The sequence below is a fragment of the Embleya sp. NPDC020630 genome (assembly GCF_044334985.1).
GTDB lineage: Bacteria > Actinomycetota > Actinomycetes > Streptomycetales > Streptomycetaceae > Embleya.
In genome coordinates, this window is sequence record NZ_JBIRUB010000010.1 from 136606 (window position 1) to 193855 (window position 57250).

The following is a 57250-nucleotide window of genomic DNA, read 5'->3' on the forward strand; positions in this document are numbered from 1 at the left end:
CACGGAGACGCTGCTGGTCGTGGTCGAGTTCTATCGCCGCCAAGGCGGCTGGAAGCTACGGTCCGTCGGGCAGGGGTACGCCACCGGTCTGGCGGGCCTGGCCACCGACTACGGGGTGGACGTCGCCGGCGAATCGGCCGAGTCGGAAGCCGCCCACACGGCCGCCGGCGCCGCGGCGCCGATCGCGGGCGTGCCCGCACCGGCTCTCGCGCCGGCGCCCGTCGCGGCGGTCGCGGATACCGCCGGTGACACCTCGGCCCTGCCCGCCGATCTCGCTCGGCGGGTCGACCTGCGCAAGGAGCAGGTGGCCGTGTGTCTGGAGAAGAAGGGGCTCCGCGGCGTCCGGGCACACGTGGTGCTCGTCCTGGACGCCTCCGGGTCCATGTACGACGTGTACGGAAACGGCACCGTCGCGCGCATGCTGGAGCGCCTGGCGCCGGTCGCGGCCCGCCTCGACGACGACGGCGCCATGGACGTGTGGTTGTACGCCGACCGCACCCAACGGCTCCGGGACCCGTTGCGCATACCCGAACTCAAGCGCTGGATAAAGCAGTTCCGCAAACTGCCGGAGTCCGTCGGCGTGGGCAACGACGAACCCGTGGCGATGCGCGAGTTGGTGTCCGCCTACCGCCGCCGCGCCGACGGACTACCCACCCTCGTCCTGTTCGTAACCGACGGCGACGTGTGGGCCGACGAGGAGATGGCCCGCATACTCACCTCCGCGGCCGAACACCCCGTGTTCTGGCAGTTCCTCGGACTGGGGAGCAGCGAGTACGGCATCCTCGAACGCCTCGACACCCTGCCAGGCCGCGTCGTCGACAACTGCAATTTCTTCGCCCTGGACGACATCGACTCGGTCACCGACGACGACCTGTACGACCGCCTGCTCGGCGAGTTCCCCCGATGGCTCGTCGCCGCCCGCGCGGCACGGCTGCTCGGCTGAACCACCGGCACCCCGCCCCCGCGCGACCGACCGCACCGGGCCCGGCCGGCTCGGCACGGTCGGGGCGGGCAGCCCCGTGTGCCCGCCTGGACGATCTCCGCCGCGCCGGGACGGGCCGCGCCCTCGGGTCACGTCTTCATGTCCCTTGCGGTGACGCCGTCCGGACTACCTGGCGCCGCCGAATCGATCGAGGGCCGTGAGCGCCAGGGTCGGCGGTGGTTGTGACGGAACTGCTCGGCGTCCGGCAGGTGGAGTACACCCTGGCGGTCGCGCGTATCGAACCGCCCGCCGACGTCCCGCAACCGGTGTCGGCTCACGACCGGGCTGCCGAGCCGGAGATCGCGGCCCGGCGCAACCATCCCGGGTAGGGACGTGGACGGCATCAGGGCCGGCTCGGGCGCGGCCGGACGGGTCCGGGGCCGGGTTGTGTTCCTTCGCGCTGCTCGACGAGGAGGGTGTTGAGTGCGGCGCGCAGAATCGCCGTGTCGACGTCGAGCAGAATCGGCAGCTTCACCGGCGGCAGCGGGCCGGCGGCGCCGGCGCGTTCGACCAGCACGTAGCTTTGCGGTGCCCGCCCCGCGGCGATCCCGGTCCGGAACTCGGTCACGTCCTCCCACGCCACGACGCGCCGCCCGCGGACCGCGATGCCGTCCGCGTCGACCCGCAGCCGCACGCGCGGCACAACCAGCCGGACGATCCACACGACCAGGGGCACCAGCAGCACCGCCACAACCGGGACGAGCACCTTCGGCATGTCCGGATTCGGACTCGCGAACGACCCCGCCATCGCCGCGAGCAACGGCACCGTGCAGCCGGCAATGGCCGCGAGGGCCTTCGTGGAGGTCCGCGCCTCGAACGCGCCGTCGCGCCGAACACCATCGACGACGCGACGCATCGCTTGCCATTCGTCCAGCGGGCTGCGCTCCATGCAGCCACGCTACCGGCACCCTGAGACCTCCCCTCGTCCGTCCCCACTCACCCGCCCCCTGGTCACCGACACCACCTGCTCCTTGCGGAACAGGGAAACCGGCACGCTCGTACGCGACGCGCGCCGCCTCTCGACCGGGCCGGGTTGGGGAAGCCGCGTGTGGATCGCGTCGTTGTCGGGGTGGTCGCCGATCTCGTCGGTGAGCGCATGCCGGGTGGTGGAGGCGGTGAGCCGGGCGGCGGTCGCGAGGCGATCCGGCCGGTCTCGATCGTACCGAGAAGAGCGAGTTCGGCCGGGGCGCGGTCGTAGCGATCCGGGTCGCGTCGGGCGTGCACGGGCCGGGAGATCTCTCCAGGACGCGGCCCGCACGTCGCTCCTGTTGCACGGCACGGTAGAGCGTCGTCAGCGACGGCAGGGCCTGGTCCGGGTGTTCCCGCATCCAGTCGTGCAGGGCCTTCACGTTCCCGCCCAGGTCCGACAGGCGTCCCCTCGACGCGTCCGTGATGGTGAAAGACAGCCGCCGGGCGGGTTCCGCCCGTCCAAACTCGCGGGCGATCGCCCGCCACCGCCATACGGTGCGCTCCGACACCCGGGCCGCAGCCGCGGCGATCCGCACGTACACCGTCTCCGGGGGGTGCCCGGCGCCGGCGCGAACCGCGGACCGATCACCACAGACCAAGGTCCCAGGTCACCAAGCACAGACCACCATTCTCACTCGGCGCCGCACCCAGGTCGGAACAGCGCACCTACACAACGCTACTGAGACGACGCGCCCCGGGACCCGCCGGCAGTATCCATCCCATGGACCTCTCCGAGAGTTTGACGAACTGGCTCGAGTACGACAGCGCCCTGCTCGAAGTAGGCCTGGCACTCGGATTCTTCGGGCCACGGAACCATCCCCAGCAGCACAGCCACATGTTCAAGACGAACAACCCCCTGTGCACGGCCCTGACCCACATCCTGGAGCAGCTGGTCGACATCGGAGTTGTGGAACGGCGAGACGGCCCCACCGATGTCGAATTCTGCTGGTCATCCAAAGGAGCCACACGGGCCCAGGACCTGGAAGCCCTGTGGGCGAAAAACACCCGGACGTAAACCCACGGCCCTGCCACCGCAACAGCGGCCGCAGGACGACACCACCCCTCCCGCCTCGTACGCCAACCGGCGATCACCGCGATCGTGGACGACACCGAACGCACTGCCAAAGCCGGCCTCGACGCGGTTAGCCTCGACCGCCTCGCCGAAACACACCACCGGGCTCGGGCCGCTTTTGGGCCTTTTCGGGCGACCCGGACGTGACTGGAGTCGACCGCACGACCAGTCGAACTGCGTTTCCGGCGGGGCAGTACGAGAACCTGACCGAGTGAGTCAAACTCGGCCCGCTCATCGCCCGGCTGATCGCCGAGCTCATCGAATGGCTGCGCAACGACGACGACCTGGTCCAGGAGCGCGCCACGAACGTACCCCCGCCGGCCGGGAGCAGCGTCGTGATCGTGTCCCTCCCCGCCCCCTGCTCCGTCAACAACCGCGTTCCCGAGGCGACTTCGCGTCCGCGTATACACCGTCCGAACGGCGTGCCCATCGCACCGGCGCGAGCGCGCGCCCGTGATCGTGCCGCTCACGTGTATGGGGACGACCCGTCGGTGGGCGCGGTCCGGCTCCTCCCCGCCGCGTGGAAGCGGGCCTGCCTGCCTCGGTCGCCCGGGACGCGTCATCGGCCCTACAGGTCGGCGCGGGCCAGGAGTGCTTCCGCCTGTTCCCGGGTGAGTATCGGTGGGGCGGGTGGCGGTGTGCGGTCGCCGCCGACGTTGGGGTTGCGGCGGTACGTCAGGATCCACTGGGCGACGGGGTTGTCGGTTCTCAGGGTGGACACGATCCGCTCGCTCAGGGCCGGTGGGGTGTCCGGGCGGGCCGCGATCGCGTTGCGGACGAACATGTCGGGGTCCTCCGCGAGTCGGTCGCGCAGGTTCGCGGGAAGGTCCGGGTGGTCGGCGACGGCCACGCGCACGGCGGGATCCGGGTCGGCGGCCAATTCCGGTGAGGGGCCCGCATGATCGACGGCGGCGGCGCGGGTCTCGGGGTCGGCGAGGAGTGCGGGCAGCAGGTCCGGCGGCGGGACCCATTTGCGGACACTGCTCGTACGGACGTGCGGGTCGGGATCGGTCATCAGGGCCCGACGCACCCGGTCCGGGGCGTCGCGCCAGTAGCGGACGATCTCCCGGCGCACACCGGGATCCGGGTCCGCGGCCAGGCGGGCCCGCAGTTCCGGTGGCAGATGATGGTTGCCCGCAAGGAACGTCCGCACGGAGGGATCCGGATCGTCCGCCAGTCGGGCAAGCAGCCCCGGCGGATCGTCGGCGACGCTGCTGGCGATTCCGCACCGGACGATCGGCTCCGGGTGCTCGGCCAGGCGGGCCCTGATATCGGCGGGGACGCAGGCGTTGACCGAGAGGGATTCCCAATCATGAAGTCAAGTCGGGGTGGTGACGCCTCGTGACCGGGTCATCCCGCTGCGGCAGCGGGAGTGAACGTGCTCGCCGCAAAGGTGCGGCCATCGCGGATCAGGGCCCAAAGCACGTTGAGGCGGCGCCTGGCCAGTGCCAGGACGGCCTGCTGGTGCTTCTTCCCCTCGGCTCGTTTGCGCTGATAGAACGCCCTGGAGACGGGGCAGCAGGTACTGGCGACCTGGGCGGAGAGGTAGAACATCCGCAGCAGGCGGCGGCTGTAGCGCCGCGGCCGGCGCAAATTGCCGCTGACCTTGCCCGAATCGCGGGGCACGGGGGCGAGTCCGGCAACGCCGGCGAGCCGATCCGGGCTGCCGAAGGCCGCCATGTCTCCGCCGGTGGCGGCGATGAACTCGGCGCCGAGTTGGACGCCGATGCCGGGCATGCTGGTGATCATCTCGGCGTCGCGGTGCTCGCGAAACCGGTCTTCTATCAGGGCTTCGAGTTCCGCGATCTCCCGGTCGAGGGCCATCACCTCCCGTGCGAGGGTGTGGGCCATCCTCGCTGCGGTCTTCTCACCGGGGACGACGGTGTGCTGGGCCTCGGCGGCCGTGACGGCGACGTCGGCGACCCTTGCTGGAGTGCGGACCTTGCGATTCCCCAACCAGGCGGTCAGCCGCGTGCGGCCGATGCGGCGCAGGGCGGCCGGGGTCTGGTAGCCGGTCAGCAGCAGCAGAGCGGCCTTGGAGTTGCTGTAGTCGAAGGCCCGCTCCAAGGCGGGGAAGAACTCCAGGAGTTGGGCGCGCAGCCGGTTGACGGCCCGGGTGCGATCCGCCGCCAGGTCCATCCGGCGGGCCGTCAGGATTTTGAGGTCGACGGCGATCTCGTCCCAGTCCCGGAGCCTTTGCAGGTCGCGGCGCATGCGGGCCTGATCGGCGATGACGAAGGCGTCCTTGGCATCGGTTTTGCCGCTGCCTCGATAGGCGCCGGAGGCGTGGTGGACGGTCCGGCCCGGGATGTAGAGCAGGCGCTGCTCGTGCGCGACCAGCAGGGCGATCCACAGCGCGGCCCCACCTGCATTCAGGTCCACCGCCCAGGTCACAGGCCCGTCGTCGGCCAACTGCAGGACGTCGCCGAGCAGTTGCAGCAGCTCGGTCTCGTCGTTCGGCACCCGACGGGAGAGCACCACGGTGCCGTTCGCGTCGATTGTGGTGCAGTGGTGCTCCGTCTTGCCCGCGTCCGTCCCGGCCCACAGTTCGGGCACCGGATCCTCCTCCGTCGTGCGTGTGCCTGGCCCCGGCAGACGACTTCGCTGTCACGTCCATGCAAGCGATTCGGTTCGCGTATCCCAATCAGCAGCCGAGTCGTCGCGGGACTTCGGGCGGCCAATCCCTCTGAGCCACGACAGCGGCATACGCATGACAGCCACACCCGGAGTCCCTGGGTGTCCCGATCCTACGAATGACCAGGAACCAACCCGATAAGAAAGGTATGGAACGTATGGAGCCGAGCGCGATGATCTCCTCGATCATCGCCTCGGTCAGGTCCCGGCGCAGCAGCGCCGCCGTGCGGCGGGCCTGCGGGTGTCGAAGCAGGCGCCATACCAGGTCGGGCGCGAGGTCCTTTTGGGCCGCCAGAGCGTCCAGTTCGGCTTCCAGACTCATGGCCGCAGGCTAACGGGTGAGAGGTATACGTCGGTCGTCGTTCGCGGGCCGGCGCATGACCCCCATGATTGTGGGGCGTTGCCCGCCGGCCGACGTGGACGTGGACACCGGGCGCGGTTCGGCGTGCGACGCTCGCCGGTTCCTGCCGGCAGCGTCCGAGGCCGGGGGCAATCGACGCCGGCCTGCGTCGAACGATCCTCGATACCCGGCAAGGTGGTGGGTCCGGGGGTTCAACGCGCGGCCCGGACCGCCGTCCCTGTGGCGTCCGAACCGCGCCCGCCCCGGCGGTTGTCGGGCGCGCGCACAGTACGACGCGAGTTCCCCCGGGAGCGAGACGCGCTTGCGCGAAGTCGGCGGGACATGCCTTCGTCCCGGCGTCACGTCCAGACCATCCGTCATCACCTGCGGCGAGGCATGTCGGTACCTGCGGCCGGGTTGGCTCGAAGTGGCGTTCGTCGAGGCTGGTGGTCCGGATGTCGACGTGGGTCACGGGTGCCCCGTCGACCGGCGTCGGCACGCGATCCGGTCCCTGTCGGTGGGCGGCGGCGTGTTCAGCGTTGTGGTGTCCCACAGTCCGAGGTGGTCCAACCCGGTCGACAGCACTACTTGACCCGCCCTTGGTTCAGCAGGGCGACCTGCCCGAATCGTTCATGGAACTGATGGCCGTGACGCAATCGGCGCCGGGGGCGCACCGGAGCTCACGGAACAAGGAGTGGGCGGTCGTTGCCATGCGGGCTCGCCCTGGCCGACACGGGCCGCCGCCCACGCCGAGATCTTCGAGTGGATCGAAGGACCCTGTTGCCCAGTTCGGGGAATTTACCTCGATCACCCGACGACGCGCTGCGGATCCTCGTCGAGGCGGACGCGCTCGCGCGGGCCCACGGAGCGCACGCCATCGTGCTTCAGGTCGAGGAGGCCCGAGCACGGCTTCACCAGATCGACGCCACCCGGACCGACTCAGGAACGGGCAACCCCCGCGACAGAACAACCGCTTGTATCAGGCACTCTACGCCAGGCGATGGTCATGCCTGTGACAGTCGAAACGATCACGGTCATTCACGCGCCGATCGGCACACAAACACCCCCATGACAGCCGCACCCCACCGAGGACCAACCCAATATAGGACAGGGCCGTTCGATTACAGACCGCCCACCCATCCGCCGTGTGGCCTCGATCGCCGGCCGAGCTGTTCGGCCGGCGATCGAGGCCGTCCGGCGGGGGTGAAGGGTGTGGTTGGTCAGGCTGTGGGGATCGGGGGGTTGTTGTGATGGCGGGTGAGATGGGCGTGGAGGGTGAAGCCGGGCGCACCCGCATCGGTCGGGTTCACGGGAGTGCCCGCGCTCAGGAGTTGTCGGGCCGCCGCGTGGTCGGTCGGGCGGTTGATCGACTCCACCGCCTGCAGTTCGCCCGCGCGGAACCGCAGTACCGAGAACGCGTTCGGGTCGTCGTGACCGAGTATCACTTCCGTGTCGGGAGCCTCGGCGAGGCCGGCAATGTGCACGGTGGTTGCGAACTGGTCGCTCCAGAACCATGGGGGCTCGGTGTAGGCGCTCGGCGTCCCCGTCAGTCGCGCCGCCACCGTCTCGGCGTGGCCGACGGCGTTCTGTACCGACTCCAGGCGCCGTAGGTTACCCGAGCGCACCTGCGGGAAGGCCGCGCAGTCGCCGATGGCCGAGATGTGGGGGTCGCTGGTCACCAGGTGGGCGTCGACGACGATGCCGCCGTTCACTCGCAGGCCGGCCGCCGCCGCCAGATCGGTACGCGGAATCACTCCGATGCCGGTCAGCAGCAGGTCGGCCGGCAGGCGGTCGCCGTCGTCGAGTTCGACCTCCGCGACACGACCCCGGTCGTCCCCGTGCACGGCGGCAACGCCTCGGCCGAACAGCAGCCGAGTGCCCTCCCGGCGGTGCAGCCGGGTGACGTATTCGGCGGTCCGCGCGGAGACCATCCGGGCCAACGGGCGATCGAGGGCTTCGACGACGGTCACCTCGCGACCCGCCCGTCGGGCCGCGGCGGCGAACTCCAGGCCGATGAATCCGGCGCCGACCACCACCGCGTGTCGGGCCGCGCCGAGCGAGGAGCGCAGCGCGTCGGCGTCCCGGACGGTGCGCAGCGTGTGCACGCCGCGCAGTCCGGAGCCCGGTACGCCGAGCGTGCGCGGGCCGGCCCCGGTGGCCAGGACGAGGTGGTCGTATCGGAACGACCGGCCGTCGACCAAGCGCACGGTGCGGGCGGCGGGGTCGATCGCGGTGGCCCAACCTGCGACCAGTTCGATCGAGCGGCGCGCGTAGTAGCTTGTCGGCCGCAGCCGAAGCCCGTCCTCGTCCGTCTCACCGTGGAGGTACGACTTCGACAACGGGGGCCGCTCGTAGGGAAGTTCACCCTCGGCGTCGATGAGCACCAGTCGCCCCTGGTAGCCGTGCCCGCGCAGCGAGGCGGCCACCTGGTAGCCACCCTGCCCGGCACCCACGATCAGCACCGAGTCGATCGTACGCGCCATCACTTCTGCCGCTCGGGCAGGTGCACGATCAGGCCGTCCAAGGCCTCGGTCACCTTGAGTTGGCAGCTCAACCGGCTGCCGGGGCGGCGCGGGCAGGCGGTGAAGTCCAACATGGCGTGCTCGTCGGCCCGGATCGGCTCCGGCTTGTCGAGCGTCGTCTCGTCGACGTAGACGTGGCAGGTGGCGCACTGCAGGTTGCCGCCGCACATGGCGACGATGCCGTCGATGTCGTTGAAGACGGCACCGCGCATGACGCTCGTGCCGACCGGGACGTCGATGGTGTGCTCCGTCGTGTCGACGGCGACATAGGTGATTTCGGGCATGGCGGAACTCCTCGAAGGCGTCCGGGTGTCCGGGCGCGCAACAGGGCGCGGGACCACGGAACGCCGGTCGCATGAGTGGGAAGGTGTACGAACCGTGCCGCCGGCGGGTGCCGCGGAGCGTATGCCCCGCCGACCCGCCGTCTCGTACCGACCGTTCGGGCACGCGACGCCCTGGGCCGGGAAAACGGCAACGGGTCGGACGATAGCAAAGCGTCCCGGGTCGCGCCAGGGTCGGTCATGGGCAGCGCGGTCAGGTTCGTTCGCGCGGTGTCCGAGGGCCGGGCCGACGATGCGTCATCAGTGGCCTGCTGACGGTGAACTCCCGGAAGCGGCGGGCGGCTTCGGAGTGATGGGCCTTCGGGTTCCAAACCAGCTCGAGCACTCGCCGGCAGTTCGGCGCGGCCACGTGTACCCAGGCCACCGGGACGTGGGTGTCGGTGCCGGCCGTCCGGGACATCGCCGGGATCAGGCCGATGCCCAGTCCGGTGCTGATCATGTCCTGGCTGGCCCCCGGCTCGTCCCCCTCGCAGGACAACCGCGGGGAGCGTCCCTCGGCCGCGAACAGGCGGTCCAGCAGGGTGCGTTGCCAGTGGCCGCGGCGGGTCGTGACGAACGGCTCGTCGGCGATCTCGGCGATCGTCACGCTCTCCCGGCCGTCCAGTCGGTGTCCGCGGGGGACGGCGAGCAACACCTCCTCGCGGAGCAGTTCCACGGACTCCAGGTCCGGCCCGGCCAGTGGTTGCGAGGCCACGCAGTAGTCGACCTCCCCCGCGCGCAGTTGGCGGTTCATCTCCTCCACGTTGGATTGGAAGAGCCGCACCTCGGCACCCGGGAAGGCGGCCCGGAAGCCGCCCATCAGGTGGGTGACGGTCAGCAACGTCTCGGAGGCGACGGCGACCCGGCCGAGCCCGGATTCCCGGGCCTCCCGCAGCGCCCGACGCCCGGCGTCCAGTTCGCCCAGCGCCCGATCGACGTGGGCCAGGAATACCGCGCCGTACCGGTTCAGCCGGATACGCCGGCCCTCCCGGTCGAAGAGCGGTGTACCCAGTTCGGCCTCCAGGCGGGCGATCGTGCGGCTCAGCGAGGGCTGGGCGACGTTCAGTTCCTCGGCGGCGCGGCTGATGTGCTCGAGACGCGCAACGACCCGGAAGTGGCGCAGTTGCAGCAAATCCACGGTTGACCTCTGTTGATGTCCGACGAGTCATCAATACATAGCAAAACCGGTCTTGGATTGCATAAGCAGAGGTCGCCTAGCGTCGTCGGCGGGTTCGTCGCACAGCCGGCCGGTGGCAACGCCGGCCGGCTGCATACGCGAGGCGAGGAACCCGTCCGCCGTTCGCCGTTCGCCGATTCGGTTTTCGGTTCGGCTTCCCGATCGACTCCCCTACCACCCACCGTCCGCCGCCCCGGAGGCCGATCGCCCCCAGGAAGGTCGCATCATGAGCGCTGTGGACCTGGCCCGATTCCAGTTCGCGGCCACCACCAGCGTGCACTGGCTGTTCGTCATCCTCACCATGGGACTGGTCCCACTGGTGGCGTTCATGCACACCCGGGCCGCGTACACCCGCGACCCGGCCACTCGCGCGATGCGCGAACGCATGACCCGCTTCTGGGGTCAGCTCTACGTCGTCAACTATGCGGTCGGCATCGTGACCGGCCTCGTCATGGAGTTCCAGTTCGGACTCGGCTGGAGCGGGTTGAGCAGGTTCGCCGGCAACGTCTTCGGCGCGCCACTGGCCCTGGAGACCCTGATCGCCTTCTTCGCCGAGTCCACCTTCCTCGGTATGTGGATCTTCGGCTGGGGTCGTCTGCGCCGCGGTGTGCACGTGACGCTGATCTGGCTGGTCGCGCTCACCGCGTACGCCTCGGCGTTCTGGATCCTGATCGCCAACGGCTTCCTCCAACACCCGGTCGGCTACGAGGTACGCGACGGCACGGCGCACCTGACCGACTTCGGCGCGCTGCTCACCAACGCCAACGCCCTGGTCGCGCTCGGCCATGTCGCACTGGCCGCGCTCACCGCCGGCGGCATCTTCGTGGCCGGTATCAGCGCGTGGCACTTCGCCAAGGGTACCCAGGAGACCGCGTTGTTCCGCGGTTCGCTGCGGCTGGGCGTCTGGGTGGGCATGCTCGCGTCGTTCTTCGTCATCATCGTCGGCAACCTGCAGATGCCGGTGATCCGACGGACCCAGCCGATGAAGGCCGCCGTCATCGAGGGCGGCGGAGTCGGCGAGGAGCAGGCCCGGTTGGTCGCCCGGTACGGTCCCGGGGATTACGTGCCCTGGCAGGGCTGGGTGCGCAACGCGATGGATCTGATGACGATCCTCGGCAACACCGTCTCCACCGTCATGTTCATCGCGGTCTTCCTGCTGCTGAAGGACCTGCTGGTACGGAAACGTTGGCTCGCCTACCTGATGACCGCGATCATCCCGCTGCCCTTCATCGCCTCCGTCGGCGGCTGGGTGGTGCGCGAGATGGGGCGCCAACCATGGCTCGTGTACGGCGAGTTGACCGTCGACGACGCGGTCTCCGACGTCGGCACCGGGTCCCTGGCGGTCTCCTGCGCGCTGTTCGTCGCCATCTTCGTCGCCCTCGCGGCGACCAACTGGACGCTGATCGCCCGCTTCGCGCGGCGCGGCCCGGACGGCGCCCAACTCGGCGCGGGCGACCCACCGGGCGAGGATCCGCGCGACACGGGTGGCGCGGAGGCCGGGCAGACGATCGCGGTGTTCTGAGGACGGCGGTGGATCGTGAATCGAGACGGACTTCCCCGACTTCCCCGGCCGCCTCGGCTTCGCCGAACTCGTCGGCCCGGCCTTCCCGGCCATCCCGGCCATCCCGGCCATCCCGACTTCCCCGATGTCCTCCACTTCGACGATTTCCCCGACCCGACGGAAGGTTGTGCCGCATGAGCCTGGAGATCCTCTGGCTGGCCCTGCTCGGCCTGCTGCTCGCCGGCTACTTCGTGCTCGGCGGCTACGACTACGGCGTGCAGATGTTGTCCCCGTTCCTGGGTGGACGGGGCCCCGATCCGGTCGGCGGTACCGCCGACCCGGCGACGCATACCGATCCGGCCCCGGATGCCGTCCCCGGCTGGCACAACGCCGCGCTCGACGCGATCGCCCCGTTCTTCCTCGGCAACGAGGTGTGGCTCGTCGCCTTCGCCGGCACGATGTTCGGCGCCTTTCCGCATCTGGAAGGCAACCTGCTGTCCGGCCTGTACCCGCTGTTCGTGGCGATCCTGGTCGGTCTGGTACTCGGCAACGCCGCGGTCCAGTTGCGTGGCCGCTCCCGGGATCCCGAAGCGCTGCGCCGATGGGACGTGTTGGTGGTGCTCGGAGGTGTGCTGCCCGCCGTGTGTTGGGGCATCGTGGTGGGCCTGTTGCTGCGCGGCGTGCCCCGCCGGGCCGACAACTCCTTCCACGTCGGTGTCGGTGACGTGTTGGCGCCGTTTCCGCTGACCTGCGGCGTGGCCGTCGCGTTGCTCTTCGCCGGACACGGCGCGGCCTTCGTCGCACTGCGCTCCGACGCCGAACTCGCGGCCACTGCACGGCGTTTGGGTGTACGCCTGCTGGCCGGGTCGGGTGCGGCGAGCGGCCTGGCGCTGGTGCTCTCACTGCTCGGGGCCGGCGCCTCGACGACGAGGACGACCACGTCGGTGGTGCTGTTCGGACTCGTCGCCGTCGCCCTCGCGGCCGGTCGGCGGTTCCTGTCCCGGGGCCGCGACGCCCTGGCGTTCACCGCCACCTGCGTCGCGACCGCGCTGCCGGTACCGCTGATCGGGGCCGGCCAGTACCCGTATCTGCTGACCGCCTCGTCCGGCGCCGGGATCACGGTCCACGACGCCGCCGCCGACCACGCCACGCTCGAACTGCTGATCGGCTTCGGAGTGGTGATCTTCCCGCTGATCCTGGCGTACCAGACCTGGAGTTGGTGGGCGTTCCGCGGCCGTACCGGGATGCGGCACGCCGGCTACTTCTGACCGTCGCCGACCGGCCCCACGACCCGCGGCGATCCGTCCGCGCCGCACGACGCCCCCGGAAGTGAGCACGGGATGAAACCGATCGAACGCCGCTTGTGGCACGAACTACCCTTGGTGCGAAGGTACTTGATGACCTCGACCGGACTCGCCCTGCTCGGTGCCGGGCTCGTCGTCGGTCAGGCCGACCTGCTCGCCGGTCTCCTCGCGGACGGCTTCGCCGGGCAGGGTGCGCACTCCGGCGGTCTCGTCGCCCTGGCCGCCGTCCTCGCCCTGCGTGCCCTGCTCGCCTGGGCGCGCGGCGCCCTCGCCCAACGCGCTGCCGCCGAGGCCGAGTACGCCCTGCGCGAGCGCCTCGCCGCCCGCCTCCGGCGCACCGGCCCCCACCGCCTGGCCGCCCGCCGGCATGGTGAGACGGCCACCCTGCTCACCCGCGGCCTCGACGCCCTCGATCCGTATTTCACCGGCTACCTGGCCACCAGGGCCGCCTGCGCCGTCGTTCCGCTCGTGGTCGTCGGGTGGTTGTGGTGGACCGACTGGACGTCCGCGCTGATCGTCGTGATCACCCTCCCACTGATCCCGGTGTTCGGCGCGCTCGTCGGAATGCACACCGCCCGGCGCACCGCCCGGCAGTGGCGACTGCTCGCTCGGCTCGGCGGCCACTTCCTGGACGTCGTCGCCGGCCTGTCGACGCTGCGCGCGTTCGGTCGCGAGCGTCATCAGGCCGAGGTGGTGCGGGAGATGGCCGACGCCCACCGGCGGGCCACCATGCGGACCCTGCGGGTGGCGTTCCTTTCCTCCCTCGTCCTGGAAACGGTCGCCACCTTGTCGGTGGCACTGGTCGCGGTACCGGTCGGTCTGCGTCTGTCGGCCGGCGAACTGGACCTGCGTACCGCCCTGGTCGTCCTCTTCCTCGCGCCCGAGGCATATCTGCCGCTGCGCGCGGCGGGCGCGGCGTTCCACGACAGCGCCGAGGGCATCGTGGTGGCCGAGCGGGTCTTCGCCGTGCTGGACGAAGAGGAACCCGCAGCGGCGCGTACCGGAGCCGTACACGTGCCCGCGGTCGGACCTGTACCCGTCCCCGACGTCCGGACCGCCCGGTTGTGCCTCGACGCGGTCACCGTCCGTCGGCCCGATCGAGCCACGCCCGCGCTCGACGACGTCTCGCTGACCGTCCACCCCGGCGAACACCTCGCCCTGGTGGGCCCGAGCGGCGCCGGCAAGTCCACCCTGATCTCGCTGTTCCTCGGCTTCACCTGCCCCGGCGCGGGGCGGGTCCTGGTCGACGACGTCGACCTCGCCGCGCTCGACCCCGACGCGTGGCTCGCGCGGATCGCCTGGGTGCCACAGCGCCCGCACCTGTTCGCCGCGACCGTCGCCGACAACATCCGGCTCGGCCGCCCCGACGCGACCGACGCGGAGGTTCGCGCGGCCGCCCGGGCCGCGTGCGCCGACGGTTTCACCGAAGCGCTCCCCCGGGGCTACGACACCATGCTCGGCGAACGCGGCACGGGGTTGTCCGCCGGGCAGCGGCAACGCATCGCACTGGCCCGCGCGTTCCTCAAGGACGCGCCGATCGTGCTGCTCGACGAGCCGACCGCGCATCTCGACCCGGTGAGCGAGGCCGCCGTGACCCGGGCGACCGTCGACCTCGTCCGCGGACGCACCACGATCGTCGCCGCGCACCGCGGGAGCCTGCTGCCGCACGCCGACCGGGTCGTCACCGTCCACGCGGGCGTACTCGGGCCGACCCCGACCCCGGCCGCCGGACGGCCGGTGTTCTCATGAGCGCCGTCGCCTCCCGCCCCACGGTTCGTGTGCTGCGCCCGCTCCTGCCGTACTGGCGCCGCCTGTTGCCGGCCGCCCTCGCCGCCGCCGGCAGCGAACTCGCCGGCGCCGCCCTGACGGCCACCGCCGCCTGGTTGATCACCCGGGCCGCCGAGCGGCCGCCGCTCTCCGCCGTCGCCGTCGCGATCGTCGCCGTGCGTGCCCTCGCACTCGGCCGGGGCACCCTGCGCTACGTCGACCGCCTGCTGGGCCACGACGGTGCGCTGCGCGCCGTCGCCGGCTTTCGCGCGCGGGTGTACGAGTCGCTCCTCCCGCTCGCTCCGGCCGGGAGTCCGGCGTTTCGCAGCGGCGACCTGCTGACCCGTCTGGTGCACGACGTCGACTCCGCGCAGGATCTGCTGTTGCGTGTGCTCATCCCGTGCACCGCGGCCGGCCTGGTCGCGGTGGCGGCCACCGGAACCGCCGTGGTGCTGTTGCCGCCGGCCGGGCTGCTGATCGGGGTGTTGGCGGCCGTCGCGGGCCTGCTCGTGCCCGCGCTGGTGCTCGTGCTCTCCCGCCGGGCCGGCCGGGCGGAGAAGGCGGTACGCGCCGAACTCGCGGCGCTCACCGTCGATGTGACCGCGGGGGCGGCCGACCTCGCCGCGTACGGGGCTCGCGATCGTGCGCACGAGCGGGTCGAGGGCGCCATCACGCGGATCGCCGCCCTGGAACGTCGGGGCGCGCTGACCACGTCGCTCGCGTCCGCGGTCATCCTGATGTTCCAGGCCGCCGCCACGTCCGGGGCCGTCCTGCTGGGCCTGAGTGCCCATGCCGACGGACGGTTGCCCGCCGTGCACCTCACCGTCCTCGCGGTGCTCGCCCTGGTCGCCTTCGACGCCCTGGCCGGCCTGCCCGCCGCCGCCCGCCGACTCGCCGACGTATGGGCCTCCGCCCGCCGCCTCGCCGACCTCATGGACACCCCGCCGCCGGTCGCCGACCCCACGGACCCGGTCCCGCTGCGCGCCGACGGCCCGCTCGGCGTCGAGATCAACGACCTGCGGGTCCGGCACCGTCCCGACGGGCCCGTGGTCCTCGACGGCGTCAGTCTCCTCCTGCCACCCGGCCGCAGGGTCGCCCTCGTCGGCGCCAGCGGCTCCGGCAAGTCGACGTTGATCGCGGCGCTGATGCGGTTCGTGCCGTACGAGAACGGCACCATCCGGGTCGGCGGCCGCGAGCTGCGCGAGTGCGCGGGGGCCGACATCCGCCGCGTCGTCACCGGCATGACCCAGGACGCCCATGTCTTCCACACCACGATCGGGGCCAACCTGCGTCTGGCCCACCCCGACGCCACCGACGACGAGCTGCGCGACGCGGCTCGCCGGGCCCGGCTGCTGGACTGGATCGAATCCCTGCCCCACGGCTGGGAAACGGTGATCGGCGGGGACGGCGCCACCATGTCGGGCGGCCAGCGCCGACGCCTGCTCCTGGCCCGCGCCCTGCTCGCCGACCCGCCGGTCCTCGTCCTCGACGAACCCACCGAGGGCCTCGCCCCGGACACCGCGGCCGCCGTCCTCGCCGACGTTCTCGACGCCACTCGCGGCCGAACGACCCTGCTGGTCACGCACGATCAGGCCGCCCTCACAGCCGTGGACGAGGTCTTCGACCTCACGGGCGGTCGGCTCACCCCGGTGCGCGAGGGCCGGCCGGGGGTGGTGGCCGGGGCCGCGCCCCGTACCCGGTGACGATCCCGCCGCCGTACCGACCGCCCGTCCCCGCCCCGGTGCGGTGGAGGCGGGGACGGGCGGCGCGCGATCAGGCCACGACCCAGGGTCGCATCGCGCTCGTCCGCGGTCACACGGGTACGGGAGTGCCTCCGCGCCCGGCCGTGTTCCGATCTCCTTCACCGGGCGCGGCAGCAACGAGGAAACGGGTGGGACGTGGGTCGGGGCGCCGGCGCCTGCCGCGTCGTCCCCCGCGCCCGTGCCGGACCGCGAACGGCAACGACGGACCCACCGCGCGGTACCCCACCACGGTGGCGACCGCCCCCTGCCCCGGCCCCAGCAATCACACGAGGAACTCACGCTCTACTTCGAGCTCAAGGACCCGGTCACCAACGCCACATGCGACTTCTCCGGCGTGGGCCTGCCGGCTCTGCCCCCGCCGCCGGCACGCGCGACACACGGCATGACCGACCGATCCGACGCCGCACCGAGCGGGCCCTCGAACCGCGACACAGTCCCGCGCCGGCAGATCCCACACCCCGACCGCTCAACGAAGACCACGCGCCGGTGCGTCCCGATGGGTCGGGCCAGAAAGCGTTCGACGGCCTCGCGGGCGCAGGCGTTGGAGGCGGCGGCACCGGCCGGCGCCCGGGCCAGACGAACGAATTGTCGGAATCCTGGGCCGGGTTCGGCCCGTGAACCACAGCAACTCCCCCTGGACGTGTCTACCCGACAGGGGATCCTGGACGTCCTTGCGGGATGGTGCGAACGCGTCGAGCCGAGCCTGGTGTTCATCACGCACGATTTGGCGGCGGCGGGTCGGCTCGCCGATCGGATCGCCGTCCTGGACGGGGGGTGAGGGGCCCAGGGGGCCTGGAGGTTGCCCCATGGGGGCGAACGACACAACGGCACCGACGCGCGTGCGCGCTCTCCTCCGCGCGATGGCGGGATGCCTGGGTTACCGTGACCACCATGTCGACGAAAACAATGCATTTCACCCATTACGTAGTCCAGTCCGGTGACACGCTCACGGCGATCGCGAACATGTTCGGGACGACCATCGATCAGCTGGTCAAGTGGAACAATATTTCCAACCCGAATCTGATCAATACCGGTCAGAAACTCATCGTCAACGAGTCCGACACACCGCACGACACCTTCTACACGGTGAAGTCCGGTGACACGCTCACGGCCATCGCCCACAGGTTCGGCACGACGATCGAGCAACTCGTCAAGTGGAATGGAATTCCGGACCCGGACCTGATCAAGGTCGCACAGCGGCTGATCGTCGCCAAGTCGGTACCGGTGCAGGCCTGAGGACAACACGGGTGAACGGCGGTTGGCATGCCAACCGCCGTTCACCCGCAGCCGTTCGACGCGTATGCCAGGGGTTCAGCAGACGAATTCCGGCGAGCTGGCCCAGAACGTAAGAAACGACCAGGTCTGCGGGCCGCAGATAAGCCCAGGCCGCGTCGTTCAGCCTTCCGGCCGCGCCGAGTGGCGCGCGAATATCCCGCCCGCGCCGATTCAGCCTCCGCGACCCGACCCCAATCCGACTCCGGGTGACTCGTCCGAGGATGGCAGCGCACCTCCCGGGCACGGTCAGCGGCGCAAGCCGTGACGGTGATCGGATCCGATTCCCTGGCGGCGCCGCCGGCGGACAAGGGCGTGTTACCGAAATCGCCAACCGCCCCGTGCCCTTCCTCCCGCGCGACGCGCGAACACCGGCCCGCACCCGTGCCGGGTACGGCGACGTCGTCCGGGTCGTCAGCGGCGACGCAACCCTCGGACACCCCGACACTGTCGCGACAGCGCGCCGACGCGGTGCCGCGTTCCCCCGCCTGTGCGCCCCACCGCACGCGTCGTGTCTTCGCGGCGGAGGACGTCGTCCTCGTTCGTGCCTCCGCCATGGACGTGGTGTCCGTCGCTGTCGGAAGGACCACCGGGACCGAGCGGAACGTATGCGTGCAACGGCCCGTCCGGCGGCGCCGTCGAGCGCCTGTGCCACGGGGCGTGATCGGCGAATCACAACAACGCGATGAACGGCCGGGAGCCCGCAACCGATGTGCGCGCCTCGCCGAAAGCCCCCGGGAACCCGGGGCCGGCCGTGGCCGCGATACTGGGGCACGCTTCAGTGCCCGCGTGGGCCCTGAGCCGCTACCAAACTCTGACACATTGGCCAAGTAATTGACATTCATAATACCGCAGATAAGTCGCAGAATCACGGTCGTCGTGCAGCGCAGGCCACAGGCGATCCCGTTGATCGCCCTCGGAATGGCGATCCTCGGATTTCTCGTCACCATGGAGCTGTTCGCGCGTCGCTACGGTCTAGCGGGGCCGATCACCAGCCAGGCGCGCGAGATGATATTCGCTCCCCGTTCGGGGCAGCTGCTGTATGCCGGTTTGACGTTGATGATGGTGGTACTCACCTGGCGGCAACGGTTTATTGTTGTGAGTGCGGCAATCGGCATCGACATCGCCTTCTGGTTGGTGCGATCGATGGTCGGCGCCGAAATGAACTACGGCAACGGCGCGTTGTGGGTAATTTTCGGCTGCGCGATCTTTGCTCTCACGCGCCGCACCGGCCGGGAACGCGTCCTGATGCTGAAGGGCGCCGGGCTGGGACTGCTGCTGGTGGCAGGCCACAAGACCGGCGCCACCTGGCTGCTCATCACGTCGGAGACCCGTCCGACCGTGCTCGACCAGTATGTGGCGACCGCCGATCACGCGCTGGGTGATCCGTCGTGGGCAGCCGGCCGGCTGGTCGCGGCCACCGACCCGATCAGCTCCCATGTCCTCGGTACCGTCTATGGTCAACTTCCCCTGGCAGCGGCCATCGTTGCGCTGTACCAACTTCGAAACGTAGTGGTCGAGCGCCGCTTCCCGGGCCATCATCTGGTGCGCACCTTCCTGGCCATCGGCCTGCTCGGGCCGAGCATCTACATGCTCTTCCCGGTGGTCGGTCCGGTCTTCGCCTACGGCCCCGACGGCGGGTCCTGGGCGGTGGCCGACCTGTGGCCGAATACGCCGCCGCCGATCGACACTCCACTCCCGATGCGGTTCGACGAGATCACCCCTCGCAACTGCATGCCCAGCCTGCACACGGCGTGGGCCACCATAATTTTCGTCCACTCGCGCAAGGGCTCGCGGTTCATCCGATTCGCAGGAACGTTCTGGCTGATTGCCACGCTCGCGGCCACGCTGGGATTCGGCTACCACTACGGCGTGGACCTCGTGGCCGGTGTGGTCTTCGCGCTCACGATCGAGACCGCGACGCGCTCGCTCGACCGTGGCTGGGATTGGCAGGGAATTCGCCTGGTCATCCACGGCACGACGGTTTTCGCTGTGCTCCTGGTGGCGTACCGTTATCTGCCGACGGAGATGGCCGAATATCCGTGGGTATTCGGACCACTGCTTATTCTGGCGATGGCCTCGGTCGTCTACGCCTATGTGCAGACCACCAATGCGTGGGACCCGAAGGCCGCGCCGGCGGAGCATCTCCACGCAGTACGCCAAGAGGTTCGCCGGGGCAGTTCGTGAGCGGAGTGCTCCGATCCACCGGGACGACCGTGTCCAGAGCCTGGCGAAGCGGCGAGGCCCGTCGGTCGAACGGCTCGGTCGGCCCGGATGTCGGCTCGACGGCGCAACGGCTGGAGGAGTCGGGCGGCGTCGACGAGGCGTTGGAGGTGCTGCGCCGCGCCGCCCGGGAGCAGGTGCCGTACGCCGCGGGCTCGTTGGCGCTGCTGCTCGCGCGCATCGGTCGACTGGACGAGGCGGTGGAGGCGGTGCGCCCGGGGTCGGACGGAGCGAACTGCGGGTGCCTGATGTACGGGTCCTGGAGGTCCTGGTCGCCGGCGGCGGCGCGGCGGCGGCTGTAGACCTGCTGGTCGGGACGGCGGAGCGCAATTCGCATGTCGCGGAGTACGCCAGGAGTCTGCGGCCGGGGTTGCTGTCCGAGGTCGGGCGGGCGGAGGAGGCCATCGCCGCCGACACCGGCTTCGGCCGCGCGCAACCGGCCCGCGTGTTGCCCGACGGCGCGCCCCAGGGAGGCGAGGCCCCGCCGCCCGTTCGCGATCCGCGCGTGGCGCCGCTCATGCGAGCTCGGCACCGTGACCGGCGCCCGCCCGGCGTCCTCGTGCCCGGTGCACCCGGTCGCCGCGATCAACACACCTGCCGGGAAGCCGCGTTCGCGACGCCTCACGCACACCCCGTGTCGAGGGTCCGGGCGGCCACAACGCCCAGCCGGCCGTCGCCTCGTACTCGTCGGACCGGCGGGAGCGTCATTCCAGGCAAGTGATATTCGGAGGGCTTCGGCGTCGGCGAGCCGTAGGGTTGGGCCGCCGAGGCGGCCTGGCGGCAGGGGACAAGCGTGCGGTCCGAGGAACATGAGGGGTGGAAGCGGGACTTCCCGGTCCGGTATCTCCTGGTTCAGGGGGATGTCGGTGATGAGGAGCAGTCCGGTGTCGCGGGTGTGGCAGGCGGTCGTGTGCCCGCCCCCGGCCATTGCTGCGGGTCGGGGACGAGGTCGTGCACGTCGCCGGGTCACGGGGCGATGCCGGAGGAGGGACGGACTCGCGTGCCGGGGCGACGAATCGGGTGGTGGCCACGATGTTGAGGGACGCTGCATCGACGGTGGGCGCCCGGGAGTCGAAGGGTGAACACGGCGTAGATCCAGCCGGTGCGGACGCGGGTGCGGGCCACGGTGTGGACAGCGTCGAGTCGGGTGGGCGGTGCGCCGGGTTGGGTCGTCGGCGGCGAAGCAGTCGCCTTTGCCGGGGATCGCGGCGGGTGCTTCGCGGGCGCCTACGTCGTCCTCACGACAGGCTCCGACACCCGCCGGGTCCTCGATCGCGCCAAACGCATCCTCCCCGACTACATGACGCCCACCACCCTGACCGAGATCCCCTCCATCCCACTCACCGACAACGGAAAGCCGGACCTGGCCCGACTCCCCGCGCCCACCGTCGGCACCCTCGACCACCGGCCGGACCCGGTCGCCTCCGATCCGCTGCCTACGGCCGAGCCCGACGGGCTCGCCGCGGCGGTCCTGGACATCTGGAGCCGCTGTCTGAGGACCCGGGTGACCAGGGAGGACAACTTCTTCGAAATGGGCGGCAACTCCCTGCTCGTGGTCCAGGTGCTCACCTCGATGCGCGAACGGCGACTCCCTCGCGTCTCGACCCGCGACTTCTACAACAACTCGAACGCCGGCCGGTTCATCACCCTGGTCGAACAACGACTCGAGGCGTCACGACACGACCCCGACGCGATCCCGCACGCAAACCCTCCGGAAATCCCCGCCGACGCCGTATACGCCCCCGGAAAGGGGCACGACACGCTCATGGCGAGGTCCGCCCACCTGCCCGTTCCGAACCGAGCCGATCCTGCCCGCATCGAAACGTCGGAGTGAATCCCAGTTCCCGAAACGCCCGGCTCGGTCGATGAACGAGCACCACCGGGAATTCACGGATGCACACCCGAGAAGCCCATCTCCACGCCGTCGCCACAACTCTTGCGGATTGAACGGAGGTCGCCCGGGAACTCGGCCGTCCCGGCAATATCGTCCGGGGCGTTGTCCATCAATGGTCGAGGCGTTCGAGCATCAGGTCGAATGTGTCGGCGAGCCACTCGAGTTCGTCCTCGGGCCCGTTCAGGGCGATGCTTTCGTGCAGGTTGCGGTCCGCCGCCGGGGCCTCGGCGATGCGGCGGGCGGTATCGGTCATGCGCCGCAACGGCCGGAGCACGCGCCCGGCAACCAGCCGGGCCGGCGGCGTCGCGAGTCGGCGGGCGAGGGTGTTGCGGGGGAATACGGCTGTGTGGGCCCTTGCTGTGTGGATCCGTGGGTGGCGCCGAGGGGATCGAGGGTCTGGGGCGGGTGGCCGCGATGTGTCGGGAGACTCTGGGTGACGGGGCGGGGATCGGACGTCCTCTGGCGGGGGGTTCGTCCCTGGACATTGTCGAGATCACCTGTTGTGACGATCGGCGGTCGTTTCGTCCGCCGATTTTGGTTTCCGAGCCCGAGGCCGGGGTCACGCGGATGCTGTTGGTCCGCTCCGGCGGGTTCTTGGCGCGGGTCAACGGCCGTGAGGAGTTCGCCGACCCGGTCACGGGATTTGTGCTCCGCCAGGGCGATGAGGTGGCCTTCGCCCACCCGGCCCACACCCGCGACATCAGCACGATGCTCGATCTCGGCCGGGACGTCTACGGTGACCTCCCCCTGCCACCGGCCCGGAATCCCGTCGTACCGGTTACCGCCGCGCTCGACCTGGCCCACCGGCGACTGGTCTCCGCCTGCCGGGCCGGGATCGACCGCTTCGAGGCCGCCGAGCGGGTGCATCACCTGCTCGCCACAGCCCCCGCCCCGCACGCTCCGGCACGGACCGGGCGGCGTGCCGCCACTGTCCAAGCGCACCGCAGGCTGGTCGAACAGACGCGGACGGTGCTGATCGATGGGCCATTGACGGTGAGCCTGGAGGAACTCGGCCGCCAGGTGGGCTGCTCCCCCTTCCACCTCAGCAGGGTCTTCCATCGGGTCACCGGGCAGACCCTCAACCACTACCGCAACCAGCTACGGGTCCGCGCCGTGGTCGAAGACCTCGCCGAGGGACACTCCTCACTGCGCACGCTGGCCGCCGGCTACGGCTTCGCCGACCAGGCCCACCTGACCCGCGTGTTCAGACAGCACACGGGACAGGTGCCCAGCGCGGTCCGGGCGATGCTGAGAGCGGCCGGCCCGGATGAGTGAACGCGCTGAATGCGCACAAGAATCTTCTACGCCGCCGCGGCACGACTCCGTGATGATCATCAACATGACAGCCGCCGCTGCGTTCTTCGGCCTTGGATCGGGAGCGTGTTGCGGAAGTGCCGTCCACGCAGCCACCGGCCAGGCCGAATGAGAGGGAACTCCCGTGAAATACCGCACCATCGGCGCCGACCCGGCGACGCGGCGTGAGGTGAGCGTGCTCAGTCTCGGCGCGATGTTGTTCGGCACGACCATCGACGAGCAGACGTCGTTCGCGATTCTCGATCGGTATGTCGAGGCGGGCGGCACGTTCATCGACACCGCGAACAACTACGCGTACTGGAACACCGGCAGTCGAGGCGGGGAAAGCGAGGCGCTGCTCGGCCGCTGGCGGCGCAGCCGCGGCGTCGGCGAGGAGATCACCATCGCCACCAAGCTCGGCGGCCGGCCGACCGCCACCACCGAGCCGACCGGCTCCACGAGCAGGCTGGTCCCCTCGGACGGCGTCGAGGGGGTGAACGCCAAGGTGATCCGCGAGGCCTCGGCCGCCAGTCGCGAGCGCCTCGGCGTGGAGAGGCTGGACCTGTTGTATGCGCACATCGGGTTCCCGGACGCGCCGTGGCAGGAGATCGTCGAGGCGTTCGGCGCACTGGTCGCCGACGGCACGGTCGGCCTGCTGGGCGCGAGCAACCACTGGGCGTGGAGCGTGGAGCGGGCCAGGAACCTGGCCGCCGCCGCCGGCCTGCCCGGCTACGAGGTTCTCCAGTACCACCACAGCTACCTGCGGCGACGGGCGGACCTGCCCGGCAGGCGCTCCCCGGACGGGGAGATCGGCACGGTCTCCGGCGACCTGCTCAGCTATGTGCGGGCCGAGCCCGGCCTCGCGCTGGTGGCCTACTCCCCGCTGCTGGGCGGGGGCTACGTACGCCGGGACAAACCCCTGGACGCCGGCTTCGACCACGCGGGCACGCCCGCCCGCCTCGCGGCGCTGCACCAGGTGGCCGACGAAACCGGCGCAACCCCGAACCAGGTGGTGCTGTCCTGGCTCATCGGCGGCGAGATACCGGTCATCCCCCTGGTCGGCGCGTCCTCGGTGGCGCAACTGGAGGAGAGTCTGGCGGCCGTGGACCTGGAGCTGACCGGGGAGCAGCGCGCCAAACTGGACGCAGCACACTGAACCCCTCCGCAACGATCGACAACAGTGCCTGATCGCCAGGACGGCCTGCCCGGTGGCTCGACGCCCGGAAAGCCGCAAAGCCTCTGCCGGAAGTGAGGGACGGCGACGCGGTGCCACCGGGCGGCGAGCGGGTCAGCGGGCGAGGGTGACGGCGACCGGCACGGAGGCGAGCGCGTTCATGATGTTGTCGGGACGGCGCCGTACCGGCCCGGCGAGTTCGATGTGCTCGACGCGGGCGCCAGGGCGGTCAAGATCGGTCGCCGGCGGTCCAGGGCAGTGCCGGGCGGCATGTGGCCGGGTCGGGTTCGGCGCGCCCCTTGTAGTTGAGGACCCGGCCGTCGGGGGTGCGGACACATTCCGCCGACCCCGGTTTCGGGATGTCGCGGTCGGAGTCCCACACCAGCTTGCCCGCCGCGTCGTAGCCGCGGATCCGGGGAGTTCGCCCGGCCGGGAACGCATCGGCGGCCTCGTGCGTGTACCCGACGGTCTCCGCCGCATACCAGACACCGCCCGACATGATCGCCGCGCGCTCGCCGCTGCCCCGGTCCATGGTGATCCGCGCCACGGGGGCGTTGTAGCGTCCTGCGGCGTAATCGGTCCAGCCGGCACCGGACTTGGTACCGCCGCTGTTGTCCACCTCGATGGTCCCGGTCAGCAGTTCGAAATCCGACTGGGCCCACTGAGCCACGGGCGAAGTCGAACCCGAACACTGCAACGCATGGCGTCCGGCCGGGTCGACCGCGACGGCGTAGATGTGCCCGGGCTCGCCGGCCTGCGGGCCGCGCACCGTGAAGTACGGGCGGTATTCGCTCGCGGCGGTGGGGGTGGGTCGGGAGAGGGCACACGCGGCGACGAATCGGGCGGCATCGGCGTCCGACACCGCGATCTCGGCGGGTACCGGCACCTGCCCGAGCGGCAGCCGGCGACCCACGACGGAGGGCGCGGGGTCTGTCGTAGAGGGCACTGCCGACGGCGAGCCGGCCGGTCCCGGGACCCGGGTGGCCCGGTCGTCGCCGGAGATCCCGAGCAGGACGCCGGTGACCAGGCCCGCGACCGTCGCCGCGGCGGCCAGTGGCAGCAGTACCCGGCGCGGCGGTATCAGCCGACCCTGAATTCGCCCTCCGATTGTGGGCAGTTGCGATGGCTGGGGGTCGGTGAGGGGGAGGAGGGCGAGCAGTTCGGCGCGGCGGGCTGCGCTGTGCGGCAGCTCCCGCTCGGCCGGGATCGTGTTCGAGGACTTCACGATGTCTCCTCGGCGATGGCGTGGGTGTTGCGGGAGGACGGTGCGTGTTCACGCAGGTCGTCGCCGAGTCGGCGGCGCGCGCGATGCAGACGCGACTTGATGGTGCCCACGGCCACGCCCAGTGCGGTGGCGGCGGCTTGATGGTCCAGTCCGCTCCACACACACAGTTCGATCACCTCGCGTTCGTGCGCGGGCAGGCGGGCGACGGATCCGCGCAACGCGACGAGGACGCGTTCCTCGTCGACGCGATCGGCGACGTCCTGGGCATGGTCGGGGACCGGTGACGGCGTGGGAAGGCGCTCCTTGAGCGCCTGATAGCGACGACGAGCCCGCCCGCCAGTGGCGGCGGTGTTGCGGGCGATGCCCAGCAGCCACGGCAGCGCGCTGTCCCGGTCCAGGGTGACGGCGCTTCGGTGACGCCATGCCTGCAGGAAGACGACAGACGTCAGATCCTCGGCCTCGACCCACGAAGCGGTACGGCGGGACAGGTAGTTGAAGATCGCACGGGAGTGTCGGTCGAAGATGACCCCGAACGCCTCGGGATCACCTGCGCACGCCCTCTCCCACAACTCGCGGTCGGATATCGCGGTGATGGTCACACCCTGTCTTGTCCGACGGGCCGCCTCGGGTTCCCGAGGATCGCACAACCGTCGGTACTCGATCCGCACCCGGCAACGCCCGGGCGCGCATGGCTTCTGGTCTCGGGCGTGTCCTCCATCGCGGGGCCCGTTCGACCCGGAAGCCGGCGGCGTCGCCTGGCCCCGGGCCGGTGGTCCGCGCGCGCAGGGATCAGGGGTGAGACGAGGACGGCAGCTCTCAGTCGCCGATCGATCCCGCCTCCGGCGTGAATGTCGACGTCGAGGATGCGCCGGAAGCGACAGAGATCCGCTCCTGTGTTCAAGCGATGTCGTGACGCTCTTCCTCGCCGCCGGTGGTGGTGTCGACGTCCTTGTTCGGGATGCCCGCCGGGCTGTTCTTCATGGACGGCTCGGCAGCTGCGGCCCGCCCCGAAGACGTTGTGACGAGGACGATCCGAACCCCGTCCATCGAGCCGGCTGCGCGGGCGGGGCGGGGGCCTGGGGCCGGGACCGGCGACGCGAGGCTTCCGCGGGGCGGCCGCAGTGCCTTGGGGGGCGCGCCGGGAGGGGTGGTCGGTGGGCGGTGTCCGGGTGGGGGTGGCGGGGCTTTCGGGTCGGGCGCCGAAGCGGTGGGTGGCGCTTCGGCGGGCGGAGTCCAGCGGGCCGGCGCGGTATCGGCGGGCGCGTCTTCGGCGGTGGGCGGGAACGGGAGCGGCGGCGGGGGTGGTTCCGCCGGTGCGGGTGGTACGACGCCGAGGGCGGGCCAGGGTCGCGGACCTCGTCCAGGAAGGCGCGGTGGTCGGTGCCGTGTGCGTACGCTGCTGCGCTCAGCGCGTCGAGGGCGGCGCGCAGGGAGTCCGGCTCGGCCGCGCCGAGCAACGCCGGGAAGGCGAACGCCTGTTGGAGGGCGTTGTGGGTGGTGCCGTCCGGGAGCGTGATCAGGGTGCGTGGCACGTTCGGGTCCTCGAACAGGCGCCGCCACGGTTCGGCCGGGTCGTCGAACGGCGCGGGCAGCGGTGCGCCCGCGTCGAGGGCCGCCAACGCGGGGACGATCCAGTCGACGTCGGCGAACCCCGCCAGGGCATAGGCGCGATGGGCCGCCCAGCGGGCGATCGCGCGTTGCGTCCCGTCGTCGACGCGCGCGATGGCGTGGACCAGGTGCACGTCGAGCATCCGCATGCCGTGGACGTTTCCACCCACCCGCCGCAACCGCTCTGTCGGCAACCGGCCCGCCCACTCGCTCAGTTCGTACTCCCGGACACGCTCCGCCCTTTCCCGGGCCTGTTCCTCGCGGGCCGCGCGCTCTTTCGCCGCCCGCTCGTCAGGCGTCGGCGGCGGTGGCCGGTCCCGGGCGATCCTGTTCCGGTAGGCCGCCTTGTCGCTGGTCTGCCTTCCGCGGGGGTTCAGTCGGCGAGGAGTTGGGTGCGCAGTCGGGTCAGGGTGCGGGACAGGAGGCGGGAGACGTGCATCTGGGAGATGCCCAGGCGTTCGCCGATCTGGGACTGTGTCAGGTCTTGGCCGAAGCGCATGGACAGGATGTCGCGGTCGCGTTGCGGGAGTGCCGCGATCAGCGGCTTGAGGGTGTGCAGGTTCTCGGCGAGGTCGTATCCGGGGTCGACGAACGAGGCGCGCGAGGCGTGGACTTCGGCGGGGCCGTCGTCGCCGGCGGGGGCGTCGAGGGAGGCGGCCGTGTAGCCCGCGGCGGCGGTCAGGCCCTCGATGACGTCCTCGACGCCGATGCCGAGTCTGTCGGCGAGTTCGGCGGGGGTGGGTTCGCGGTCGTGTTCGGTGGTGAACGCGTCGCGGGCCCTGGCCAGTTCCAGGCGCAGTTCCTGCAGGCGTCGTGGGACGTGCACGGCCCAGGAGGTGTCGCGGAAGAAGCGCTTGATCTCGCCGGAGATGGTGGGGACGGCGAAGGTGGGGAACTCGACGTCGTAGGAGGGGTCGAAGCGGTCTATGGCCTTGATCAGGCCGATCGTGCCGACCTGGACCATCTCCTCCGCGGTCTCCGGGCGCGAGCGGAAGCGCCCCGCGACGTACCGCACCAGGGGGATGTTGAGTTCGATCAGGGTGTTGCGCACGTACTGGTACTCGTGCGTGCCCTCTTCCAACACGCGCAGCCGGTCGAAAAGGACCTTCGACATCGCCCGCGCGTCGGCTGCCGAGACGGCGCCGGGGTCGTCGACGATCGGCAGTTCGGCGAACGCGCCATCCTCGGTGGGGGTCGCGGTTGCGTCGGGGGCCAGGAAGGCGGTCGCGGCGGTGCGGTTCATGTCGGCGTCCTCCTGCTTTCGGACCGGCGGCGGGCCGGAGCATTGTGCCCCACACTGCGGGACGTACACCCGTTCAGGGGGTCGGATTCCGCTGACGGCAGTGCCGCGTCCCTCGCCCCACGGGGGCCGACATCCGAAATGCGGCATTCACGGCGCCCGAGTGCCGAACCACTCGACCGGGTGACGCTTGAGGCGCCGGGGGCCGGGCAGGTGTGCGGGCACGACGGTGTCGATTTCGGGGAGAGGTTGGCGATGGTGTACGAACGGGCAGGTCACCGGCTCTGGGATGGATCCGCGGATTCCTACTCCGGCTCCGCGCTCGTTGATCGTCCGGACAAGGACGTGGGCGAGTCGTTCCGCGTCCGTGTCCGTGTCCGTGGGCCGGGGTCGCACTGCGGCACCATCCGCCATCGACCCGCGTCCCTGTGAGAAAGGTCATGCCCGGGCGTCGTCGAACCCTCCTCCGCCGGCGCGTGCCGCGACGAACCGGGGCGTGTGCCCAGGCCCGTCGAGCCGTACGAGCCACCCTCGCCGACTGGGGTTGGAACGAGGATCGTGTGGCTACAGCCGTCCTCGTCCTGTCGGAGATGTTGACCAACGCGCAGCTGCACACCGACGGGGAAGTGGTCCTGACCGTGCGCCGGACCGCGCGCGGGGTGCGGTTGTCCGTCACCGACACCGATCCCCGGACGCCGACCCGACGCGACACCGGCCCCGAACACCAGGGTGGGTTCGGCCTGCACATCCTCGACACCATCACCACCGACTGGGGCATTCGCAAACACCGGGGCGGCAAGACCGTCTGGGCCGACTTGGTCGCCCCCCACCCCGACGGGCGCCGGCATCCGCGTCCGGTGCGCGCCGGACTCGGGGCCGCCATGATCCGGGCGGCGCTTGGCTCGATGCGTCGGGCGGGTCCGGCGGTGGCCCGCCGAGCGGCAGTGCCGCGTCGATCGGGGGCATGGGTACGGCGGCGCGGCGACTCCTCGGCGCGCGGGTGGGTGCCGGCGCCGATGCGGCGGATCCGGCGCGGGGGTTCACGCCTGATGCTGCTGGACGTCCTCACTGCGGTCTGACCCCGCGCGGCGGACACGCCTGCCGGGGGCCGAAAGCAGCGTACGCGGTCGGTGGCTCCGCCCCGGTTGGTGAGCTTGCCGAACCGCACCACCTCTTCGACTCTCGAAGAGCGCCTCTGGCATCCCTTGAGTACCGTCGAGCGCCGCCGAGTTGCCCGCCGCAGCGGGTTCACCGGTCGGCATACATCCTCGAACTGCGGGCAGCAACGGCTTACTTGCGATCAGATGCGATCGATCTGGGGGATGCAATGAGCACGAATACCAATGCCCGGACCCGTGGACTCGCGGTGGCTTCCGTTGCGGGACTGCTGCTGCTCGCCGGCTGTGGCAGCGACACGAAGGACGACGAGAAGACCGCCCCGGCGGGCGATACCGCCGCACCGCTACCCGGCACGTCGAGCACCGATCCCGGAAAGAACTCGGGCTCGGCCGAGGACGACAACTCCAAGCTGGACGACGCGACGCTGCGCACGAAGGTCCAGGCGTCCGCAAGCGCGACCAAGACGGTGCACACCCTGGGCACTGTGCACGGCCGGAACGGGGAGACCCGGTTGGACCTGCGCGTGGACAACGTCACGAAAAACTACTCCGGAACGTTGACCGCCTCGGGTCGGACCGTCGAAGTGATGCGACTGGGGCCGGACATGTATCTCAGGGCCGGCGCGGACTTCTGGACCAAGGACGCGAAGGTGAGCGACCCGAACGTGGTCGCTCTGCTCCAGGACAAGCACGTCAAGCTCAAGGCCGACGACCCCAGGTTCAAGGACATCACCGCGATCGCGAACCTGGGCGACATCAAATCGACCGTGAGCGGTTGGGGCCCCACCGTCCAGCGCCGACCGGAAGCAGACGTGAACGGCAAGCGGATGGTCGTTTTCGCCGACACTGATCCCCAGGACGGCGAGACCCTTCTGTACATTCCGGCGAAGGGCGATCCCGCTCCGGTTCGCATGGAGAACAAGAACCCCACCGACGGCGGAACGATCGACTGGAGCGAACACAACAAGCCGGTGACCGTCACCGCCCCCGGCCCGGAAACCACCGTCAACCTGCCCACCCTGACCGGTGAGACCCCCGCCGCGAACTGAGCCCCGCGTGCGGTCGGACACCTCGCTGGGAGGCCCGACACGAACCCGCCTGCGGGGCCCTGGGTTCGGTGCTCGCGGAGCGCGGGGGCGAGATCGCGCACGTCGGCGACACGATGCCGTCGACGGTCGGGTTCACGGACCGGGCCGGCTGACGCCGGTCGCGGCCGACCGCCGACAGCGCCCGCGTCACCCCACGCCCGGCGGCCCGCCGCGATGCGGATGGGGAGACAACGTCTCCAACGACCGGCCGTGACCGTACCGGGCCCCGCGAGTCGCGAGTTCGGCGCACGAGCGGCGTGCGGGCTGTCCATGCGCCCGGGGCGCGGGCGGCCCGCTCCCGCCGCGCGGATTGCCGACCCGGGGTATCGGGCGTGAATCGGCGGCGGCCGACTCCGTGACGCTCCGGCTCGAAGACGTCCGGCGTCCGCTGCCCGGCTTCCAACGCGGCCTCGGCCGGTTCCTTCCTCGTCGGCGTCGGCGTCGGCGGTCGAACATGTCCACGGCCTTGTACACCGCGACCTCGTCGCAAACGTGGCGCGTTCGTCCGTAGGCTTCGGCGGTGCTCGCCTACCTTCTCGCCGCGCTGTTCTTCCTGTTCTGCCTCGTCGGAGTCGTCCGCGACCCGCGCCGCTTCGGCAACGCCGTCTTCCTCGGCCTGTCCGTGGTCGCGCTCGTCGTCGGGCTGCTCGGCGAACTTCATCGTATGCCTGAGCGCTTCGCCGACGTGGTGACGCTCCTGCTCCTGTTCCTACCGGCCCTGGGCGTGCTCCTCCTGGCCGGCGCGCTGGTGTCCAACGGTGTGACGATGGTGCGAAAGGAGGGAGTTCGTCTCGCGAACCTGCTCTCGTTGCTCGCCGGGCTGACCATCGTCGGCGTGATCGTCCTGCTCGTGACCGCCCTGTTCATCCGCTCGCGCACCCTGATCGTGATCGCCGGCACCGTGGTGCTGGTGGTCGGCTACGTGTCCTTCCTTCTGCTGTGCTTCCTCGGCTACGCCTTCCTCTACGAGCGGTTGCGGGTGCGCCGGTCGGTGGCCTTCGTGGTCGTACTCGGCTCCGGCCTCATCGGCGGCAGGACGGTCCCGCCCCTGCTGGCCGCCCGACTCGATCGCTCGCGAAGGATCTACGACGCCCAGGTCGCGCGTGGGAACCGGCCCATGCTCATCACGTCGGGCGGCCAGGGCCCGGACGAGGATCTGCCGGAGTCGCACGCGATGGCCGACTACCTCGTCGCCAAAGGCGTGCCCGCGGAGCGAATCGTGCGCGAGGACCTTTCGCGGAACACCGAGGAGAACCTGCGCTTCAGCAAGACGATCATGACGAAGATCGATCCCGACTACCGGTGCGTGATCATCACCAACAACTTCCACGTCTTCCGTGCCGCACTGACCGCCCGACGTACCGGAGTCCGCGGCCAGGTGGTCGGCGCTCCGACGGCGAAGTACTTCCAACCCAGCGCGACAATCCGCGAGTTCGTCGCGGTATTCCTGACCTACAAGGTCGTCAACCTCGGTGTCTGCCTGCTCATCGCGGTCTCCGGAGTCGCCGCGTGGCTGTGGCGCTGACCGATGCCCGGAGGGCGGGCTACACGTCGCCCCGTCGTCGGTACCGCCGTCGGGCGGTGCGAGCGTGCCCTCGTCCGCGACGAGGAGCACGCGTCCGTCGTCGCGCAGGCCCCACTCCGGCAGGCTCCGTATGGCCGGCGGGTATTCGTCGTCGACCGACAATCGCAGTTTGTTCGTCCAGCCCCGGGTGGCCGCCAGGGCGTGGAACGGGTGTTGCCGCAGGACGTGCGCGGCGTACCGGTTGGAGTAGGTCGCGGTGCGCTCCTCGGCAGCGGTAAGCGGGTAGACCTCGCGGTGGGCCTGGCGGAACGGCTGGGCGATCAGGTGGCGTTCGAGCCGGTCACGAGCTGCGAAGACTTCGTCGTGGGCAATATCGATCGGGTGCCACAACCCGACGGCGGCTCCGGCCGCGGGCTCGATGGCCGTGTCATCGAGCGTAGGCAGCGCGCCGTCGGCGTACCCACATGTGCGGCCGTCGACGGTCCACAGCAGGCGCCGCGCGAGGGTTCCCACGGGGGTGATCCAGGAACTGTGCACGCCACCGGTCGAAGCGACAGGAGCGCCGGGCGAGGAAGAGGCGGTCGAGGCGGCCGGATTGCGCGGCGAGCATCTTGGCGATGTCCTTGGCGTCCGCCTTCAGTTCACCGAGTGCGACACCATGGTCGCGGCGCACGTCGGCGGGCGGCGATTTGACCACCCGTCCGGCGGCGTTGCGCCAGGCGATGGTCACCGTGCGGCCGGACACGATCAGTTCCGCGGTGGCCTCACCGAACCGCTCGACGCGTCGGCCCACTTCGGTGAGCCCGTGTCCGGGGGTGCGCGGGCGCCCGACCTGCGCCAACCACCGCAGGATGGCCGCAGTGGCCGCGTCCACACCGACCTCGGCCGGCACGTCCCGACCGGTTCGCTCCCACTTCTTGGCGGGCTTGGACGCGTGGGTCGGTGTCGCCGGCCGCGATGCCGCGCGTATCTCGGCAGTGCCGTCACCCTAGGACGTCACCCCGACACGCGCCCGCACCGCATCGGACGCTCCATCCGGCGCCCGACCCGCCCATGGGCACCGCTCGCAATGCCGTCGGGTGTTCCCGCCATCGCGACTTCGGGGGCTGGGCGCTCGCCTCGAGGAACGCCTGAGGAAATCCCAGCCGGGGACCGGCGCGAGACCGATCCGCGCCGCGTCGGCGCGGCCTGCCACCGGAACCCGAGGCGTCTGCTCATGCTCATGTGGGTCGCGTCGGCAACGACCGACCCGACGTCTCCTGGGGCCAAGGTGTGCGGCGAGGGCGACCTCGCCCTGAACAACCGGACGCGGCGATCACCGCCTGGGTGGCCGGTCGCACGGACGTGCCGCGGATCACCCTCGCGGCAGGTGCTCGCGACGGGTTCGGAGTCGGTCAGGCCGCGTAGTACACGTACAGCGAGAAACCGTTCACCCCGTTGCCGGGACACGAGTACGAGGTTGCCCCCATGTAGTGCATGTACAGGTTCCCCTCGTTCTGGCACTGGTACAGATAGCGATACGTGGCGACGTACACGCCGCCGCCCGCCTGGGCCGGGCTCGCCGCCGCGGAAACCGCTCCGAGGGCGGCCGTCACCGTGAGGGCCAGGCCCGCCGTACGTCGCTTCAGGCTCGACATGTCCACCGCTTCCGCTCGTGATCGGGCACTCGTGCGCACTCATGCTTCATGTGGGCGGAAAGCGGGGGCAAGGAATCACGCAAATTGGCCGACGGCCAAGCGCTTTGTCCCGCACGGGTGTTCGTCGTTCGCGCGATCGGGAGAATTCGGCGCGGCGGCACGCGTCCGGTGCGGCGGGTGCCTCGAGCGACGCCGGGGCCGCCAGGACCGGTGCCGCACGTGGATCCCGCCACCCATCGGCGCTCGGGAGGGCCGTCGGCCGGATGGCGGCCGACGGCCCGTCCGGGGGCGCGCGACGGTATTCGTCCGGCCCCGGACCGCATGGTGCTACCTGAACATGCGATCGCTGCTGTTCGCCATGCGATGGGTGCCGCTGTGTGCGTTCACCCAGTCACGAACCATCTTCACGGCGTTGCCGCACTGCCAGTTGTCGTCGTAGTCGCGCACCCCCGTGTAAGCCCCGTAACCCGCGATGATGCCGTCCACGCGTGCGTCACCCAGGAGCTTGTCGACGTACCAAGGGTCGTTGTAGGTGGTCGTCCAGGACAGGGTGGCCGCGAGGCGTCCGGCCGCGCGGTCCGCCGCGCCCTTCTTCAATTCGGCGCACGTGTTCCAGGTGGCCTCGGTGCAGTTGCCAAACCCATTGGAGATGTCGCTGTCTCCGTAGTCCATCGCCCGCCGGCCGGCCGGGAATCCGGAACCGGATCGAGCGAAAGCGTTTTGGACCTGGTCGCGGGTCCCGGTCGTGGTGATGCCCTCCAGCGGGCCGAGCCTGCCCTCCAGACTCTTCCAGCCCCTGCCGCCGACGTCCGGGGTGTTGCCGCCGTGGTACTCGTAGAAGCCGTAGAGCACCTGGATCCCGGCTCCCGTCAGGCGCTGCGCCTTGTCCCGCAGTCCGGCGACGCTGCACGTGCGGTTCGGCGCCTCCCCGCAGTAGTTCGGGTCCTTGATGTCCAGCCACACCAGCGCCAGCCGGCGCCCACGATCGGCGTTGGACAGAATCCGGTCGATCATCGAGTCGAAACCGGGGCCCAACCGATTCTCGCCAGCCGACGAACAGTCGTGCCAGGCACGCCACTCGTTCGGATTCCACCAGGCGCATACATCGATCTCGATGGCGTTCGCACCGTGGTTGATCGCGGCGTCCACGCCGTCGAGTGTGTCGACGCGATGCGCGATGTCATAGATCGCCTGACGCTGATCGGCCGCTGCCGCCGGAGTCGTCCCGAGCGCGGTGGTGGCGAGGAGAGCACACAGGGCGGCCATCAGCGCCAGTAACGTCCGTGGGCGGGTGACACGCCACAGGTGGGGGGTCAAGAAACCACTCCTTCGTATCGGCTTGCCGAAGCGCACAACCATTGGTCGTCGACATTCACGTCGGCGTCGGCGTCGCGCGCGGGGCGCGCCGGATCGGCTGCCGTGGGGTGCGGCGAACAACGCTCGCTCGATGAGCCGATCGGGGTCCCGATCGTGATCACCGCAACCTCGTGGGCAGTTGACGAGTCGGCTGCCGGCGCCGGGTTCTCGACGCGAGCATCCACAAACGTCACGCCGCGGTCACGCTTCAGGTTGCATCGGGATTACGTACGGCCGCCGTGCCGTTCCCGACGGGAGCCGCGGCCCATGGCTCCGGCCGGCCACGCCCGCAGCCGCGCCCGTTCCCCACCGAGGGCGCCAACGCTCGAACACCTCCCCCGGGAGCACCCTCCCCATGAGGCATTTCTCCTCCGGCACCGTTCCCGCTCCCACGACCATCCGCAGCTGTCGGTCGACGAGCAAGTCGGCGTCGGCGCACAGGAAGGGGCGCCAGAAGGCGTGGTCACCCACCCGGACGGCGACCGGTGTGCCGCCGCGGTCTTCGCCCGATCCCGGCTCGGTCCGAACGACGGCGCGATCCACCGCGCCATCGGCACCGTCGTGGCCTGGGTCGTCGCCACTCCGCAGGACCAACGCCATGCTCGGGGCCGTGGACGGCGCGCCGCATCCGGTCCACGAACGTCTCCGGCGTGAATCCGGGCCGCAGCCGTGCCCGCCCGATCCAGCGCTCCTCGGAATCGACGTTGCGCACCCGGAAGGTCGTCGTCCCCGGCCGTACGGCGTCCGCCTCCGGGACGCTCAGTTCGGTCGCCGAGGCGGTCATCTCGACCGGGGTCGGGCGCGTACCCGCAGCCGACGTCGAGGATCCCGCGACCAACACCGCGACGGCCATGGCGGAGGCCGTCGCGCGTGCCGGCGGATCAGGAGAGGTGGGTGAGTTCCACCACGAGTGGGCCGCCGGCCTCGGTGAGGCCCGCTTCGGTCGCGCACTGTGGCTTGGGCAACGGTGACAGCGTCCGAGTGGTGACAGTCGTGTCGCCGGCGAAACGTCCGGACCGGACCTTGCCCCTGAAGACCGCCGACCGCCCTCCGCCGACCGGGGTTTCGACGCCGCCGGATTCCTCGAGCGTGCTGGTGCCGCCGTCGTCCCAGGTGATGGTCGTCGTGCGCGTGCGCGTGCCCCCGTCGCAGCTCATCAGCCCCGACATGGTGGACGTGACGCGGCCCGAGGCGGGCAGCGCGCCACCGAACGGCAGGCAGGACGTCAACTCGCCACTGCCCTCCCCCTCGACCTGACGCAGCGTCGAGTTCAACCCCGGGGTGAAGGTCTCTGTCTGGAACCCGGTACAGGTCTGCACCACGGGCACCGGCAGTGCGCGCGCGGCGGATTCGGCCGAACTCGCGACGCCGGCCACGACGAACGCCGGCACGGCCGCGAGACCGAGGAGCCCCAGGCCCAGAAGTCGTGTGCGGTTCATGGGTCAACCTCGCAGATGGGATGTGACCGTGGCGGCGGAGGGGCCCGGCCCCACCATTGCCGTCCTCGGGTATGGACACGTGGATCGTCGGTTCGCGGCGGACTCCGCAGTCGTGCAACGACGCGGACCCGGAGGGGAGTTACGGCTGATCACCCGAAAGGCTGAAGCGGTGTACGGGCCTCCGGCCGCGGGACGGCGAGCACGGCGAGGACGGCACACGCAGCGTCGCCGAGCGACGTCCGCGGCATCGGGCAAGCCGCGTCGCTTGCGGAGTCCGGATGCGGTACGACCGTGCCCCGCTCGGCCGACGTCATCCTCGGGCGGATTTTACCGGGCCACCCCGGCATCGCTGCGTACTCCAGGGCGTGTCACATCCGGGAGAGGGGATGGATCGCCCGACGGTGGTCACGGCGTTGCCGTAGAGGGTCGGCGGGAACACCGCCTCGAAGGCGAGGGCGCGCTCCTGCCGGGGCCGGCGTGGATCCGCCGACGTGTCGGAACGGCCCGATCCGCACGTCGGTCCGCCGCGTTCGAAGTTCGGCGGGCAGCGCTCGGCCGGACGGCAGGCCATAGTGGACGAGGATGCCGCCCGGAGCCGGCGGATGCGTGCGGGCACCGTCCTCCGAACCGCCCACGGCGTCCGGCGCGTGACGGCCACCGGTGACCGCGCCCGACTCCCGGCACAGGTCCGCGCCGGCGGCGTCGCACACGATGCGCGACACCGCCGTGTTTCGTGCCGCGTTGGGAACGTGCCAGGGAGGCGAAACGACGGTGGCCGTCAACTCCCGCTCGGCCGAGGTTTTTTCCACCGTGCCATGGCGTTACGGTGTGGTTTCCGTAGTGTGTTTCGGATCGGATGAGAGGTGTCGACATGCGCACGACATCGAACGAGATCCCCGCCCGCGAGATCATCGACGCTTGGCGCAGGGGTGCCGAAGCGCCCTGGGGTCTGCCGAACCCGGCCGGCTCCCGCTACACCGGAGGCTCGGCGACCGAGCGCGGACTGACCGAGATCGACGTCGCCGCCCAGACCTGCGGCACGGTGTGCTCGGTCTCCCGCACCCACACGTGTTGTTGAACCGGACGGACCTCCGCACACGATCGTCGTCGCGTCGCGCTTCGTGTTGGAACAACGCATGGTTGAACGACTTGTGGGCCGCGATCTCGTCGGCGTGCCGGACCAGCTCGCGTCCGCGACCCGCTCACACGGGGGCGAAGGCGCAACGGTCGCTATCAGGAATCGAAGTAGGCCCTGGCGACGGCGTAGGTGTCCTCGTAGAGGTGGTAGCGGGTGATCCGACCGTCCCGGACCGTGGTGTGCAGGGCGAACGCGGTATCGATGTCCCGGCCGGTCTTCTTGACCTCGGAGACCATGTGCCCGACGAGAATCACGTCGTCGCCCTCCGCGATCACCTGGTGCAGGTCGAACTCCTTGGGCTGTACGTGGGTTTGGAGCAACTCGAAGAACACCCGCATGCCGTCTGCCGAGTCGACTACCGGTACCCACGGAATGCCCGGCGGGTGCGGGATCGAAAACGACACCGAATCGGCGAACAACGCCGCCGCCTCGGCGCTCCTCCCCTCGGCGAGCAGGGGAAACAGGCGTTGCACGGTCTGCGCCGGTGATTCTGCGGTCATGCGTCGCGACCCTACCGCCACGACGTCATACGAGCGATAGCAACGTGGGGTGGAAACCGGGCCCGAATCGAGCCGCGAACGAGCGAACGCGCCGAATTCGGCTTCGTACCGCCGGGGACGGCCAGGCGTACGCGGTTGTTCGTGCCGGTCTTGCTCGTCATAGCCGCCGAGCAGCGTCATCCGCTCGCGCGGTCCGCCGACGGTCGTGCCCCGGACGGGCCGGCGCGCCGGCCTTCGCCGCCGACGCGCGGGTCGGTCTCTGTGGGCGCCGCGTGGAACCGGGCATCGGCGTAGAGCGGGAGATCCGGCGGGCGGGGAAGCGTTCCACCAGCGGGCCACGTGCGCGTGGCGGAGGATGTGCGTGTCTTCGCCGACCAGGTGGCTCCTCGATACGGGGTCTGGACATCGCCTTCGACAAAGCGGGGATCGGGCGCACCGCGCGGCTGCACGAGCTCGCGATCGAGACGTTCGACGACGTACTGGCGACCAATGCGCGCGGCGGGTTCCTGGCGACGAAGTACGAGTTTCCGCACCTGATCGCCCGCGGAGGCGGGGTCGTGGTCGTCACGTCCTCCTCGGCGGTGGACGTGGCCGCCCGCCCCGCCGGGGCCGCCTACTCGGCGAGCAAGCGCGCTTCAAGGTCTGGTGCAGGCCGTGGCGCTGGGCTACGGCGACCGGGGCATCCGGATCAACGCGATCATGCCGGGCCCGTCGACGCCGCCTTCGTCCGCCCCCTGATCCGGAGGCGGGGTGGTGTGGATCGGGACGGATTTCGATCACTCGGCGGCATCGCCGATGGTGGTACCGCGATGCCGGCCGTGGGCCCGCGCGCCGCGGCGTCCGCGTAGGAGTGGCGCGGTGGGAGTTCGTTGTCAGGGGGCGTACAGGTCGGCGATCAGCGGGGCCAGGTCGGTATTGATGCCTCGAACCAGGGCGTCGATCGCCTCGCGGGCCCGGCTGTACACACCGGGATCCTCTTTTCGGGGGAGCCTCGGCAGTTCCCAGCCGCCCGCGGGGACGACGACGGTCGCGGTCGCCACCACCACCGGACTCTTGCGGCTCGGTTCGCCGACTGCCCGATACGGCCCGGCTCCGGCGTCGTGCACGTCGACGGCCCAGTCTCCGGCGCGGGGCCTGCGGGCCAACGCCTGATGACGGATCGGCAGCACGGCCACGGCGATCGGTCCGCTCTCCTCGTAATCGACCTCGATCCGGATCTGCGCGATATCGGGGCGGAGCCGGACGTACCCCGGCTCCATGATCGGTTCGGTCGCCACACGCCATGCCCAGGCGACGAACTCGCCCACGTCGTCGACCGCGTCGTCCCACTCGGGCAGGTGCTCTCGCAGATACGCGTCGTATCCGGATCCGTCGGCGGCCCGGACGCGGTCGTCCTCCGCCTCGATGCGCACGATCGTGTGGTCGTTCCACTCGTGGCTCGTCGTCACTTGCTTCCCTTTCCATCGGATGGGCTGTTTCCGCCTCGGCAGGGCGTGCTGCGGGGCGGATCGTCCGCCGACTCTTGTCGCAAGGCGCCAAGTTTGGTGGAACGAAGCTACGGTGCACAGGAGTTCGGGCGCACAGTCGATTCTTGGCAAGTACGTCATGGCGTCGCGTATCGACGGCCCACCACTCGCGCCGCGCATCGCCGCCCTCCTGATCGGACGGTCCGACCAAACTCAGTCCGGCGAATTTCCCCTCGCAACGGACGGGTGACCCGCGTGGGATGTCAATCACATTCGGTGGGATAGCCGCAACCCCACGTCACCATCCTCCCCCACCCACCGGCTCGCTACGACACGGATACTCCGCCGCCAACGGAGCCCCGGAGCGACCACGCCCGGAGATTTCCCACCCGGTCGGCAGGTCGAGAACCGCTCATCGCCGCACGTCGAGCCCACCGCGAACGACCCTCACGCCCGCAAGACCGACCCGGGCGACGCCTACGTCACCGACATCCGAGCGAGCGCTTTCCACGCCTCCCGGAACCGCCCTCGACCAGACGGTCCGACCTGGCACGGTTCGGGAGCAATCCCCGCTCGGACAGGCTGCTTGTGTCGGCGTCGAAGCAGCCGCAGCGAACGATGCGTTCCGCTTCGCAACGCCACGTGCACACGCAACCCGCCGACCGCACCGAAGTCGAAGGTCCGCTTTGCTCGTGAACGTGAGCGTCGGCGGGCCCTCGAATGCGTTGGCGTGGGCGGAGTTTCCGTACCCGGGGCAGGGTGGCGGCCGGCCTTCGGGCCGGCCGAGGGTCGCAACGGGGTCAACGGTATCCGGCGCGGTGTCGGTACACGTCGTAGAGCAGCCAGTGGTGGGGGGAGTCCTCGTCGGCGGGATCCAGGCGCTGGAGGGTCTCGTCGCCGCGGGGGTCGTCGCGCAGGGCCAATCGTGCCGCAGCCTCCACACGTACGTACTCGACCGGGTCGACGAGGCGTGCCGCGAGCAGGTCCGCGATGTCGGGGGTGTCCGGTGGGGCGAAGGCGAGGGCACGGCAGGCCAGTTGGCGAACCGTCGCGTCCGTGTCCTCGATCCGCTCCGCCACCGCGGGCAGCGCTCCGGCGCTCCTTCTTTCGATCGCGGTGCCCAGTCCGTTCGTCGCCCGCCGCCGGACTTCGGCGTCGACGTGGCGGGAGAGTACGCGAAGTGCCTCATCGGTGCGTGAGTCCTGGGTGTCGACCAGGCCGGCGGTGAGGATCCGGGCCACGCGGGGGTCCGGCTCGTGTGCCGCCCAGGGCAGGAACAGGTCGACGAGCGGCCGGTCGTAGGGGGTGCCCTCGTCCTCGTCGAACAGGTTCGTGCAGCGGAGCACGTCCGCGCCGAAGCGCCGCTCCAACGGGTCCGACCGGTCGCACAGGCCGATGGCGGCGTCCCACACGGTCGGGTCGTGACGCGTCACGAGCGTGTACACCGTCGCCCACCACACCTCGTGGTCGACATCGGGTTCCGCCAGGGCACGCGAGAGCAACTCCTCGAAGGACGGACGGATCCCGTACAGCGGCTCCAATGAGGTGAGGATGGCGGTGTGTCCGTCCCTGATCGTCAGGCCCCCCGACGACAGTTCCCCACAGGACGTCCCGGAGTACGACTGCCGAACGGTTCTGCGCGCGACCTGCGCCGAACCGCTTCTGCGGCGCAACTCCGTCTCGACGCCCGTCTCGTGCCAATACCGGGCCAACGCAAGGGCGTCACGCCCCTCGGCATCCGCGATCCACAGCTTGGCCCCGCCCCCGATGAGACTGTCCGTGATCTCGCAGGCGCCCCGGTCGATCGCGCGCAACAACGGCGTGCGGCCGTCCGGCGCGGCGTGGTCCGGACGAGCCTGCGCGAGCAGCACGTCGACCACGGGAAGGTCGAAGGCGTCCACCGCCAGGCACAACGCCGGAGTGCCGCACTCGTCGACAGCGTCGGGATCGGCACCCGCGTCCAACAACGCGCCCGTCAGCCTCGCGTCCCCACTGCGCACTGCGGCTATCAGTGGCTCCACGCCCAAGGATTCCCCTCCGCTTCGACAAGCCGCTCCCCGACCCGCCACGTTTCGGGGCCGAAACCAGGATGCCGCAGGATGCCGGCGGATGGGCTCTTCCTCTGCGTCGGCACCACACGGTAAGGAACCGGGCCCGAGTTCGAGCACGATACCCAACGGATCCGGGCTCGGCGAGTTCTTCTCATGTCTCCATCCGCTCGCGTGAAGCCGAACGAACCCGGCCGGACGGGGGAGGGCGTGCCGAGAGGCTTTGCCTAACGGTCGACCCACGATCGTCCGCGCTCGGATAGCTTCCGGATATCCACCGAAGACGACGAATGGGCTGCCTGCGCCATGGCGTGGACAGCCCATCGGGAGGTACGTGATGGAGTCGATCGACATCGTGGGGATGGCGGCCGCGCTCGCGACCCCCTGGAGTTCCCACTCCGTGGGGAAGGTGGGCACGGCCCGTGTCAACGTCCTGCGTATGGACGGCGATCCGGTCCGGGAGGAGGCCCACGAAGGCGACGAGATGCTCTTGGTGCTCGACGGTCGACTGGAACTGCTGGTGGAGGGCGCCGAGGTCACCGTCGGGGCAGGCGGGATGTACCGGGTGCCGGCAGGCGCGCGACACGCTGTGCGCCCCGGCAGCTGCGGCACGTTGGTGATCCTGGAGGAATCCGGGGTGTGACGAGGGACCGCCGACGTGGGCCCGTTTGTATGTCGCCTGCCGATGGGGATCACTGCGGGGCTTTTTCGGGGTTCTTTGCTGCCTGTGTCGGCCAGAGCAATGCCTGGGCGACGATGATGTTGTCGCCGTCGAAGGTGACGGCGGGGCCTTCGTGCAACGCGTAGCCAAGAGTTATTGCTTCGCTCACCCGCCGGCAGAACCCGACGTCGTCCGGCCCGGTAATGACGCGATAGACCGGCAATCCGTCGGGCGGCGTGCTCATGAGGGGGAACCTTCCCGGCGTGCCCGCCGCCCACCGATTCGGTGGGACGGTCCGTCCTGATGTCGTCGCTTCCCGGGACGCTGGGCTGGTGCCACGGCAGGCTCGGGGGCGGTCGCGCGAATGCGTGAAGTGCGATGGCCGAGGCTCATGGTGGGGGTCTCGCTTTCTCTCGGGTTGGACGAGGAGGGTCGAGCGGGGCGGCCGTGAATCGGGATCGGCCGTGGCGGTGCGTGGAGTTGCCCTCAGGCCCATGGGCGACTCGCCGGTGCGGCTTCGGGGCGGATTCCCGTTGATCGCCGTGTGGGAGGGGCCGGGTGGCGGGACGGTCACGGTGGTGGGTCGGCCGCGGTGGACCGGGCCGGGGGCTCGACGGTCGCGTCGACGGCCGGCCGGGGCGGGCCCGTGTGTGGGTATCGCCCGTGGGTCGGCTCTCCGTTCCACGACGATCTCCACGTTGTGCGCGAAGTCGCCATCCGTCCCGGCTCGGGTGCGGCGAGGGCACGTGCACGGTGGCGAGGACGCCCTCGGCCGAGGGGCCTGAAGACGGTCGAGTGAGAAGTGCATGCGCCATGCGAGGAGGCTATGAACGCCGTCCGGCACTCGGACAGTGGTACTCGTGCCATATGTCGCCGGCATCGTGCCACATCCGCGTCGAGGCTGTGGGCGCCGGACACGTGTGGTGACGGCGTGGGCGGACGCGGCGGCCACGTGTTCGCGATGGCCGTCCCTCGCGTCGGGGGCGCCGGGTTTCGGCGCGGGGTGTATCCGCGTTCCGTGCTCGCCGATCTCCGGGACGGCGCCGCGTGGAACACGATGGCGGTCGCTTTCGTGGAAGAGGCCCGTGCGGGCCGAGGACGTCGAAGCCGCCGAACGTCGGGGCGCCCACCTCACACACACGGCGTGAGCCTGGCCGGTGGCGGGGCGAGTCGCGGGCTCCGGCGAGGTTCGGGTGTGGACGAGGCGGTCGAGGGCGGTGAGCTCGTGGGCGACTGTGACGAGCCAGGTGTATCGGTTCCGGTTTCACGAATGCGGCCTGCCCGGCGACCATGGAAGGGAGCGCCTGTGGTCCGCGCGGAGTTGGTGGCCGGCGACTACAGATTCGCCGCTCTGGATGAGTCCCGGCGCACGCGCCTACCGACCCTGCGGCTGCGCGGTCGGGGGGACGCGGACGAGAAGGGCGGTCCCGTCGAGTTCGACTACGCCGACGAGGGTGGTGCGGTTCGTTGGTATGTGCGTGGGCTTGGATCCCGGCGGTCGTTGACCATCTCTTACGTCGATGTCGGGGCCCAGGTGGCCTGGCCGCGCAAGGCGTCGTGATCCGTGATTGTGGGGTCGTGGCCGGTGACGGTGCCGCTGCGGTCGACGAAGTGCGCGGCGCTGACGAATACGTAGTCGAGTTTGACGGGTGTGGCTTTCGCGGTGGCGAACGTGGGCGCGCCGCTGCGGCATTGCGCGGCGGAGGAAGGGCAGTTCGGGGTGTAGTACGCCTTGTTGGCATCGTCGACCTCGACGAATCGTCCGTGGCCGCCGGTGTGGGAGTACATGCCGTCCAGGCCCGGATGGTCGGGCGTGAGGTTGAGATCCCCGCCGACGATCACCGGCGTACCCGAGCGCACGACCTCGTCGACGATTGCGGCGAGCCTTCGATTCTGTTCCACGCCGACGTCGTCGGGGCTGGGATGTCCGCTGCACACGTGGACGCGACGATCTCGCAGCGCGGTGTCGGTGCACAGCAGGCCGAACTGTTCGCGTGTGGTGTTCGGGGTCGTCAGGTTGTGGAACGTGCCCGGGCCGACCGGGCCCTTGACGAGGACCGCGATGCCTTCGGGGGCTTCGCCTCGGCTGTCGGGTCGGCAGCCGGAACCCTCGTCCAGTTGGCTATGGAAGACGCCGGTGTAGCCGCGTGGGCCGAGGTCGGCCAGAAGTGTCTCGAACTGCACACCGCATACCTCGCTCAGGAACACCGCGTCGCTGTTCCAGGAGGTGATCTCTTGTTCGACCTTCGCGACTCGGCGGGTGACCTCTCCCCCTATCGACGGATCCTCGGTACAACCGCTCCAGCCACCACAGATGTTGTACTGAAGAAAGTGCAGGGGAGGTCGGGTGTCCGTGGTGGGGTTCTGTGCGGCGGTTGCGGAGAATCCGGGCAGCAGGCAGAGCGCCAATACGGCGAGCAGGAGCGGTCTGGCGCGCACGGGCGTCCCTTCATGGCGCACTTCGCCGGCAACCGACGTTTGGGCACACGGAGTTCGCGACATGGTCGGTTGTCCCGGCGTCGCCGGTGACGACATCGACCATCGACTTTCCCTTGATGATCACACGAGCATTTCCGGATTCCGTGCAGGCGCGACCGACAACCATCCGACGAACGATGGCCGACCGCGACCAACGGGTCGAAGCGGTGCCGGCCTCCAGGCGGATCGAACCAGCCCTTCACGGCCATCGCGCGCCCGCCCCGACAACCACTCGGAACCTCGAATCGGGCCTGGACACCCCCCTGCGGCCCTCACGCCCCGCCGGAGTGGACGAGCCGCCGTGCTCGGCGTGTGGGAAGGGGACGTTGCGGCCGGATGTGGTCCTGTTCGGCGAGCACCCGGACCGCGACCTCCTCGGGCGTGCGGCGAACGCCGTGCGGGCGGCCGCGGTATTGCTTGTGATCGGAACGTCGTTGGAGGTGCGGCCGGCCGCCGACCTGTGCGCCACCGCGATCGCGTGCGGTGTCGAGTTGATGATCGTCAATGCCGAACCCACACCGTACGACGACGCCGCAAGCACCGTTCTGCGGGGCGACGTCGAGGTGGTCGTGCCGCGACTGGTGACCGCGCTCGTGGCCGGGGGAACGCCGACCCGGTGAGCCGTCCGCGTCCACCGGGCCCGGCCACGCGGTCGGCCGGCGGCGATCCGATCGGTGTACCGCGCTCGAAGATCGGTGGGCAGCCGGAGGATTCGGGCGTGCTGCGGAGACCGACCCGATCAGGATCGATCGGCGAGCCACCCGCCGGGCTCACTCGTCCTCGTAGTACCTGTCGTAGCCGGCCGACAGTTCCTCCACCGAGAAACCCTCGAACGCCCCCTCCGATTCGAGCTCGCGCAGACGGCTCAGCACCACCGGCGCAGACGGCGAGGGGTGGGCCGAGAGGTGGGTCTTCGTCGGCTCGAGTCCGTGGCCGAGAAGAAGCTCGATGTCGATCGGGCACGCCGCGTCGAAGCCGGCTTCCTTGGCGCTCCAGATGAGCAGAACGTCGTCGAGGTCGCCCTGTTGAACAGTTGAACGCAGCAGAGCTTCATCAGTTCGGTGTCGCCCTCGCCCTGTGCGCGCCGCTCGCGTTCCGTATGCTCGCCGAGCAGTTGACGGATCTCGTCGAGGTGCGCGCGATCGGGGCGGAGCCCGAAGCGGCGCAGGCTCTCCTCTTCGTCCATCGGTGGTGTCCCCCTGGTCGTCCGGCACCGTCCGTAGCCCATCGTCCCTCGACACACACCCGAGTTGATGCCAAGGTCGAGATCGGGGTGTTCGTGGACCGGGCCCGACACTCCGGAACCGGCCGTACGTAGTGCTCGCCGAGCTGTGCGGGCGACGCCGCACGCCGTAGATTCACCCCGTGCCCACGACGCGGCGGGGTGGGCGGGAGGGCTGGAGACAGTTTTGCGGGACGGTTTCTCCGACGGATTTTTTACCCGGGTGGCACACGAGACACATCCGGTGGACCTGATGTGTCTGTATCTGCTCCATGGGTCGCTCGATCGTATCCCCGGTCTGTTGGTCGATCGTGAGACGCTGTCGTTCGAGCACCTGAGCCGGCGGGTCCGTCCGGTGAGCCGGTCCAGCCGTGACGACGCGGACATGTTCTCGCTCTGGGTCCGGAGGAAGATCCAAGGGCGGCTGTACGGCTTGGAGTTCCGAATCTACTTCAACGCCGGTGAACCCTGTACCGACGCGGTGATTCCGTTCGGAGCATCTGTCGAGTTGCCCCGGTTCCTGCACCACCTTCGCGGCTGCTACGGCTCGGGAGCGGCTCCGGGGGACTGGGACTTCGAGGTGTACACCGATGTGCGTGATCTCCGGGAGAGTGTCGTGCTGTTCGGCAACCGGCGTGAGGTCTGGTTCCAGGTCAACCGCGGCCCGGTCGTGGCCGGCGGGTCCAGGTTGACCCCTTGGCACCGGGGTCGGCTGGTTACCGGCCGCCTGCACGGCAACCGGTTCGGGACGAATACCCAACTGCACGCGGGAAGCGTGATGTTCCCCGACCGCCTCGCCGCCGTCGTCGGGGAATCAGCCGAGGCGCGGGCTTATCGGCGGTACGTGGCCCGGCTGCGCGATCCTCTCCCCTCGCGGCCGGGACATCTGGTCCGGCCCTACCGGCCCGCCTCGGATCGGTCCGCACCACCCCGGCCGCCGTCTGCTCGCCCGTTCGGCGGATAGGCGGCCGATCGGACGTACGGATCCGGCCCCGGCCCGGTCACCGGCACCACGGCGGCCGGGCTCGGGTGGGCCGCGACGGTCCTCTCCGTATCGGCCTTCGAAAACCATTCCCGGCCGGCGTCGATCGCTATCGCTGAGGGCGCGGCGTGCGGCGCCGCCCTCCTCGTCGCCTACCGACCTCGATACTGGCCCCGACCCACCCGCCTGGACCTCGGACAACTGCGCACACCACACGGCCGACGCAGGGCCCTCACGGGAATGACACTCAGGCTCACGGTCGTGTTCGCCTTCGTGACCGCAGTCGATACCGCGAGCGGCGTCGCGTCCGCGGACACGCTCGCGGACCTGATCGTGTTCGGGCTCCCGTTCGCGCTCAGTGCCGGGTTGAGCAACGACGGTGGGACGGAGATCAAGGACCCACGCGACCTCGTCCGAGCCGACCTCGGATACGTTCTCGCCTTCGGATTCGCCGTCGCAGTCGCGGCCGGGATCATTGCCGGCGTGGTCGCGCAGGACGCGTCCGGGGTCGTCGAGAGAGTCGAAACCGGGGTCTTGAAGGGGACCGGATTCGCGCTCTTGGCCGGGTCGACGTTCGGGCTTTTGCGGGCAGCCGCCGGGATGCGCTATCTGATGTTCCTCTTGTGTGTCCGAGTCGGGCCACGTGCACTGCCGTGGCGCCTGGGCCGGTTCCTGCACTGGGCCACCGGAGCGGGACTCATGCGTACCTCGGGAATCGCCTACCAGTTCCGCCACCGCGAACTCCAGGACTGGCTCGCACGCAACCCCACCCCCCGCCCCTGACCGTCGCACCCGCCATACGCGCGACGACCTCCCGGTTCCGAAGAACCCGGCATCGGCCTCGACAGCCACACCTCGGATGGGGAGGGCGAGTCGGTGCCGGGCCGGTGGCGTCCGGACCGGGACGGGGTGAGGTCACGCGGGGGCGCCGAGTGGCGGGTGGGCGAGTACGCGGGGCTTGTACTCGACCAGTTGGATGCGGCCGTCGAAGGTGCGGTGATCGATCATCTCGAGGGCGACGTCCGGATAGCCGTCGTAGATGCGTTCTTCGCCCGTGGCCCCGGTGATCACCGGGAACATCACGACCCGGAAGCGGTCGACCAGTCCGGCTCGCAGCAGGGACCGGCACAGGCTGAGGCTGCCGATCGTGCCGAGGAGCCCCGAGCCGCTCGACTTCATGGCGCGGACCGCCTCGACGGCGTCGTCGCGGACGAGCGTGGAGTTGGCCCACGTCAGCGGGTCCTCGAGGGAGGAGGAGAACACCACCTTGGACGCTTGCGTGAGTTGGTCGACGGACGCCTCTTCCTCGGGCCTGAACTCGTCCTGGCCATCGGGGACCTCGCCTGCGGCGAAGCCCGACATCAGGCGGTAGGTGTTCGCTCCCATCAGGTAGGTGGCCTTGGGCTGCTCGCTGAGCCACGCGAGGTAGTCCGGGCCTTCCAGGCCCCAGAACCCGGGCCATCCCTCCCCCGATGCGTAGCCGTCGAGGGAGGTGATGAAGTCGACGAGAAGCTCCGACATGGCGGTGTCCTTTCCGAGGGTGTCACGAGCTTGGACCGGCCGGGAACCGCAAAGTCATCGGCCGCGCTGTGGAGTATCGCGAAAATCCATGACGCCGCCGCCGATCGGGTGGGCGTATCGGCGCTGTTTCGGAGCGCTTGGAGCCCTACATGGGCACTTCCCGCGACGGACGGTGTCACCCGACGGTCGCCTCGATCGAACATCGGGGCACCTGCGCGCACGTCCGTGAGTGTCGGTTTGTCTTCGATGCTTCTCAACTCCCGTTGACAGAGCGGGGGTTCCGAGAGAAGCTAACGACGTTAGATTTTCTAACCGTGTTAGGAGTCCGGATGGGAAGGCGGGAGGACGTTCGTCGGCGGACGTTCGCCGAGATCCTGGACGCCGCCGGTCGCATGGCGGAGGCCGAGGGCTGGCAGGCCGTGACGATTCGGCGGATCGCCGCCGAGATCGGCTACAGCGCGCCGGTGATCTACCAGCACTTCGCGAGCAAGGAGGCCGTGCTGCGAACGCTGTTGGAGCGGGCCAACGCGGACCTGCTGGAGCGGATGCGGTCAGCGGTGGACGGCGAGCCGGCCGCACGGGGGCCGCATCTGGCCGCGGCCGCGTATCTGGAGTTCGCCCGATCGCAGCCCGGCCCGTACCAACTCGTGTCGGGCGGAACCGGCACGAGCGTCGACGCCGCCACCCGCCGCGCGGCCGCCACCGAAGTGCTCGCCTTCACCCGCCGGGTCGTCCACGCGTGGGCGGCCGACACCGCGGCCGGGCCGGTCGACCTCGACGACGCCTGCGACCTGCTGTGGGGAACGCTGCACGGTCTCGCCGGCATCGGGTCGATCGAGGACGTCGGATTCGACCGTGCCCTGCACCTGGCCGAGCAGGCGGTGTCGGCCCTGCTGGGCTACTGGACCGTCCCACCCACCGACCCCGACACGCACCACCCGCGCGCCCACCGTCCGAACGTCAGGGGAGAGAAATGATCTACCACCACAACCGTTTCGCCTTCAAGGACACCGTCACCGCCGAGCAGCGCGAGGAGGCCCTGGCGAGTCTGCGCAACCAGGGCGAGTCGATCGACGCGGTCGTGCAGTACGTCGTCGGCCGGGACGTCGGCGGCGACTTCGAGTACGGCGCCGTGTTCGTGCTCGAAGACCTCGACGGGTACTGGGAGTACCTGATGGCACCCTCCCACGCCCACACCGACCGGATCGGCCTGCCGCTTCTCGAAACCTTCGTCTCGTACGACACCACCGACAGCGACGACCCCGACATCGCCCGCAGGATCGCCGAACTCCACGAACGCCGCTACGCGGGCGACCCGGCCCTCACCAAGCTCGTGGCCGACCTGCCGTCCTACAGCGGCAGTGGGGCACCCACGCCCAACGCGTAAGCAACCGTCGGACAGCGCCCGGCCGCGTCGGGAGCCCCGCTGCGATGCGACTGCCCATGGGTGGCCGCGGCTCCGGGAGCCGGCCGCCCTCCCCGAACGGGGCCACCCGACGCACCCACCCCGGCCATGACGCCAAGCTCCCGCCCCGATCTCGGACTCCAACCGTCCGCCGGGGCGCGGTCCGGCGCGCCGTGACCGGTCACCGCGCGGGGCGCTGCGGTGTCACGCCCGAGCCGTCCAAGACGTTTCGGAGAGGCGTAGGTCCAAGATCTCCTCGTCTCCAAAGACTTGGCCTGTGGGGACGAATCCGGCGGAGATGTACAGCGCCCTGGCCGCGACGTTGTCCGCACGTACGCCGAGCCGGAGCAGGGGTGCCGAGAACATCTCCCCCACGTGGGTGACGACTTCCCGGAGAGCGGCGCGTCCCAGCCCCCGCGCCTGGTGGGACTCGTCGATCATCAAGCGGTAGAGCCAGATTTCCCCGTCGTCGGGATCGGGTCCGTACATCGCGAAACCCACCGCACGCCCCTCGTGCAGCACCGCTCTGGTCACGAAGCCGGGGAGAAAACGACTCTCCGCGATCGAGTACACGTTCGGTGCGATGAAGTCGCCCTGTTCCCGGGAAACCGTCAGGTCGGCCACCTCCTCCCAGTTCGCGTGGTCCAGATCGGCAAGCTGCACACGAATCGACATGGGGTATTCATACAAGCCTCCGGGTGGATGGGCATCCCTATTTGGGGCCGGTGACCAGTGCGAACGTCACCATCGGGACAGCCCCGGCGGTGAATGCCACCCGCACCGGATTCACGCCCCTTCGGCCGCGTGCGGGTCGCGCAACGAACGCAGGCCGGCGGGCGGGAGGCGAAGCCGGAGGGTACCCCGCCCGCCATGTCCTTCGCGGTACTGCGCGAGTTCTTCGCGTCCGGCCCAGGCGCCGCAATCGGGGCAGGTGAAGGCTCATGAACGACTTCCCAGTCCGCACGTCGCTGCGAACCGCGCACACTGACCGACCGGACCGACAACAGCTCCCGGCCGGGCGAACACTCCGCGGAGATGCGGGTGTCGGGCGCCCGGAGCGGGATCGGTCAGGTCCCCAGGATGTGGTCGGCCGGTACCTCGTGGATGATTCCGAGGCCGTCCTTCTCGTCGATGTCCTCGCCCGTCTCGACGAAGCCGAAGCCTCGGATGGTGGCGAGCGATGCGACGTTGTCGGGAGAGATGGTGACCCGGACGACGCGCACGCCGGGCTCCTCGGCCGCGCGGACCAGGAGAGAGCGCAGCATCGCCCTGGCGTAGCCTCGGCGGCGGGCCTCCGGTACCACCGTGTAGCCGATCTCGACCATGCCGTCCTCGTTCGGCGGGCCGTGGTAGCCGGCGTAGCCGACCACAGTGCCGTCCGGTTCGGAGACCGCGGCCCGGGCCACCCACGGGGCGCTCGCCGGGTCGGCCGTCACCTGGTCGAAGCGCTCTCGCCACAGGCGGCGCGCTCGTTCGGACACGAAGAACTCGGGCAGGTCCAGACCGGTTTGCGCGCGGGCCCCGACCAGATCGCCGGCTACCAGGCAGGACAGCGGTCGGCCCGTCAACGTGACCCAGCGGACGTGCCGCTCGGGGGTGACGGACACGGGCCGGACGGCGTCATCGGGGTTGGTCACCAACGGATCATCGGCGACAACCGCCCGCCCGTCCACCGCATTTCGCCGCCCGGGACCACGGCCGGCCACTCCGAGCCCGAAGCCGGGCGGGTCAGGTTTCCGGCTGGGTTCTCGGGGCCTTTCGGTGGCGTGGGAGGCGGTGGGTGGCGAGTGGGCGGTCGGCGATGAGGTGGTCGGTCACGATCGCGGTGATCGTCGGCGGGTCCACCTGGCCGTACCAGACGTCGTCGGGCTGCACGGTGACCAATGGGGCCTGGTTGCATGGGAATTGGCATCCCGTTTGCAGCACGAGGACGTCGTCGTCGCCGAGGCCGTGTTCCATGAGCTGCCGCGCCAGTGCGCGCAGATTCTCGTCCGCGCCCTTGGCCGTGCAGCGCGGCCCGCGGCATACCAGGACCTGGTGCCGGTGGCCGGGTACCTCCTCCCAGGCCGGGGAGGTCAGGCCGGGTTCCTCCCCGGTGATCGGCGTGACGGCTGCCGCCGCCGCGCTCACGGCGGCCGCGGAGTCGGCGAGCCGGGTGGCGACGAGCACCTCGGGGCGATGGCCGGTGCGCTCCCGCCACCAGTACGCCGCGATCCGCCGCAGCCAGGAGTGTCCCGGGCCGGTCGGCCCGAGGCGGACTCCGATCAAAACGACGGTCTCGGTGCCCGCGTCGGCCAGTCTGGTCAACTCGGCCGACAGGGACGGCTCGCCCTGTTGCAGGAACGCCGTCGTCGCGCTCGACGGCGCGTCGGCCGCGAGCAGTTCGGTCCGGCGGTCGGCCTCCGTGACGGACATGCCGACCAGGACCGTCGCCCGGCCGGCAGCGGGCTTCGCGGGGGCGCCGGCACGGTCTTGGTTCATGGCTCGATCCTCTCGGCGAGCAGGCCGTTCCACCGGATGTGCGGGCGATGGTGCAGGGGGTGCCGCTCCACGGTCGCGTCGACGCCGTACACGTGCGCGATCGTGGCGGAGGTGAGCACCTCGGCGACGGGCCCGTGGGCCACCAGGCGGCCGTCGAGCAGCACCGCGACGTCGTGGCAGTAGGCGGCGGCCAGTTCGAGGTCGTGCAGGGCGGCGACGGTGGTGATGCCGAGTCCGCGCACGGTTTCGAGGAAGCCGAGTTGGTGGCGCAGGTCGAGGTGGTTGGTGGGTTCGTCCAGCAGGAGTACTCCGGGTTCCTGCACCAGGGCGCGCGCGAGGTGCACACGCTGGCGCTCGCCGCCGGAGAGGGACGACCAGGTCCGGTCGAGCAGTGCGTCGACGTCGGTGGCGGCGACGGCCTCGGCGAGTACGGACTGCTCGTGGGTGCTCGCCGGGCCGGGCAGTACGGGCCATCGGCCGCGGTGGGGCGTGCGCCCCAGGTCGATGACCTGGCGGGCCGTCAGCGGCAGCGCGGTGTCGGCCTGCTGTTCCATGAAGGCCACCCGTCGCGCGCGGCGGCGGGCGGTGAGGGCGTACAGGTCGTCGCCGTCGAGCAGGACTCGGCCGCTCTGTGGCCGGCGCAGGCCGGCCAGGGTCCGCAGCAGCGTCGTCTTGCCGGCGCCGTTGGGCCCGAGCAGGCCGGTCGTCCTGCCGGGGGCGAAGCCGAGCGTCACTTCCGTCAGCAGTGTGGCGTCGCCGACTCGTGCCCCGATGTTCTCGGCCCGCAGCCGCACCGGGTTCGCGACGATCACGGCCGGCCCCCCGCCGCGCGCCCGGCGGCCTGGCGCCACAGCAGCCAGGCGAAGAACGGCGCTCCGAGCCCGGCGGTGACGACGCCGACGGGGATCTCCTGGTCCGGGAGTACCGAGCGCGCCACGATGTCGCTGCCCACGAGCAGCGACGCACCCACGAGCGCGGACATGGGCAGCAGCAGGGCATGGCGCGGGCCGCACATCAGGCGGACGACGTGGGGTACGACCAGACCGACGAACCCGATGACGCCGGTGTTGGCGACCAGGCACGCGGTCACCAGCGCGGCGGCGGCGACCAGGGCCCAGCGGGTGCGTTCGACGTGGACGCCGACGGAACGGGCCGCGGTCTCGCCGAACGCGAACGCGTCGAGGTCCCGGGCGGCGGCGACCATGACCACCGTGCCGACGACGGCGACCGCGGTCAGGAAGACGGCCGTGTCCCACCGCACTCCGGCCACCGAACCCAGCGTCCACTCCATGACGCCGCGGGCGGCGTTGCGGTCGCCGAGGACGAGTACGACGAACGAGGTGTACGCGCCGCACAGCTGCCCGACCGCGATGCCGGCCAGCACGGTCCGCGAGGCCGGCAGGGTCCGGCTGTGTGCCCCGGCGAGGGTCAGCACGACGAGGACCGCGAGCAGGGCACCGACGAAGGCGGCCGCCGGGAGTGCGCCGACGACCGCGGTGCCGGAGGCTCCGACGCCGAGGACGATCACGGTGACCGCGCCGACGGCGGCGCCGTTGGAGATGCCGAGCAGGTAGGGGTCGGCCAGGTCGTTGCCGGTCAGGGTCTGCAACACCGCGCCGCACACCGCGAGTCCCGCGCCGGTCGCGGCGGCCCCCAAAACGCGCGGCAGCCGCAGCTGCCAGACGATCCGGTCGTCGAGCGGTGTGACGTCGGCGCCGCCGAGACCGAGCCGGCGCAGGACCACCTCGGCCACGACGTGCGGCGGTTCGTGGACGGATCCCACGGCCAGGCCGAGCAGGACGGTGAGCAGCAGCAGGACCACGGCGGCGGCCAGGGCCACCGCCGCACGACCGGCTCCCGCGGGTCGTGCGACGGGGCGATCGGTCACGGTCACGGACGCGGTGCCAGGCCGCTCAGGGCGGCCGAAACCCGGACGGCGCCGTCGGCGAGCTGCACGCCGGGGGTCGACTCGGAGAACGGCACGACCACGAACGCCCGGTTTCGGACGGCCTTGAGCTTGCTCAGGACGGGGTCGTGTTCGAGGTAGTCGATCTTGGATTGCGCGGTGTCCCACCCGGCGTCCGCGACCACGATGGCGTCGGGGTCCGCCGCGACCACCTGTTCCCAGCTCGCGTTCTTCCAGCCGCCGGGCAGCGTGTCGAAGACGTTGCGGGCGCCGACGGCGTCGAGGACGAGCTGGGGTCCGCCGTGGCCCGCGCCGACGTAGGGGGTCTTCGTACCCGAGTCGTACCAGAGCACGTTCAGGCCCTTGCCCGCCGACTTGGCCGTGACGTCGGCGAGTTGCCGCTGCTGCGCGTCCCGGATGGCGGCGGCGCGCGGCGCGACACCGAACACCTGGGCGATATCGCCCAGTTCGTCCCATACTGCCTGGAAGGATACCGGTGCCGCCTGCTTGCCGTCGGCGCAACCCAGCGGCGACAGGTAGGTGCCGATGCCCTGGGAGCCCAGTTCGTCCCGCGTGCCCGCCACCTTGTCGGTGAACGCACTGGAATAGGAGGCGTAGAGGAAATCCGGGCGCGCCGCGAGGAGTTTCTCCTTGGACGGGTACTTCTCGGAGAGCACCGGGACGGTGTCGTAGGCCGCCTTCCATTTGGCCGGGACCACGTCGTCGAGGTACGCCGTTCCGGCCATCCGGGTCTGCAGGTCGAGCGCCAGGGCGACTTCGGTGGCGCCCTGGTTGAGGGTGACCAGCCGGGCCGGCGGTGCGGTCACGGTGGTGGTGACGCCGCATCTGCTCACGCTCACCGGCGTGGGGTGGCCGCTCCCGGCCGCCGCGGCGGGCTTGTCGGCCTCGGGCGCGCCCGTACACGCGCCGAGCGCGCCGACGAGCAGGAGCGCCACGGCGGCGATGCCGGAGCGCATGGAGCGCCCGGCACGCGGGGGGTGCGGGGGACGGATGAAACGTTCGGCGCGAAACGGGCGCGCGGAAGCACGGAACACGTGTTCTCCAACCCTCGTGGAACATGTCGCGCCGTGGCCGGTCTCCTGGCTTCCGCATCGACGCTCCGCGGCCGGCCTTCCCGGTTGGCTCGTTCCCGATCCATCCAGTGACCCCGACCGCTTTGGGGCGGTCGGCAAGGGCCGCGGGACTCCGCGGCTACAGTGGCGAGGGCCGCGCCGGCTTGAACCGGCTTCCCGTACACCACGGCGGCCACAGGCTACCAAACCGCTCGTCGCGCCTCGTCGGCCCGCTCCGCCGCGCGGGTTCGGGGCGACGCCCGAGCGACCTCCGCCGACCTGCGCTGACGGGGCGCGTGTCGGCGGGCGAGTGCGGTGCGTGGAATGTCCAGTGTGGGTGGTGCCGTTGCCGGTGGCGGGGATATTGGTGTGCCATGTGGGATCGGCGACTGATAGTCCTTGGCGCGTGATCACTCCTTTTCAGGCGGCGTCCTTGCGTCGTTCCATACCCGTGGCCGTGGCTCTGTTGTTGGCCGCCGGGTGTACCGGGGGCTCCGGTGACAGTGCGTCGAACGCCGCCGCCGGCAAGCCGGTTCCCACCCCGGTGACGACCGGGACGGCCGTGGCCACCCCGCCGCCCGCGCCGCCGAAGCCCAAGGGGGCGGCGGACCCGGCGCTGCACGCCTTCTACGAACAGAAGATTTCGTGGAAGGCGTGCACGGACGACCCGAAGACGAAGAAGAAGGACGAGAGCGAATTCCGGTGCGGGACCTTCAAGGTGCCGCTGGATTACACCGCTCCCGACGGCAGGTCGCTGGAGATCGCCGTCATGCAATACCCGGCCGCCAAGCCCGATCAACGAATCGGCTCGCTCGTGCTGAATCCCGGCGGGCCCGGGGGCTCGGGCCAGGACTTCGTCAAGTACGGGTTCGACGACTTCGACGGTCCTTTGCACGACCGCTACGACATCCTCGGCTTCGACCCGCGTGGCGTGGCCGACAGCGCGCCCGTACGGTGCCTGGACGACAGGGCCCGGGACGAGCGCAACGCCCGGGACTCGCCCCGCGATCCGGTCGAACGCAAGGCGCACAGCGAACGCAGCGGCAAGGAGTTCTCCGACGCGTGCCAGGCCGAGTCCGGCGAGCTGTTGCCGTTCGTGGGCACACGCAACGCGGCCCGGGACATGGACGTCCTGCGCGCCGCGGTCGGTGACGACAAGCTCGACTACCTGGGCGTGTCGTACGGCACCTACCTCGGGAGCATGTATCTGGACGAGTTCCCCGACCGCGCCGGCCACATGGTCCTGGACGCGGTGGTGGACCCGGCGGCCGACAAGCTCGACGCGAGCATCGACCAGATGGTCGGCTTCGAGCGCTCGTTCCGCGCGTTCGCAGCCGACTGCGCGGCCCGGGCGGGCTGTCCGCTGGGCCGCGACCCGGCCAAGGCCGCCGAGATCGGCGCGACCTTCCTCGACGCATTGCAGGACAAGCCCCTGCGCACCGCCTACGACGGCCGCAAGCTGACCTCCTCCCTCGGCTGGACCGGCACCACCAGCCTGCTGTACGGCGACAAGGAAACCGCCTGGAAGTACCTGCGGGAGGCCCTGACCCTGGCGATGAACAACAAGGACGGCAGCCACCTGTTGTTCTACGCCGACCACTACCTCGGCCGGGACGAAAAGGGCCACTACGACAACAGCTCGGACTCGCGCTCGGCGATACGCTGCGCCGACGGCGCCGCCCCGGCACCCTCGCCCGAGCGGATCGAACAGGTCCTGGCGAAGCTCAAGACGGAAGCTCCGCTGCTGTCCAAGGACACCGTCGCATCGGACATCGAGGGCCCCGGCTGCGAGTTCTGGCCGTACAAGACTCCCGAGCAGCCGCACGTGATCCGGGCCGAGGCCGCCGCGCCCGTCCTGGTGGTGGGCACCACCGGTGACCCGGCCACCCCCTACGCCGCATCCGAGAAACTGGCCAACGACCTCGC

General features: G+C 70.5%; 54 protein-coding genes, 1 pseudogene and 1 riboswitch (2 of these 56 running past the window's edge). Of the genes and pseudogenes, 26 read left to right on the forward strand and 29 right to left on the reverse strand.

Going from position 1 to position 57250, the window contains the following annotated elements; translation table 11 throughout:
• Positions 1-943, forward strand: partial view of a VWA domain-containing protein gene (locus tag ACH4XV_RS30285; RefSeq protein WP_395795294.1) — the 3' portion only. It extends 434 nt beyond the left edge of the window; the window shows 943 of its 1377 coding nt (coding positions 435-1377); its start codon lies off the left edge, out of view; the stop codon is at positions 941-943.
• 215 nt (positions 944-1158) lie between these two features.
• Complete coding sequence (locus ACH4XV_RS30290) at positions 1159-1311, forward strand: hypothetical protein (protein ID WP_395795296.1); 153 nt, start codon at positions 1159-1161, stop codon at positions 1309-1311.
• 14 nt (positions 1312-1325) lie between these two features.
• Here the strand turns inward: ACH4XV_RS30290 and ACH4XV_RS30295 are convergent, their stop codons facing one another.
• Positions 1326-1871 (reverse strand): hypothetical protein, encoded by a 546-nt coding sequence (locus tag ACH4XV_RS30295; RefSeq protein WP_395795298.1) that lies wholly within the window; start codon positions 1869-1871, stop codon positions 1326-1328.
• Between the two features lie 801 nt (positions 1872-2672).
• Here ACH4XV_RS30295 and ACH4XV_RS30300 point away from each other — a divergent pair.
• Positions 2673-2966: a hypothetical protein gene (locus tag ACH4XV_RS30300; RefSeq protein ID WP_395795300.1), complete on the forward strand. Its 294-nt coding sequence runs from the start codon at positions 2673-2675 to the stop codon at positions 2964-2966.
• A 625-nt stretch (positions 2967-3591) separates the two neighbouring features.
• Here the strand turns inward: ACH4XV_RS30300 and ACH4XV_RS30305 are convergent.
• The 6 genes from ACH4XV_RS30305 to ACH4XV_RS30330 all read right to left on the reverse strand — a co-directional run bounded on the left by ACH4XV_RS30305 (position 3592) and on the right by ACH4XV_RS30330 (position 9977).
• Entirely contained in the window at positions 3592-4176 is a 585-nt protein-coding gene (locus ACH4XV_RS30305; RefSeq protein ID WP_395795302.1) for a hypothetical protein, read from the reverse strand.
• Positions 4177-4373: 197 nt separating this feature from the next.
• Positions 4374-5579: an IS110 family transposase gene (locus ACH4XV_RS30310; RefSeq protein ID WP_395795304.1), complete on the reverse strand. Its 1206-nt coding sequence runs from the start codon at positions 5577-5579 to the stop codon at positions 4374-4376.
• A gap of 88 nt (positions 5580-5667) precedes the next feature.
• On the reverse strand, positions 5668-5979 hold the full coding sequence (locus ACH4XV_RS30315) for a hypothetical protein (RefSeq protein ID WP_395795306.1): 312 nt from the start codon (positions 5977-5979) through the stop codon (positions 5668-5670).
• 1238 nt (positions 5980-7217) lie between these two features.
• A complete protein-coding gene (locus tag ACH4XV_RS30320) occupies positions 7218-8480 on the reverse strand; it encodes an NAD(P)/FAD-dependent oxidoreductase (protein ID WP_395795308.1) in 1263 nt (420 codons plus the stop codon).
• Positions 8480-8803 (reverse strand): 2Fe-2S iron-sulfur cluster-binding protein, encoded by a 324-nt coding sequence (locus tag ACH4XV_RS30325; RefSeq protein WP_395795310.1) that lies wholly within the window; start codon positions 8801-8803, stop codon positions 8480-8482. The genes ACH4XV_RS30320 and ACH4XV_RS30325 overlap by 1 nt, the downstream gene beginning before the upstream one ends.
• 250 nt (positions 8804-9053) lie before the next feature.
• Positions 9054-9977, reverse strand: a complete 924-nt coding sequence (locus tag ACH4XV_RS30330) for a LysR family transcriptional regulator (RefSeq protein ID WP_395795312.1) — start codon at positions 9975-9977, stop codon at positions 9054-9056.
• Positions 9978-10242: 265 nt separating this feature from the next.
• Between ACH4XV_RS30330 and ACH4XV_RS30335 the strand changes: the two genes are divergently transcribed.
• From ACH4XV_RS30335 to ACH4XV_RS30375, 9 genes are all read left to right on the forward strand, one after another.
• Positions 10243-11538, forward strand: a complete 1296-nt coding sequence (locus ACH4XV_RS30335) for a cytochrome ubiquinol oxidase subunit I (RefSeq protein ID WP_395795314.1) — start codon at positions 10243-10245, stop codon at positions 11536-11538.
• Positions 11539-11711: 173 nt separating this feature from the next.
• The gene (locus ACH4XV_RS30340; protein WP_395795316.1) at positions 11712-12785 is read left to right on the forward strand and encodes a cytochrome d ubiquinol oxidase subunit II; all 1074 of its coding nucleotides are present in this window, start codon (positions 11712-11714) and stop codon (positions 12783-12785) included.
• Between the two features lie 129 nt (positions 12786-12914).
• Positions 12915-14570: a thiol reductant ABC exporter subunit CydD gene (gene cydD / locus ACH4XV_RS30345; RefSeq protein ID WP_395795318.1), complete on the forward strand. Its 1656-nt coding sequence runs from the start codon at positions 12915-12917 to the stop codon at positions 14568-14570.
• Positions 14567-16291, forward strand: a complete 1725-nt coding sequence (gene cydC / locus ACH4XV_RS30350; protein WP_395795320.1) for a thiol reductant ABC exporter subunit CydC — start codon at positions 14567-14569, stop codon at positions 16289-16291. Before cydD ends, cydC begins: the two co-directional genes overlap by 4 nt.
• A gap of 700 nt (positions 16292-16991) precedes the next feature.
• Entirely contained in the window at positions 16992-17129 is a 138-nt protein-coding gene (locus ACH4XV_RS30355; protein ID WP_395795322.1) for a hypothetical protein, read from the forward strand.
• Between the two features lie 113 nt (positions 17130-17242).
• Positions 17243-17587, forward strand: a complete 345-nt coding sequence (locus tag ACH4XV_RS30360; RefSeq protein WP_395795324.1) for a LysM peptidoglycan-binding domain-containing protein — start codon at positions 17243-17245, stop codon at positions 17585-17587.
• Between the two features lie 957 nt (positions 17588-18544).
• The gene (locus ACH4XV_RS30365; RefSeq protein ID WP_395795622.1) at positions 18545-19810 is read left to right on the forward strand and encodes a phosphatase PAP2 family protein; all 1266 of its coding nucleotides are present in this window, start codon (positions 18545-18547) and stop codon (positions 19808-19810) included.
• Positions 19807-20148, forward strand: a complete 342-nt coding sequence (locus tag ACH4XV_RS30370; protein ID WP_395795326.1) for a hypothetical protein — start codon at positions 19807-19809, stop codon at positions 20146-20148. The genes ACH4XV_RS30365 and ACH4XV_RS30370 overlap by 4 nt, the downstream gene beginning before the upstream one ends.
• An 845-nt stretch (positions 20149-20993) precedes the next feature.
• Positions 20994-21680: a phosphopantetheine-binding protein gene (locus tag ACH4XV_RS30375; protein WP_395795328.1), complete on the forward strand. Its 687-nt coding sequence runs from the start codon at positions 20994-20996 to the stop codon at positions 21678-21680.
• Positions 21681-21849: 169 nt separating this feature from the next.
• Here ACH4XV_RS30375 and ACH4XV_RS30380 read toward each other — a convergent pair whose 3' ends face one another.
• Positions 21850-22107, reverse strand: coding sequence for a HAMP domain-containing protein (locus ACH4XV_RS30380; RefSeq protein WP_395795624.1), 258 nt, complete (start codon positions 22105-22107; stop codon positions 21850-21852).
• A gap of 200 nt (positions 22108-22307) precedes the next feature.
• Between ACH4XV_RS30380 and ACH4XV_RS30385 the strand changes: the two genes are divergently transcribed.
• Together ACH4XV_RS30385 and ACH4XV_RS30390 are read left to right on the forward strand one after the other, a co-directional pair.
• Complete coding sequence (locus tag ACH4XV_RS30385; protein ID WP_395795330.1) at positions 22308-23015, forward strand: helix-turn-helix transcriptional regulator; 708 nt, start codon at positions 22308-22310, stop codon at positions 23013-23015.
• A 163-nt stretch (positions 23016-23178) separates the two neighbouring features.
• Positions 23179-24189 carry an aldo/keto reductase gene (locus ACH4XV_RS30390; RefSeq protein WP_395795332.1) on the forward strand — a complete coding sequence of 337 codons (1011 nt, stop codon included), beginning with the start codon at positions 23179-23181 and terminating at the stop codon, positions 24187-24189.
• A 247-nt stretch (positions 24190-24436) separates the two neighbouring features.
• On the opposite strand, the gene ACH4XV_RS30395 is transcribed toward ACH4XV_RS30390, so the two are convergent.
• The 4 genes from ACH4XV_RS30395 to ACH4XV_RS30410 all read right to left on the reverse strand — a co-directional run bounded on the left by ACH4XV_RS30395 (position 24437) and on the right by ACH4XV_RS30410 (position 28283).
• Positions 24437-25432 (reverse strand): hypothetical protein, encoded by a 996-nt coding sequence (locus ACH4XV_RS30395; protein WP_395795334.1) that lies wholly within the window; start codon positions 25430-25432, stop codon positions 24437-24439.
• The gene (locus ACH4XV_RS30400; RefSeq protein ID WP_395795336.1) at positions 25429-26031 is read right to left on the reverse strand and encodes an RNA polymerase sigma factor; all 603 of its coding nucleotides are present in this window, start codon (positions 26029-26031) and stop codon (positions 25429-25431) included. Before ACH4XV_RS30400 ends, ACH4XV_RS30395 begins: the two co-directional genes overlap by 4 nt.
• A 378-nt stretch (positions 26032-26409) precedes the next feature.
• A complete protein-coding gene (locus ACH4XV_RS30405; protein WP_395795338.1) occupies positions 26410-27189 on the reverse strand; it encodes a hypothetical protein in 780 nt (259 codons plus the stop codon).
• Positions 27190-27413: 224 nt separating this feature from the next.
• Positions 27414-28283 (reverse strand): RNA polymerase sigma factor SigF, encoded by an 870-nt coding sequence (locus tag ACH4XV_RS30410; protein ID WP_395795340.1) that lies wholly within the window; start codon positions 28281-28283, stop codon positions 27414-27416.
• Between the two features lie 437 nt (positions 28284-28720).
• Here ACH4XV_RS30410 and ACH4XV_RS30415 point away from each other — a divergent pair, with 437 nt between their 5' ends.
• From ACH4XV_RS30415 to ACH4XV_RS30425, 3 genes are all read left to right on the forward strand, one after another.
• Positions 28721-29359: an ATP-binding protein gene (locus ACH4XV_RS30415; RefSeq protein ID WP_395795342.1), complete on the forward strand. Its 639-nt coding sequence runs from the start codon at positions 28721-28723 to the stop codon at positions 29357-29359.
• 287 nt (positions 29360-29646) lie between these two features.
• Complete coding sequence (locus ACH4XV_RS30420) at positions 29647-30447, forward strand: hypothetical protein (RefSeq protein WP_395795344.1); 801 nt, start codon at positions 29647-29649, stop codon at positions 30445-30447.
• Positions 30448-31006: 559 nt separating this feature from the next.
• Complete coding sequence (locus ACH4XV_RS30425; protein WP_395795346.1) at positions 31007-32011, forward strand: YdcF family protein; 1005 nt, start codon at positions 31007-31009, stop codon at positions 32009-32011.
• A gap of 237 nt (positions 32012-32248) precedes the next feature.
• On the opposite strand, the pseudogene ACH4XV_RS30430 reads toward ACH4XV_RS30425, so the two are convergent.
• From ACH4XV_RS30430 to ACH4XV_RS30450, 5 genes and pseudogenes are all read right to left on the reverse strand, one after another.
• Positions 32249-32548, reverse strand: a pseudogene (locus ACH4XV_RS30430) (DUF4132 domain-containing protein); the annotation flags it as partial.
• Positions 32439-32903, reverse strand: coding sequence for a DUF4132 domain-containing protein (locus tag ACH4XV_RS30435; protein WP_395795348.1), 465 nt, complete (start codon positions 32901-32903; stop codon positions 32439-32441). The gene ACH4XV_RS30435 and the pseudogene ACH4XV_RS30430, both read right to left, overlap by 110 nt.
• Positions 32904-33405: 502 nt before the next feature.
• Entirely contained in the window at positions 33406-33648 is a 243-nt protein-coding gene (locus ACH4XV_RS30440; protein WP_395795350.1) for a hypothetical protein, read from the reverse strand.
• A gap of 327 nt (positions 33649-33975) precedes the next feature.
• Positions 33976-34965: a phospholipase gene (locus ACH4XV_RS30445; protein WP_395795352.1), complete on the reverse strand. Its 990-nt coding sequence runs from the start codon at positions 34963-34965 to the stop codon at positions 33976-33978.
• 920 nt (positions 34966-35885) lie between these two features.
• Positions 35886-36443, reverse strand: a complete 558-nt coding sequence (locus ACH4XV_RS30450; RefSeq protein ID WP_395795354.1) for a hypothetical protein — start codon at positions 36441-36443, stop codon at positions 35886-35888.
• A gap of 871 nt (positions 36444-37314) precedes the next feature.
• Here ACH4XV_RS30450 and ACH4XV_RS30455 point away from each other — a divergent pair.
• Positions 37315-37521, forward strand: coding sequence for a DUF6229 family protein (locus ACH4XV_RS30455; RefSeq protein WP_395795356.1), 207 nt, complete (start codon positions 37315-37317; stop codon positions 37519-37521).
• 155 nt (positions 37522-37676) lie between these two features.
• Here ACH4XV_RS30455 and ACH4XV_RS30460 read toward each other — a convergent pair whose 3' ends face one another.
• Complete coding sequence (locus ACH4XV_RS30460) at positions 37677-38081, reverse strand: nuclear transport factor 2 family protein (protein ID WP_395795358.1); 405 nt, start codon at positions 38079-38081, stop codon at positions 37677-37679.
• A 272-nt stretch (positions 38082-38353) separates the two neighbouring features.
• Between ACH4XV_RS30460 and ACH4XV_RS30465 the strand changes: the two genes are divergently transcribed.
• Complete coding sequence (locus tag ACH4XV_RS30465) at positions 38354-38929, forward strand: SDR family NAD(P)-dependent oxidoreductase (protein ID WP_395795360.1); 576 nt, start codon at positions 38354-38356, stop codon at positions 38927-38929.
• Positions 38930-38953: 24 nt separating this feature from the next.
• Here the strand turns inward: ACH4XV_RS30465 and ACH4XV_RS30470 are convergent, their stop codons facing one another.
• A complete protein-coding gene (locus tag ACH4XV_RS30470) occupies positions 38954-39529 on the reverse strand; it encodes a hypothetical protein (RefSeq protein ID WP_395795362.1) in 576 nt (191 codons plus the stop codon).
• A gap of 818 nt (positions 39530-40347) precedes the next feature.
• On the reverse strand, positions 40348-41568 hold the full coding sequence (locus ACH4XV_RS30475) for a HEAT repeat domain-containing protein (protein WP_395795364.1): 1221 nt from the start codon (positions 41566-41568) through the stop codon (positions 40348-40350).
• A 364-nt stretch (positions 41569-41932) separates the two neighbouring features.
• On the opposite strand from ACH4XV_RS30475, the gene ACH4XV_RS30480 reads away from it, so the two are divergent.
• The gene (locus tag ACH4XV_RS30480; RefSeq protein WP_395795366.1) at positions 41933-42238 is read left to right on the forward strand and encodes a cupin domain-containing protein; all 306 of its coding nucleotides are present in this window, start codon (positions 41933-41935) and stop codon (positions 42236-42238) included.
• 49 nt (positions 42239-42287) lie between these two features.
• On the opposite strand, the gene ACH4XV_RS30485 is transcribed toward ACH4XV_RS30480, so the two are convergent.
• Entirely contained in the window at positions 42288-42500 is a 213-nt protein-coding gene (locus ACH4XV_RS30485; protein WP_395795368.1) for a DUF1737 domain-containing protein, read from the reverse strand.
• A 1268-nt stretch (positions 42501-43768) separates the two neighbouring features.
• A complete protein-coding gene (locus ACH4XV_RS30490; protein ID WP_395795370.1) occupies positions 43769-44695 on the reverse strand; it encodes an endonuclease/exonuclease/phosphatase family protein in 927 nt (308 codons plus the stop codon).
• A 176-nt stretch (positions 44696-44871) separates the two neighbouring features.
• On the opposite strand from ACH4XV_RS30490, the gene ACH4XV_RS30495 reads away from it, so the two are divergent.
• The 3 genes from ACH4XV_RS30495 (at position 44872) to ACH4XV_RS30505 (ending at position 47721) form a co-directional block, all read left to right on the forward strand.
• Positions 44872-45354 carry a Sir2 family NAD-dependent protein deacetylase gene (locus tag ACH4XV_RS30495; protein WP_395795372.1) on the forward strand — a complete coding sequence of 161 codons (483 nt, stop codon included), beginning with the start codon at positions 44872-44874 and terminating at the stop codon, positions 45352-45354.
• Positions 45355-46179: 825 nt separating this feature from the next.
• On the forward strand, positions 46180-46920 hold the full coding sequence (locus tag ACH4XV_RS30500; protein WP_395795374.1) for a hypothetical protein: 741 nt from the start codon (positions 46180-46182) through the stop codon (positions 46918-46920).
• A gap of 291 nt (positions 46921-47211) precedes the next feature.
• Positions 47212-47721, forward strand: a complete 510-nt coding sequence (locus ACH4XV_RS30505; RefSeq protein WP_395795376.1) for a hypothetical protein — start codon at positions 47212-47214, stop codon at positions 47719-47721.
• A gap of 132 nt (positions 47722-47853) precedes the next feature.
• Here the strand turns inward: ACH4XV_RS30505 and ACH4XV_RS30510 are convergent, their stop codons facing one another.
• Positions 47854-48459, reverse strand: a complete 606-nt coding sequence (locus ACH4XV_RS30510; protein ID WP_395795378.1) for a dihydrofolate reductase family protein — start codon at positions 48457-48459, stop codon at positions 47854-47856.
• A 329-nt stretch (positions 48460-48788) separates the two neighbouring features.
• Between ACH4XV_RS30510 and ACH4XV_RS30515 the strand changes: the two genes are divergently transcribed.
• Together ACH4XV_RS30515 and ACH4XV_RS30520 are read left to right on the forward strand one after the other, a co-directional pair.
• Positions 48789-49436, forward strand: a complete 648-nt coding sequence (locus ACH4XV_RS30515; protein ID WP_395795380.1) for a TetR/AcrR family transcriptional regulator — start codon at positions 48789-48791, stop codon at positions 49434-49436.
• On the forward strand, positions 49433-49846 hold the full coding sequence (locus ACH4XV_RS30520) for a Dabb family protein (protein WP_395795382.1): 414 nt from the start codon (positions 49433-49435) through the stop codon (positions 49844-49846). Before ACH4XV_RS30515 ends, ACH4XV_RS30520 begins: the two co-directional genes overlap by 4 nt.
• Before the next feature lie 222 nt (positions 49847-50068).
• On the opposite strand, the gene ACH4XV_RS30525 is transcribed toward ACH4XV_RS30520, so the two are convergent.
• The 6 genes from ACH4XV_RS30525 to ACH4XV_RS30550 form a co-directional block, all read right to left on the reverse strand.
• Positions 50069-50539, reverse strand: a complete 471-nt coding sequence (locus ACH4XV_RS30525) for a GNAT family N-acetyltransferase (RefSeq protein ID WP_395795384.1) — start codon at positions 50537-50539, stop codon at positions 50069-50071.
• A gap of 392 nt (positions 50540-50931) precedes the next feature.
• Positions 50932-51501 (reverse strand): GNAT family N-acetyltransferase, encoded by a 570-nt coding sequence (locus tag ACH4XV_RS30530; RefSeq protein WP_395795386.1) that lies wholly within the window; start codon positions 51499-51501, stop codon positions 50932-50934.
• 91 nt (positions 51502-51592) lie between these two features.
• Positions 51593-52345 carry a (2Fe-2S) ferredoxin domain-containing protein gene (locus ACH4XV_RS30535; RefSeq protein ID WP_395795388.1) on the reverse strand — a complete coding sequence of 251 codons (753 nt, stop codon included), beginning with the start codon at positions 52343-52345 and terminating at the stop codon, positions 51593-51595.
• Complete coding sequence (locus tag ACH4XV_RS30540) at positions 52342-53157, reverse strand: ABC transporter ATP-binding protein (protein WP_395795390.1); 816 nt, start codon at positions 53155-53157, stop codon at positions 52342-52344. The genes ACH4XV_RS30535 and ACH4XV_RS30540 overlap by 4 nt, the downstream gene beginning before the upstream one ends.
• Positions 53154-54239, reverse strand: a complete 1086-nt coding sequence (locus ACH4XV_RS30545; RefSeq protein WP_395795392.1) for a FecCD family ABC transporter permease — start codon at positions 54237-54239, stop codon at positions 53154-53156. The genes ACH4XV_RS30540 and ACH4XV_RS30545 overlap by 4 nt, the downstream gene beginning before the upstream one ends.
• Positions 54236-55228 (reverse strand): ABC transporter substrate-binding protein, encoded by a 993-nt coding sequence (locus tag ACH4XV_RS30550; RefSeq protein ID WP_395795394.1) that lies wholly within the window; start codon positions 55226-55228, stop codon positions 54236-54238. Before ACH4XV_RS30550 ends, ACH4XV_RS30545 begins: the two co-directional genes overlap by 4 nt.
• A gap of 95 nt (positions 55229-55323) precedes the next feature.
• Positions 55324-55537, reverse strand: a riboswitch (cobalamin riboswitch).
• A gap of 244 nt (positions 55538-55781) precedes the next feature.
• On the opposite strand from ACH4XV_RS30550, the gene ACH4XV_RS30555 reads away from it, so the two are divergent.
• Positions 55782-57250: the 5' portion of an alpha/beta hydrolase gene (locus ACH4XV_RS30555; RefSeq protein ID WP_395795396.1), read on the forward strand. 139 nt of this gene lie beyond the right edge of the window; only the first 1469 of its 1608 coding nucleotides appear in the window; the start codon lies at positions 55782-55784; its stop codon lies beyond the right edge, outside the window.

Coding starts and splice junctions, on each gene's coding strand:
- ACH4XV_RS30510 (WP_395795378.1), bottom strand. CDS start 48,459: ATGTCGGAGCTTCTCGTCGACTTCATCACCTCCCTCGACGGCTACGCA.
- ACH4XV_RS30520 (WP_395795382.1), top strand. CDS start 49,433: ATGATCTACCACCACAACCGTTTCGCCTTCAAGGACACCGTCACCGCC.
- ACH4XV_RS30360 (WP_395795324.1), top strand. CDS start 17,243: ATGTCGACGAAAACAATGCATTTCACCCATTACGTAGTCCAGTCCGGT.
- ACH4XV_RS30405 (WP_395795338.1), bottom strand. CDS start 27,189: ATGCGGATGCTCGACGTGCACCTGGTCCACGCCATCGCGCGCGTCGAC.
- ACH4XV_RS30300 (WP_395795300.1), top strand. CDS start 2,673: ATGGACCTCTCCGAGAGTTTGACGAACTGGCTCGAGTACGACAGCGCC.
- ACH4XV_RS30440 (WP_395795350.1), bottom strand. CDS start 33,648: ATGTCGAGCCTGAAGCGACGTACGGCGGGCCTGGCCCTCACGGTGACG.
- ACH4XV_RS30550 (WP_395795394.1), bottom strand. CDS start 55,228: ATGCGCTCCGGCATCGCCGCCGTGGCGCTCCTGCTCGTCGGCGCGCTC.
- cydD (WP_395795318.1), top strand. CDS start 12,915: ATGACCTCGACCGGACTCGCCCTGCTCGGTGCCGGGCTCGTCGTCGGT.
- ACH4XV_RS30295 (WP_395795298.1), bottom strand. CDS start 1,871: ATGGAGCGCAGCCCGCTGGACGAATGGCAAGCGATGCGTCGCGTCGTC.
- ACH4XV_RS30455 (WP_395795356.1), top strand. CDS start 37,315: ATGCGCACGACATCGAACGAGATCCCCGCCCGCGAGATCATCGACGCT.
- ACH4XV_RS30460 (WP_395795358.1), bottom strand. CDS start 38,081: ATGACCGCAGAATCACCGGCGCAGACCGTGCAACGCCTGTTTCCCCTG.
- cydC (WP_395795320.1), top strand. CDS start 14,567: ATGAGCGCCGTCGCCTCCCGCCCCACGGTTCGTGTGCTGCGCCCGCTC.
- ACH4XV_RS30335 (WP_395795314.1), top strand. CDS start 10,243: ATGAGCGCTGTGGACCTGGCCCGATTCCAGTTCGCGGCCACCACCAGC.
- ACH4XV_RS30320 (WP_395795308.1), bottom strand. CDS start 8,480: ATGGCGCGTACGATCGACTCGGTGCTGATCGTGGGTGCCGGGCAGGGT.
- ACH4XV_RS30515 (WP_395795380.1), top strand. CDS start 48,789: ATGGGAAGGCGGGAGGACGTTCGTCGGCGGACGTTCGCCGAGATCCTG.
- ACH4XV_RS30340 (WP_395795316.1), top strand. CDS start 11,712: ATGAGCCTGGAGATCCTCTGGCTGGCCCTGCTCGGCCTGCTGCTCGCC.
- ACH4XV_RS30385 (WP_395795330.1), top strand. CDS start 22,308: ATGCTGTTGGTCCGCTCCGGCGGGTTCTTGGCGCGGGTCAACGGCCGT.
- ACH4XV_RS30485 (WP_395795368.1), bottom strand. CDS start 42,500: ATGAGCACGCCGCCCGACGGATTGCCGGTCTATCGCGTCATTACCGGG.
- ACH4XV_RS30315 (WP_395795306.1), bottom strand. CDS start 5,979: ATGAGTCTGGAAGCCGAACTGGACGCTCTGGCGGCCCAAAAGGACCTC.
- ACH4XV_RS30495 (WP_395795372.1), top strand. CDS start 44,872: ATGGCCGACCGCGACCAACGGGTCGAAGCGGTGCCGGCCTCCAGGCGG.
- ACH4XV_RS30415 (WP_395795342.1), top strand. CDS start 28,721: ATGCCCGGGCGTCGTCGAACCCTCCTCCGCCGGCGCGTGCCGCGACGA.
- ACH4XV_RS30365 (WP_395795622.1), top strand. CDS start 18,545: ATGGCGATCCTCGGATTTCTCGTCACCATGGAGCTGTTCGCGCGTCGC.
- ACH4XV_RS30535 (WP_395795388.1), bottom strand. CDS start 52,345: ATGAACCAAGACCGTGCCGGCGCCCCCGCGAAGCCCGCTGCCGGCCGG.
- ACH4XV_RS30325 (WP_395795310.1), bottom strand. CDS start 8,803: ATGCCCGAAATCACCTATGTCGCCGTCGACACGACGGAGCACACCATC.
- ACH4XV_RS30410 (WP_395795340.1), bottom strand. CDS start 28,283: ATGAACCGCACCGCCGCGACCGCCTTCCTGGCCCCCGACGCAACCGCG.
- ACH4XV_RS30450 (WP_395795354.1), bottom strand. CDS start 36,443: ATGAACCGCACACGACTTCTGGGCCTGGGGCTCCTCGGTCTCGCGGCC.
- ACH4XV_RS30480 (WP_395795366.1), top strand. CDS start 41,933: ATGGAGTCGATCGACATCGTGGGGATGGCGGCCGCGCTCGCGACCCCC.
- ACH4XV_RS30525 (WP_395795384.1), bottom strand. CDS start 50,539: ATGTCGATTCGTGTGCAGCTTGCCGATCTGGACCACGCGAACTGGGAG.